This window comes from Bradyrhizobium iriomotense (assembly GCF_018130765.1).
In the GTDB taxonomy this organism is placed as follows: domain Bacteria; phylum Pseudomonadota; class Alphaproteobacteria; order Rhizobiales; family Xanthobacteraceae; genus Bradyrhizobium; species Bradyrhizobium iriomotense_A.
Genome location: NZ_JAFCJZ010000018.1, coordinates 113,202 through 169,923 on the forward strand (window position 1 = coordinate 113,202; position 56,722 = coordinate 169,923).

The window sequence follows — 56,722 nt, forward strand, 5'->3', positions numbered from 1 at the left end:
GGTCAGCCTGATCGATGCGCTGGCCGCGATCTATCCGGCCGTAGAGCGCATCACCGGCACCGATTTCTTCCGCGCCATGGCGCGCTTCCACATCCGCAATAGCCCACCGACCTCGCCGCTGCTGTTCGACTACGGCCGCGACTTCCCGGACTTCGTCGCCGGGTATGAGCATGCGCAAGACATGCCCTGGCTGGCCGATGTCGCCCGCATCGAGCGCGCCTGGCTCGATGCCTATCATGCCGCCGACGCGTCGCCGCTGTCGTCTGCGCTTCTGTCCGCCATTGCGCCGGAGCGGCTTGGCGATCTCGTCTTTGCGCCGCATCCGGCCACACGGATCGTCCGCTCGCAATATGCGGCCGTGACGATCTTTGCCGCCAACCGGGACAGCGCGCCTGTGGCGCGCATCGACGCGTCCACGCCGGAAGACGCTCTGATCACCCGGCCCCAATTCGACGTCGCGGTGCGCCACCTTCCGCCCGGTGGCGCCGTCTTTGCCGCCAGCCTGATGTCCGGCGAGCCGCTCGGCGCGGCCGCAATGGCGGCGTTCGACGCGTCAGCCAAGTTCGACATCGCCGCAAACATCGCCGGGCTGATCGAGGCCGGCGCGTTCACCTCAATTGCCTTTGGAGATCCAGCATGATTACGGAGCAGCGCATGCCCGCAAATACCAGCCTGCCCCCGCTCGGGCTGCTCGTCGACAAGGCCAATCAACTGGTGCAGACGCTTGCCACCCCGTCACTGGTGCAGCTCGTGCTGCGCCTTGCGCTGGCCGTGCCGTTCTGGCGCTCGGGCATGCTCAAATGGGCCGGCTTCCTGCGGCTCAACGACACCGCCGTGACGCTGTTCAGCGACGAATTCATGCTGCATCTGCCGGGCGGGCCTTATCATTTTCCGGCACCGGCGGTGATGGCCTTTCTGTCGGGCTGCGGAGAGATCATGTTTCCGATCCTCCTGGTGCTGGGTCTCGGCACACGGTTCGCAGGGCTCGGACTGCTGTTCATGACCGTGATCGTCGAGCTCACGGTGCCCGACGGCTGGCCGATCCATCTCACCTGGGCGGCCATGGCGCTCGGCATCATGGCTTACGGGCCAGGGAACCTCTCGCTCGACCACCTCATCTGCCGCGCGCGATCGCACGGGCGATGAGCGCACCTACATCCCGCTCAGGCCGCTATCGACCGCGAGCGTTTGCGCGGTGATGTAGACGCTCTCGTCCGACAGGAAGAACAGCACGGCATAGGCGATTTCCCAGGCCGTCGCCTGGCGGCCGAAGGGAATGTGGCCTTTGCCACGGTTGGGGCGGCCGGCGCCGGCTTCGCGGCCGTTGGGGGTGTCGACGAGGCCGGGATAGACGAGGTTGGCGCGGATGCCGCGGCGCGATCCGAGATGGGCGATGTTGCGCATGAGGCCGCCGAGCGCGGCTTTCGATGAATCATAGACCGCCATCTGCGAGCCCGCCTTCAGTGCGGCGATTGAGGAGATGAAGACGATGGCGCCGCCATTGTCGAATTTTGGCATCGCGGCGCGGCAGCACAGCATGGGGCCGCGGACGTTGACGTCGTAGATCCTGTTCCACTCCTCGGCGCTGACGGCATCGAGGCCAACCTGGCCGAAGGTGCCGATGTTCAGCACCATGCCGTCGAGGCCGCCCATGGCGCGATGCGCCTCGTCGATCATCCGGACCACGTCGGCCTCGCGCGTGACGTCGGCCGCAATCGCAAACCCCTCCCCGCCCTCATCGGTGATGCGCTTGACGGTCTGTTCGGCAGAGCTGCGATTGAGATCGGCCACCGAAACCTTCGCACCTTCGCGTGCGCATAAAATGCTCATGGCGCGGCCGTTGCCGATCGGGTCGGTTGAGGCATCGAACACGCGCTGGCCGCCGCCGACGATCAGGATGCGGCGACCTTTCAGGCGCCCCCTGCCCGGCGCCTCGCCCGAGGACTCCGCACTGGGCGGACGAACGTAGCGCTCCGGCTTGGTCTCGGTGTCCGTCATCTCAGCCGCCCTGCTTCTTGCCGCCGTCATAGACCTTCATGCCGGCGGCGGGATCGAGATCGGTTTCGGTCGCTTCAGTCAGGCGCGCCATCATCATGTAGAAGCCGAGCGCGACGATGGATTCGACGATCTCCTGGTCGCTGAAGTGTTTTCGCGCGGCAGCGAAGGTCGCCTCCGCCACGCGGACGTTCTCGACCACCTCGCGGCCGAACTTCAGCAGGGCGCGCTCGGCATCGCTTAAGCCGGCAGCATCGTAGTCGGCGCGCTCGACGGCATCGATCTGCGCTTGCGTGCAGCCGACGCCGAGCGCGATCGGCACGTGCTGGCGCCATTCATAGGCGCCGCCTTCGAGCTGCGCAGCCTGCAGGATCAGCAGTTCGCGGTTGACGGCCGAGAGCTTCTGCTTGTGCAGGATCGAATTGCCGAGCCGCATCGCCGGGATCATGTTGGCCTCGGCATGGGCCATCATGCGGAAGATGTTGAGCTTGACCGGCATGCGGTCGAACGAGGCGCGGATGTCGCCGCTCGTCGTCTCCGGATCAATCAGGGGCAGCCTTGCCACGCGTTTCTCCCTTGGCTTTTCGTTTCTTGTTGTCGGTGTCACTGCCCGCCGCGATCAGCGACAGGAAGAAGGACAGATAGCGGTCGATCGCCTCGATCACCTTCGGCCGCGGCGAGGGCACCGCGCCCATCACGTAATGCTCGAGGCGGATATAGATGAGGCCGGCGGCGAACAGCCGCGCGGTCTCGCGCGGATCGGTGGTCGAGATCAGGTCGGCGAGCGCGAAGCCGCGGAAATAATCCGTCATCATGCTCTGCTCGCGCGCGTAGAAATGGTCGGCGAACTTGGCGCGGATGCCGGGGACGCGGTTGCGCTCGGCGGTGATGACCTTCTGGAACTGGTGCTCGCGCGGATCGGACCATTGCTCGACGAGGTCCAGCGCGAACTGCCGGCAGAACGCGGAGGGCTGGCGTGCCAGCTGCTTGTAGCGCAGCTCCTCCAGCCGGCTCGCCGAGCTGGCGGGGCCGTGTTCGGCGACGATCGCTTCCAGGATCGCGGCCTTGCCGGAGAAATGATTGTAGAGGCTGCTCTCGCGGATGCCGACGCGGCGCGCGAGCTCGCGCATCGAGGCACCGCCATAGCCGCTCTGTGCGAACAGGTTCAGCGCCTCGCTGAGGATGCGCTCGCGCGTCGTGGGCGCAGCCGCTTCCGCTGCGCTGGAGGTGTGGACAGCCATGGCGGCTTGACTAACGAACGATCGTTCGCTAGTCAACCGTACGAACGATCGTTCGTTTCGCCAGTCTGGCAACAACGGGCGCGGCCCGCAAGCTTCGCGCGGGCGCCGTTCTCGCGTTTCAACTCCGCTCCATCGAGAGGCGGAGAGCAATTTTGGGGAGACGACTCATGGCGCGCTTTGCCCGCCTTCGCCTGGCTGCGGCCTGCATCCTGTTGCCGCTGCTCGCAAGCAGCACCGCCTCTGCCCAATCCGCCAAATACGATCCCGGCGCCGACGACAAGACCATCAAGATCGGCACCACCGCGCCGCTGAGCGGACCGGTCTCTGCCTTTGCGCAGATCGCGAAAGCGGCGGAGGCCTATTTCCGCAAGGTGAATGACGAGGGCGGCGTGAACGGACGGCGCATCCAGATGATCATCGCCGACGATGCCTACAGCCCGCCGAAGACGGTGGAGCAGACGCGGCGGCTTGTCGAAAGCGAGGAAGTGCTGCTGATCTTCGGCGGCGTCGGCACACCGACCAACAGCGCCGTGCACAAATATCTCAACGATCGTAAGGTGCCACAGCTCTTCCTGGGGTCAGGCGCGGCGAAGTGGGATGATCCCAAGAACTTTCCGTGGACCGTCGGATGGCAGCCGACCTATCGCGACGAGGCGATCGCCTACGCCAGATACATCAAGGCCAGCCACGCCAACGCGAAGATCGGCGTGCTCTACCAGAACGACGATCTCGGCAAGGACTATCTGAAGGCGCTGGAGGAAGGGCTCGGCAGCGGCGAAGCGATCGTCGCGCGCGCAGCCTATGAGACCTCCGCGCCGACGGTCGACACCCAGATCCTGCAACTGAAGACCGCCGGTGCTGACGTCGTGCTAGTGGCGGCGACGCCGAAGTTCGCGGCGCAGGCGATCCGCAAGATCGGCGAGATCGGCTGGAAGCCGGTGACGATCATCTCCAACGTCTCGGCCTCGATCAGCGGCGTGCTGGAGCCCGCCGGCAAGGACAATTCCACCGGCGTCATCTCCAGCCAGTATCTGAAGGACGCGACCGATCCGGCGCTGAAGGACGATGCCGGCACCAAGGAATGGCTCGCCTTCATGGACAAATATCTGCCCGACGCCAACAAGAGCGATTGGCTCAACGTCTATGGCTACACCATCGCGCAGACGCTGGTGACGGCGCTGAAAGCATCAGGCAACGACCTCACCCGCGCCAACGTGATGAAGCAGGCGACCAGCCTGAAGGACGTGCACCTGCCGATGCTGATCAACGGCACCGCGGTGAACAACTCGCCCGAGCGCTACACGCCGATGACGAGCCTCCAGCTGATCCGCTTCGACGGCACGCGCTGGGTGCCGTTCGGCGAGCTCCTGAAGAACTGAGCATGCGGCAGGTGAAGATCGGCAGCATGCGGGTCGATCTCGTCAGCGAGATCCCCGCGCTCGCTTTTGAGAAGACCTGGCTGTTCGCCAACGTCACCGACGCAGTGATCGCGGAGAACCGGAGCTGGCTCGATCACCGCTACATCGAGCCGGAGACCGGCCGCTTCATCCTCAGCCACCACTCCTATCTCGTGCGCACGCCGCGCTGGACCGCCATCGTCGATACCTGCTGCGGCAACCACAAGAAGCGGCCGCGCGTGCCCGTATGGAATAATCTCGACCAGCCCTACCTCGACAACATGCGTACGCTGGGTGTTACCCCTGAACAGGTCGACTTCGTGATGTGCACACATCTGCATGTCGATCACGTCGGCTGGAACACGCGGCTCCTCGACGGCCGCTGGGTGCCGACCTTCCCCAACGCGCGCTATCTGATGGGGCGCGAGGAGTACCGGCATTTCGAGGCCGCGCACAATGCCGCGCCGAGGAGCCCGGTGAACCATGGCTCGTTCGAGGATTCCGTGCTGCCGGTGGTCGCCGCGGGACTTGCCGAGCTGGTCGAAACCGATCACCGCCTGTTCAGCGATCGCGACGCGAGCTTGCGCTTTGCGCCAGCGCCCGGGCACACCGCGGGCAACATGCAGATCCATCTCAATGGCGGCCACGATCACGCGGTGATGTCGGGCGACGTGATCCATCATCCGATCCAGTGCGCCGCGCCCTGGCTGTCCAACGCCGCCGATGTCGATCCGGCCGCGGCGATCGCAACGCGGATGGCGCTGCTGGAGGAACTCGCGGAGACGCCGAGCTATCTGCTCACCGGCCATTTTCCCGCACCGACCGCAGGCCGCGTGATCCGGCACGGCGATGCCTATCGATTTCGTTTCGAAGATTAGGAAATGCGAACATGATGCTGCGCACCATCACGCTTTCGTTTCTCGCATTGCTATCGGCCGCGCTGCCGGCGCGAGCGGAAGACCCCGCCGCCTATCCCACGCACAAGATCAAGATGCTGTTGCCCTACGCAGCCGGCGGCGGCGGCGACGTGGTCGGCCGGCTGCTCGCCGACAGGATGGGCAAGTCGCTCGGGCAAAGCATCTATATCGAGAACCACACCGGCGCTGCCGGTACGCTCGGCACGCAGATGGTCGCGACCTCGCCGAATGACGGCTACACCATCACCGTCGGCGGCATGACCACGCATGTGCTGGCGCCCGCGATCTACCCGAAGCTGCCCTACGATTCGATCAAGGATTTTACGACGATCGGGCGCGTCGGCGTCTCCTCCATCATCCTGGTGGCGACCAAGGACTTTGCCGCCAATGACATCAAGGGCCTGATTGCGCTGGCGAAGAAGGGCGAACCGATCCAGTACGGCAGTTGGGGCATCGGCTCGACCGGGCAGTTCTGCGCGGAGATCCTGATGCAGCAGACCGGCATCAAGATGGAGCACGTGCCGTTCAACGGCATCGCCAAACTCGCCGGTGACCTGCTCGGCGGCCACATCTCGCTCGCGACGCTCGACGTTGCGACCGCGACGCCGCTGGTGAAGGACGGCTCGATCAAGGCGCTGGCCGCCTGCGGCGAACGCTCGCCGAGCCTGCCTGATGTCGCCAGCTACGGGGAGCAGGGCGTGCCGTTCGATCGCAGCCTCTCCTGGGCGATGTATGCGCCGGCGGGTCTTGCTCCGCCGATCGCCGCGAGGCTGTCGGCTGCGCTGAACGACGCGCTCGGCGATGCCGAGGTCAAGGAGAAGCTGTTGAAGCTGGGCATCACGCCGCAATTCGTCCCCGGCGAGGAGCAGCGCGACATCAACGCCCGCGACATCGCGGCCTGGAAGCAGGTTGCCAAGGACGCCGGCATCGAGGTCAAGTGAGCGGGTCGAGAAGAGGAGCACGGGCATGAGCCGCATCTTCGGCGCGGTGCGCCAGAATGGATATGTGGTGCGGGACATCCACGCCGCGATGAAGCACTGGATCGAAACCATGGGCGTCGGTCCCTGGTACTACATGGACCGGGTCAAGACCGACTGGTTCCGCCATCGCGGCCAGGACTCTGCCGTCGAGATGAGCATTGCGCTGGCCAATTCCGGCGATCTGCAGATCGAGCTGATCCAGCAGCGCAACGACGCACCCTCGCTGTACAAGGAGTTTCTGGACGCCGGCCACGAAGGCCTCCAGCACATGTCGTACTGGAGCCACGACTATCAGGTGCTCTACGACAAGGCGATCGGGCTCGGCTACAAGATCGGCCACGAAGGCCAGATCGGCGGCGACAAGGGGCGCTTTGCCTATTTCGACACGCAGGCGCATCCGGGAACGATCATCGAGATCTCCGACATCAGCGGCACCAAGGGGCCGTTCTTCGAGAAGGTCCGGCAGGCTGCGTTGAACTGGGACGGCACGCGGCCGATCCGCGAGGTCGGCGGCGGGAGATCGTAGAGCCGATCGCCGGCGGGACTTGCGTCGTTGCTGGCGCGAGCGGGAAACCATGCTAACGTGAGCCTCGTGTCCGAACCTTCAGCGAGGCAAGCATGTCCGACACTGACAAGGTTTTCGCCGGCTCGATTCCGAAAATCTACGACGAGTATCTCGTCCCGCTGATCTTCTCCGTCTATGCGCGGGACATGGCACGGCGCGTCGCCGCGCGCTCTCCTTCCGTGCTGCTCGAGATCGCCGCGGGCACCGGCGCAGTGACCCGCGCCGTGGCAGCGGCGCTACCACCCGGCATCCGTTACGTCGCGACCGACCTCAACGAGCCGATGCTCGCGGTCGCCGCGCAGCGTCAGGCCGATGATGACCGCATCACCTGGCGCCAGGCGGACGGAATGGCCCTGCCCTTCGGCGACGCCGAGTTCGACGTCGCCTGCTGCCAGTTCGGCGCGATGTTCTTTCCGGATCGCGTCAAGGCCTACGGAGAGGTGAAGCGCGTCCTGAAGCCAAACGGCACGTTCGTGTTCAACGTCTGGGATCGCATCGAGGACAATGTGCTCACGCATGAAGCAACGGTCGCGCTCGAAAAGCTGTTTCCCGACGATCCGCCCCGTTTCATGGTCCGAACGCCGCACGGCTATCACGACAAGGCCGTCATCAGGACCGATCTCGAACGTGCGGGCTTTCGTGACATCTCAATCGAAACGCGATCCGAGATCAGCCGCGCACCGTCGGCCGAATACGTCGCAATCGCGCTCTGCCAGGGCACGCCGCTGCGCAGCGAGATCGAGGCAAGGGATGCAAGCAAGCTGCAGGCTGCAACTGATATCGTTGCCGAGGCACTCCGGGCGCGCCATGGCTCCGGAGCGGTCGAGGGCAAGATCCAGGCGATCGTGATCGAGGCGCGTCGGTAATCGGCCTCAGCCCGCGGCGCGCAGCGTGCCCTACCACCAGCTCCGCTGCATCGGCTGCGTCGATTGATAGTACGGGTACTGGCCGCCGCGCTGGCGGCGCGGATTGACCGGCTGCGGGTTCAGATCGCGCTGGAAGAAGAAGCCGAAGCCGTTGCCGCCATTGTCCCAGCCGTCGTCGCTGGCAATGTCCATCGGCGCGGTCGGCTTGCGCGTGATGAAACCGCCCTGGGGATGGTTGCTCAGCACAGCGACGAACTCGGTGCGGTAGTTGGTCTCGCTGCTTAGCGGCTCGTCCGAGATGATGATCGAGGAGCGCGGCAGCGCGGTCGGCCCAATGCGATCCCACACCTCCTGCGGGATGGTGATGCGGTCGAGCGCGTCCTTGGCGTCGTCGCCGCTGTCAATCGTGACCACGCTCCAGCGCAGGCCCGTATCGGTCTTCGCCATCGCCGTGAAGATGTGCGTGCCGAGCGGCTGGTCGGGATTGCGGATCGTGACGGGGACCTCGATGCTGGTGTCGAACACCTCGCCGCCGCCGTCCGGCGCCGGCTTGTGCGTGTTCCGCCGCACGTAGAGCTTCTGCGTCGCACGGCTGATGTAGACCGAGACCGGCTCGAGCGCGAGCCTGGCGTCGGTCGCGGCCTTCACCGCGTCGCCTTTCCTGGTCGCGGCGACCTTCGCGGCCTCCTTCGTGGCGGCAACGGCGTCGCGCTTTGGCTGCGCGGCGGCCTTGGCGGCATCGAGCTGCGTCGTCGCATCGGCGGCCTTGGCGGCCGCCTTCTGCTTCAACTCCTCGGCCTTCGCGCGGGCCTGATCGGTCTTTGCATTCGCAAGCGTCTTGTCGGCGAAGGCGAGCTCGGCATCGGCGCGGGCCTTCTGCTGCTCCAACTTGCGCAGCGATGCCGGGAGCGAGACCGCCTCTTTCGCGGCCGCGGCCGTAGCCCTCTTGGTCTCGTCGGCGGCCCTTGTGGCCTCCTCGGCCTCGGCGGAGAGCTTGTCGATGCGGCCCGGCGCCGCCGCGATGGCCTCCCGCTTCGGCACGAACAGCGAAGGGTGAGAGAAATCGACGGGGGCCGCGTCGTTCGGCGAGATGATCACCCGCATTCCGATGTTGGTCTTGTCGAACAGCCCCTCCGCGAAGCCGAACGGCATCCGAACGCAGCCGTGCGAGGCGGCATAGCCGGGCAGCGGACCACCATGCAGCGCGATGCCGTTCCAGGTGATGCGCTGCATGTTCGGCATCCAGGCATCGTCATACATGGTCGAGCGGTGGTCCTTGTCCTTCTCGACGATGGCAAAGACGCCGGCCGGGGTCTCGCGCCCGGTGGTGCCGGTCGAGACGGGCGCGCGCAGGATCCAGCCGTCGGCGTCGTAGAAGGTGACCTGCTGGCTCTTGATCGACACGATCGCCATGATCGGCTCGCCCGCTTCGCGCGGCGCCACCGCCTCGGCCGGCTGGCGGGCCTGCTTGGCTGCGGACGCCGGGCCCAGCGTCGCGAATGCGACCATCGCCGCCAGCGTCACAATCCCGGGAGGCCCCCAACGCCGCATCGCCACGGTGGATTGCGCCGTTGTCATCAGGTTTTTCATGCCATCCTCGGTCGAAATGCCAGTCCGCGCGTGCCGGTCAAATATCAGTTTGCGATCTCTAAATTAAGAAATCACAGCCGCCATACGTTCCGTCTGTGGCGAGATTCGGCCCGCTCCGGCGCCAAATCTCTCATATACGACGGCCCGCACGGGCGGAAGGGCGGCTTGCGGCCGGGGCTGGTCCGGAGCTGGCGGTCCACCGCTGCGGCAGAATGTCCGGGGCCCGGCAGTGGTTGCAGCCGGCCTGGCCTGACATCAGGGCGGCGCGACCACGCCGGACAGAGGCGCGCTAGACACCCAGCGCCTTCCGGTTGAAGGTCCGCAGGAGACGGAGCGACAGCGTGCGCACATTCGCGACATTGAGCAGCCAGGCCGCTGCCGCGTAAGCAAGCCCGCCGGCGAGGCTCACCATGATCAGCGCCACGAAGCCGGTGCCGTCGACCTGCGACCGGGCGAGCAGTATGGCAGCCGCCATCGCTGCGGCGGAGACGGCCACGCCGGCGAGGCGGCTCGCGTCGAACGGCACGGGATGGGCGCGGTGCATCAGGACTACCGCCACGACGAAACCGATCGCCTCGGTCGCGAGCGTCGCCAGCGCGGCGCCATAGATCCCGTAACCCGCCACCAGCGCGAACATCAGCGCCACGCTCACCACCAGCGTGAGGAACGATTGCGCCGCCAGCATGAAGGGACGCTCGGCGAGCTGAAAACTGATCTGGACGTAAAACTGGTTGGCGATGCCGAACAAGCGGGCGAGCACCAGGGTCGGCAGCAGTGCCGACACGCCGGCACGGAAGTCGACGCCCACGAGCGTGCCCGCGACCTGGTCGGTTGCAAGCGCCAGCCAGATCGCGACGGGTGCGACGACGACGAGCAACAGCTCGAGGCTCTCGGTCAACCGCTCGCGCGTCGTCTCGCTGTTGTTCTCCGACAGCGACCGGAACACCAGAGGCACGGTCGCAGCGGCGACGCTGGACGCGATCATCACCATGAATTGGCGCGGCAGGTCGGCGGCAACACCGAAGATGCCGGCGGCGTCCTTGCCGAGGAGATAAGCGACGATGAGACGGTCACAGCTCGAATACAGCGCGACCGAGAGGCCGGCCAGCGTCAGCGGCAGGCCGTAGCGCGCGAACTGCATGAACTGGCTGCGCTGGAAGCGCGCGATCCTGCTGCGGTCCCCGACGAGATTGAGGATGATGCCGGTGAGCGAGCCGAGGCCGAAAGCCGCCAGCAGGCCGAGGCCGCCCCAGCCGAGCCAGATGCCGACGAGGCCGAAGCCGACGCTCGCGACGCTGCGCACGATCGAGATCGCAGCGAACCGATAGGGCCGCAGCTTGGCGCGCTCGAACTCCTGGCCGACGTCGACCGCATTGGCCATGATCGCGACGAACATGCTGGCGAGCAGAAGCTCGACGCTGACATCGCTCCGGAACAGAAACACCAGCGGCGTGGTGGCACAAAGCACTGCGACCGTCAGCCCAAAGGCGACCATCGCCGTGCCGCGAAAATCCACCTCCGCCGACATCGCCTGATAGCGCGACACCGACAGCTTGATCCAGGCGAAGAAGATCGCGCCGAGAATGCCGGCAAGGCTGATGCCGACGACATAGACGCCGTATTCCGCGGGCGAGAGTAGCCGCGTGTAGGCGGTGACCGCGAAGAAGCCCACCGCCGCCGGCAGGATGTAGGCCACAAGGTAAATGGAGAAATGGCGATTCAGCATGCGAGCACGGGACCGGCGGCACCTTGAAGATTAACGGGGCGTTAAAACAGTTGGCCTTTGCTGCGGCCATCGCACTGCGCCGCCAGCGCCGATCAAGATAGTCGCATAAGCCTGCAAATCGGATCGCGAATGAAACGTCTCAGCGGTTATCGCGCGTTAGCGTTAAATTTGCCCTGTCCTTGTAGGAACCGGCGGGATCACAGAAAAGAAGCAATGATATCAAAAGGTCGCCTGACCCTTCCGATGCGTGGACGTGACTGACATGGACGTTGCCGAACGAACGCGGGCGCACCCGACCTCCCGGCCGCATGGCGGTACCGACGCTCCGCTGGTTCCGGCGGATTTCGGCACGCAAGGGCGTGACCGGATGGTGCTCAATCTTTTCTTCGAAGAGCGGGACGACCGCTGGTTTCCCGGAGACCGCCACATCCGGCCGCTGCTGCGGCGCCTGGTCAAGGGCGAATCCTTCATCAGCGGACAGCGGCGCGTCCTCCTCAACCTGTGCGCGGGCCTCGACCGGCTCGGCATCCGCTACCGCGTCAACGACTATCGCTACATCCGGAAGCACCCCGAGGAACTCGCCTGCATCATCGGGCGGCCGTTCGTGCTCGACTGGTTCAAATGGAAGAACCCGCTCCTGCTCGGCGTCGCCATGTACGATCACCCGATCGATGCACCGGAGCGCCTGAAGGACCTGCAGGTGAAGCGCGTCCTGGTGCCGTGCAAATGGTACGCCGACATGTTCCGTCCGCACTGGCCCCATGTCGACGCCTGGCCGGTCGGCATCGACACCGACCTGTGGACGCCGACGCCGGCCGACCGCAAGAGCGTGGACGTGCTGCTCTATGACAAGGTTCGCTGGGATTACGAGCGATATGAGCCCGAACTGATCGAGCCGATCCGCAGGCATCTCGAGGCCAGCGGTCGCACGGTCGAGGTGATCCGCTACGGCCACTACAAGGAAGACGACTACAAGGCGGCGCTGGCGCGTTGCCGCAGCATGATCTTCCTGTGCGAGCATGAGAGCCAAGGCATCGCGTGCCAGCAGGCGCTGTCGAGCGGCGTTCCCGTCTTGGCGTGGGATCGCGGCGGGCCGTGGCAGGATCCGAAGTATTTTCCGCACAAGGTGCAGTACGAAGGCGGCGTATCCTCTGTGCCCTATTTCGACGAACGCTGCGGCATGACCTTCACCGATGCGGCCGGTTTTGTCTCCGGCTGGAGCGAGTTCTGGTCGCATGTAAGCGCCGGCGACTTCGCGCCACGCGACTACGTAACCGAGAATCTCACGCTCGAGAAGGGCGCGCTTCACTATTACGAGATCGCCGAAGCCGTGATGCAGAACCACGCGTGACCAGGCTCGACAGACGCCGATTTCTCCTCGGCAGCGCCGCGACGCTCGCGGCGGGCGTCTCCGCGTCAGCATTACCGGCCTCGAAGCTCGCCCAGCGCCATCAGGGCTTTGGTGCGGCGGCCACGCTCTGGGACCTGCAGGCCGATCCCAGGCTCGGCGAAGCCATCAGCACCTATTGTACACAGGTGGTGCCGGTGCTCGAGCTGAAATGGCCGATGCTGCGGCCGGACGCCCACACCTTTGCCTTCGAGCGCGCCGATGCGATCCTGGACTTCGCGCAGGCGAACGATCTGACGATGCGCGGACACACGCTCGCCTGGTATCACGACATTCCGGACTGGACCAAGCAGATCAAGAACGCCAAAGGCGTCGAGCGCGCGTATCTCGACCACATCGGCACCGTCGTGTCCTACTACAAGGACAAGCTGACGTCGTGGGACGTCGTCAACGAGCCGATCCCGGACAATCCAAAAGGGATCACCGACCGGCGCGATACGTTCTGGACGCAGCATCTCGGCAAAAGCTGGATTCCGCTGGCGTTCCGCACGGCCGCCGCGGCCGATCCTTTCGTGAAGCTCGCGATCAACGAATACGATATCGAATCGGCGAAGGACTCCTTCATCGCCAAGCGCGCGGCCTACCGCAACCTCATCATGGATCTGCTCAACCAGGGCGTTCCGCTGCATGCCGTCGGACTGCAATCGCATCTGCATGCCGAGCTCGAGATCGACACGCATGGCCTCGCCGAATTCGTCACCGAGCTGCGCTCCTGGGGCCTCGAGGTGCTCGTCACCGAGCTCGACGTCGACGACCAGAAGCTGACGGGTAGTCCGGCGGAACGCGACGCCATCGTCGCCAAGCGGGTCGACGATCTGCTGACGGCCGTCTCGGCCAGCGGCCCGGTGCGCTCGATCCTGACCTGGGGCCTCTCGGATCGCTACAGCTGGATCAACGGCACCTTCGCCCGCAAGGACAAGCAGCCGAACCGCCCCTTGCCGCTCGACGGCGAGTTCAAGCCGAAGCCGTTTATGGACGTCATCAGCAAGTTCACGAAGAACGTTTGAAGCCTAGCTTGTTTTCGGCGTCTCGAACGCGGGCGTGTCTCCGATCTGATCGGGAGCCAGGCTCGGACTGCGCCTGTCAGCCGAGTTCAGCCTGAAGACGTCGCGGATGTCCTCGATCGAAGTCGAGGAATAGGACTGGATGCAGAGCGCGACCTGCTCGGGGGAAGCTGCGCGCATCATCGCTTCGATCGCCGGGCGGTCGAGGCGCGTGTCGTCCCAGTGCGACACCGCGATGCTGTCTTCCGTCACCCGATGTGCCGCAAGATGCTCCGGCGAACTGGCGACGAAGTTGCCGTAAAGCAGATACTCCGAAAACTTTTTCTTCCGGCACAGCGCCAGAGCCCAGCTCAAGCCCGTCGCCGACTTGATGGCGTCGGTCATCGCGCGCGCGGCATCCTTGTCCCAGACCAGCGCGTTGCCGACATAATCGTCGGCCGGGAACGAGCGCTGCTTGACACCGAGAAGCTGATCGACGGTGCGCAGCCACAGCACATGCAAAGGATGATCGGCGTCGATCCCCTGGCGCGTGACGAAGAGCGGCGTCTTCTCGCCGCCGGCATACTGGCCGACGTCGAATTCGCGGAAAAACAGATTGTCCGAATCCAGGATGCAGACGCGCTGCTCGGGCGCGTTGAGGACGCCGGCGATCTTCAGGATCTGCTGGATGTGCCAGCCGTGCACGGGCGACGACAGCAGCGACAGCCAGACGCGTCGTTTGCTGATGAACTGCAGCGCCGGCGGCAGCGCGAATAGCCATTTCGGCAGGTAGCGCGAGGCCGGAACGATGACGCGCTTGTCGGATGCGAATCGCTCGAACAGCGGCACATCCTCATCGTTAACGAGAACATAATGCCGCGTGTATCCCGTCAGCCAGGTGTCGATGCTCTCGCTGAGCAGCGAAAAGCGTTCGATATCCTTGGCATAGCTCGCAGTCAGCAGGGCAACGGAATGCATGGGCGCGCTCGGATGGCGGTCAGGCCGCACTCATAGCCGCACTGCGAGATGCTGGAAACTCACAAACGGAATCAAGGTAAAATGAAACGAAGAATTAGCCATCCGACGGCAGCCCCTGCTCGAGCCCGCGAAAGCGCAGCGGCGCCAGAGCGGCGGCGCGCTGCCACCAGTCGGCGACGCGGTCGTCGAGCGCGGTCACGCCGCGGCCCTGGCCGGGGAAAATCCTGATCTGCTGCACCGCCTCGGCCTCGAAGCCCCTCGCCCGCCGCGTGATCTTGATCACCGCACCTTCGCGGTCCCGCTGGGTCAGCGGCACCAGAAGCCGGCCGCGCGGACGCAGCGACTGGAGCCAGTGCGGATGCGGGTGCGAAAAGCCGGCATGCACGATGATCACGTCGGCGACTTCACCGATCAGATCACGTCCATCACCATGGACCACCTCGACATTGGCATAGGCGTGAAGGAAACTTGCCGCGCGGGATGCCAGACGCTCGTCGCATTCGATCGCATGCACGCTGCCCTTCGGGCCGACCATCTTCGACAGGATCGCGGAGAAATAGCCTAGCCCGCAGCCGACCTGGACAACGCGGTCCTTCTCCCTGATGTCGAGCACGTCGATGAAATGCGCCCAGAGGCTCGGCAGGCCGGTGTCGAGCTTGCGGCGCGCGTCGATCGCGACCAGCACATTGTCATAGAGATGAATGGGATCGGCGTCCGGCGTCAGCCGATAGCTGCGCGCCGCCTCGCTCTTGATGCGCCAAGGGCCTCTGGCCAGAAAATCCTCACGCGGAACGGAGGCGAGCGCGCCGAGCAGACGCTTCGAGGAAATCCGCTCGCGCCTGGCAATCAGCTCCACATAGCGCGCACGCGCGGCGGCAAGATCGCTCATCTCGCCGCATCGGCCTGTTCACGGACCGGCGCATCCGCATCGAGCTCGTTGACCAGCTGCATCGCCTGCTTCAGGTCCGGCGTGTAAAAACCCTCGCTGAACCTGTTGACGATCGGCACGAGCAGGAGACGTGCGTGCTCACGCTTGCCGGCCTGGTGCGAGAGGCGCGCCAGGCTGACGGCGGTGCGAAGCTCCCAGGACAGCGCGCCCTGCTTGCGCGCGGTCTCCAGCGACAGAGCGAACAGGTCCTCGGCCTCCTGCACCGAGGCCGGGTCGCCATCCGACAGCGTGATCTCGCCTTGCAGCCGATAGACCTCGGCGAGATAGGAATGATCGCCGGTCCGCCGCGCGGTCGCGAGCGCGCCGTCGAGCGCGCGCAGGGCAGCTTCGCGCATCCCGACCTTGGCATAGGCTTCAGCCAGCAGGCAACGGAACCAGCAGCCGGCGAGCCAGGAATCCATCGCCTCGTATTCGTCGAGGCCGAAGCGCATCTGGCTGAGACCTTCGTCGGCGTCGCCGAGCTGCGTCAGTGCCCATCCGCGCAGGATCGCGGCCTGCTGCTTCCAGTGCAGGAAACCGTGTTCGGTGGCGATGATCATGGCGCGGTTGGCGTGGTCGCGCGTGCCCTCGACGTCGCGCAAATGCTGGCAGAGATACGCGCCGAACACCAGCGCGAAGGCGAGCGTGAAGGGATGGCGGATCTTCTCGGCATTGGCGATCGCCTGCTCGCTGTGCTGGCGCGCCGCGTCGGGCCGGCCGAGGAACCAGAGCAGGTAGCCGAGATAGGACAGCGAGACGACGCCGGGATCGGTGCCGTGCCGCTCCATCAGATCGGAATGCAGATCGGGGCTGTAGAGGTTGATGCAGCGATGCAGATGATGCTGCGCGGCCGCAAAGCGGCCGCGATAGAGCATGGTCATCGCGATCGAACGGTGCGCCTCGATCAGGTAGCCGGTCTGCTGCGCCGGCAGCGACCGTTCGTTCAGCCGCTGGCGCTTGGCGAATTTCAACAGCTCGACGCTGAGATCGTGCGCGCGGGTGAGGTCGGCGCGAATGAAATGGCACACCCAGAGGCCGCGGGTGGCGGCGAAGGCCTTCTCGTCGTCGTCGAGCTGCTGGCCGAGCTCGAGCGCGCGGATGTAGTTCTCCTCGACCTCCTGCACCGCATAGCCCTTGGCGGCGATCAGCGCGTTGCCGAGCGCGATGCGCAGCTCGAGCTCCATCTCGTCGGCGCCCTGCATGCGCGCATTGGCCTGCACGACGCTCAAGCCGCGGCGCAGATGGCCGATCGCCTCCAGATTGGCGCCGCTCCTGGCCGCCTGCTTGCCGGCCTTGAGCCAGAAGCTGGCGGCGCCCTCGCTCTGGCCTGACTCGGTGAGGTGATGGGCCAGCAGCTCCGGCTCGCGATCGGTCTTCTCCGGATACATCTCGCCAAGCACCTGCGCGATGCGCGCATGCAGCTTGCGGCGCTCGCTGTGCAAGAGGCTCGCATGCGCGGCGTTCTGGATCATCACGTGCTTGAACGAGTAGAGCGCATCCGGCGGATGGCCGCGCCGCATGACCAGCCCGGCCTCCTCCAGATGGTTGAGCGCGGCCTCGATCTGCTCCGCCGGCGTGTTGGCGACGGCCTGGAGCGTCTCGTAGGAGAACTCGCGACCGATGGTCGCGCCGATCTGCGCGATCCGCTTGAACGGGCCCATCCGGTCGAGCCGCGCCATCAGCGAGTCCGTCAGCGTCGCCGGGATCGCCAGTTGCCGCCACGGGCCCGACAGCACGTAGCGCCCGTGCCGCTCGGTCAGGAGGTTGGATTCCAGAACGGTCTTGGTGAGCTCTTCCAGGAACAGCGGCACGCCGTCGGTCTTGACGATGATCTCCTCGACGACCTCCTTGGGCAGCTCCCGTCCGGCGACACGCTCAACCAGCGTCGTGCGCAGCTGCCGGCTCAGGCGGTTGAGCACCAGGGTGGTGATATGCGAATGCGCGTTCCAGCTCGGCTGGAATTCGGAGCGCGCGGTGATGATGACCAGGATCGGCCGGTTCTGCACCTGGTCGACGAGCAGGTCGATCACCTCACGGGAGGTCGGGTCGATCCAATGCAGATCCTCGAACGCGATCACCAGCGGCATCTCGCGCGCGAGGCCGAGGAAGTGATTGACCAGCGCCGCGACGGTCGCATCCTTCTGCTGCTGCGGCGACAGATCGAGCCGCGGGTAGCGGTCTCCCGTCGGTATCGACAGCAGCGCGGCAAACAGCGGCGTGACCTGCTCGATGTCGCCATGCGCGGCGGCGATCGCGGTCTCCAGGCTCGCCAGCGTCAGCGCGGAGGTATCCTCGCGGTCGAGGCCGAGGGAGAATTTGAGCTGCTCGGCGAACGGATAGAATGCGGTCGAGGTGTAGTAGGGCGAGCACTGGAACGAGACCTGCCCGTGCCGGTCGCCCGATATCCGCTCGAAGATTTCCTGGATGATGCGCGACTTGCCGATGCCGGGCTCGCCGAACTTGACCACCACCTGGCCGTCGCCGTCCTTGGCCTGCTGCCAGCGGCCCATCAACAGTGCAATCTCCTCCTCGCGGTTGACGAGCGGCGTCAGCCGCGCGCCCATCGCCGCGGCGAAGCGGGTCTCCACCCGCGTGGCGCGCACCACGTGCCAGGCCTGCGCCTTCTCCGAGATGCCCTTCAGCGCATGGACACCGAGATTGCGGTAGTCGAACTTGCCCTTCAGCAGCGACTGCGTCGAGGCGGAGATCACGACGCCGTTGGGCGGCGCCAGGGCCTGCAGACGCGCGGCGAGATTGACGGTTTCACCGACCGCGGAGTCGCGCTCTTCGGTGCCCTGCCCGACGAGGTCGCCGACCACGACGAGGCCGGTCGCAATGCCGATGCGGACAGCGGGCGAATGGCTGAGCGCGCCGCGCGGCTCGATCGCGCGCGCGGTCGACAGCACCCGCACGATCTCGAGCCCCGCACGCACCGCACGCTCGGCGTCGTCCTCATGCGCGGTCGGATAGCCGAAATAGACGAGGATGCCGTCACCGACGAAACGAGCGGCAAAGCCCTCGTAATGCTTGACCACGCGGACGCAGGTTTCGCGGAAGCTCGCGATCATGTCGCGCACGTCTTCCGGATCGAACTGCACCGAAAGCGAGGTGGAATCGACCATGTCGCAGAACATGGTGGTGAGCTGGCGCCGTTCGGCCCCGACCTCCGCCCGGGCCTGCGGGCGTGCCGGCGCGGCCGGCGGCTCCGCCGTTTCAGCCCGGAACAGCGCCGCCATCGCCCGCTGGAGCCGCTTGCGATCGCCAAGCGGCAATCCGAGCTCGACCAGATCGGATTCGGTGAGATCCCCCAGGACGTCGAGATCGAGGCGGTGCTGTGCAAAAAGATCGGAGTAGTGGCCGAGCCCGACGCCCTCGAGCCAGCGCTTCAGCCCGCCTTCCGTTGCCGTGCCCGGCTCATTCTCCAGCATGGTGATTCTGCCCGACCTTCACTCCGTCGAAGGGCTTTGGGACCCCTCAACCACAGATTTCGGGCCCCGAACTTCACCTCAGACTGGACGCGTTCCCTAACTCTTGGGAAGAATAGCCCAATCAGATCAAAAGGGAATGGCATTGTCGGACATTGCATCCGGAGCGGGATCGGTCGGCGCGAGCCTGGAAACGAAGACATTTTCCCATATCGGCGGCCTTCTCGACTTCTACGCCTGCAGGAGTCCTGCGGCGCCCGCGATCCTCGCCCCTGGCCGGCCGGCCCTCACCTACGGCGCGCTAGGCGAGCGGACGCAGGATCTCGTGCGCACGCTGCGCGGGCTCGGCATCGCGCCTGCGGACAGGATTGCCGTTGCGCTGCCGCGCGGCGCCGACAGCGCGCTGGCGCTGATCGCGGTCGCCTCAAGCTGCGCCTGCATCCCCGTCAATCCCGACCTGACCGCGGACGAGCTGCAACGCTATTTCAGCGAATTGAAGCTGACGGCACTCGTCACCCGCGCCGACATGAACTCACCGAGCCGTGATGTCGCCAAGGCGCTCGGTGTCGCGGTGATCGATTTCGTGCCGGGGCCGAAAGACGATCTCGGCGGTTGCACCTTCATCGGCCCGACCGTCGGGCCGGCGAGCGCGAGCGGCGCCTCGCGTGGCGACGACGATGCCTTCATCCTGCTGACGTCGGGCACGGCAGCGCGGCCGAAGATGGTGCCGCTGACGCATCGCAACGTGTGCCTCTCTGCCTATAATGCCGGCCGCGTGCTGTCGCTCACGTCCCATGATCGCCTGCTCAACGTCCTGCCGCTGTTTCACGCCCATGGCTTGATCTCCGGCCTTCTGACCGCGCTCGCCGCCGGCTCCAGCGTGGTCTGCACCGACGGCTTCGACGCCTTGTCCTTCTTCAGCTGGATGCGGGAGCTGCAACCGACCTGGTACACGGCGGTGCCGACCATCCATCGCGCGCTGCTGACGGCGGCGGAATCCGACCCTAGCCGCGTCCGGGCCTCGTCGCTGCGCGTGATCCGCTCGGCCTCGGCCTCGCTCGCGCCCGCGATCCTTTCCGGACTGGAGGCGACGTTCGGCGTTCCCGTGCTCGAGACCTACGGCATGACGGAGGCGGCCTCGCAAATCGCGGCCAATCCGTTCGAGCTGCGCAAGATCGGATCGGTCGGCCGCGCCGCGGGGCCCGAGATCGCGATCATGGACGAGACGGGTCGTACGCTCGCGAGCGGCGAGCACGGCGAGATCGTGCTGCGCGGAGCGAACATGACGCGCGGCTACTATAATGACGAGGCGGCGACGCAGGCCGCCTTCCGCGATGGCTGGTTCCGGACCGGCGATCTCGGCTATCTCGATGCCGACGGCTATCTCTTCATCGTCGGCCGCATCAAGGACGTGATCAACCGCGGCGGACAGAAGGTCTCGCCGCTCGAGGTGGAGGACGTGTTGCTCGGCCATCCGGCGGTGCTGGAGGCCGGCGTGTTCGCCGTTCCGCACCCGAAGCTCGGCGAGAACGTCGCTGCCGTCGTGGTGTTGCGGCCGAATTCCGAGGCGAATTCGGACCAGCTGCGCCAGTTCGCGCGAAAGCGTCTTGCGGCGTACAAGGTGCCGAGCCTGATCCGCAGCGTGGCCGCGCTGCCGAAGGGCGCCAGCGGCAAGGTCAAGCGTAACGCGCTCGCCGGGTTGATCGCGGAGCCGGCGGATGCCGGCGAGACGCGCCTGCCGCGCAATGCGCTGGAGACGCAGCTCGCGGAGATTTGGGCCAGCTTGCTGGAGCTGCCGCAGGTCGGCATCGACCAGGACGTCTTCGCGCTCGGCGCGGACTCGCTCGCGGTGACGCAGATGCGCTCGCGCCTGCGCGAACGCTTCAACGTCGACTTCTCCTTCGAGGACATTTTTGATTGCGCCACGGTCTCGGCGCTTGCGGCCCGGCTGGAGACCGCAGCAAGCCATCGCGACGCGGCGTTGCCGGCGTGGCGCCAGGCGGCGGCAGCGGACGCGCCGCTGTCGTTCCAGCAGCAGCGGATGTATCTGCTCTCGCGGCTCGACCCCACCCGCTACAATTACAATGTCGTCGAAGTCGCACTGCTCAAGGGCCCGGTCGACGTCGCCGCACTCTCCGCGAGCCTCGCCGCGATCTGCGCGCGTCACGAAGCGCTGCGCTCGGTCTTCATCGAACGGCAGGGCGAGCCGGCGCAGCGCGTGCTGCAATCCCCGCCGCGGTTCGAGCTGATCAAGCTCAAGCCCTGCGCCGCGGACAAGCGGGTGGCAAACATCCGGAGCGAGGCGCTCGAGCTTGCGCAATACAAGTTCGATCTGGCGCACGAGCCGCCGCTGAAGGTGACGCTGCTATCGTTCGACAAATCCAGCCACGCGCTGGTCGTCAACGTGCATCACCTCGTCACCGACGGCTGGTCGCAGCGGTTGTTCTGGGAGGAGCTCGCCGCCCACTATGCCGCGGCACACAAGAAGGACGTGGCGGCGCTGCCCTCACCCACCTTCCAGTATCGCGACTTCGCACTCTGGCAGCAGGGCTGGGCGCAGACGCCGGCGGCGAAGGAGCAGCTCGATTACTGGCGGGCGCAGCTCGACGGCGTCACCACGCTGCCGCTGCGGACCGACCGACCGCGGCCGGAGGTCTGGAGCGGTCATGGCGCCCGTCACTATTTCGAGTTCGCAAGGACGCTCTCGGGCGACATCCGTGCGCTGAGCCAGGCCCAGGGCGTCACGCCCTTCATGACCCTGCTCGCGGCCTTCCAGTGCCTCTTGTTCCGCCACACCTCGCACGAGGACGTCGCGACGGGATCGCTGATCGCCAATCGCAACCAGATCGAGAGCGAGCGGCTGATCGGGCTGTTCGCCAACACCCTGATCCTGCGCAACGATTTTGGCGGCGATCCGAGCTTCGGCGAGATGTTGCGCCGCGTGCGGCAGGTCACGCTCGATGCCTACCGCAACCAGGATCTTGCGATCGAGGAGGTGCTGCGCGCGCTGCAGGTCGCGCGAAGGACGGACGGCAATCCGCTGTTTCGGATCATGTTCATCCTGCAGAACGCCTCGATCGAGGCGGCGCGCTTCCCCGGCCTGTCGACGCGGCGGCTGGAGGTGGACCCGAAGGTGGCGCGCTTCGACATCACGCTCGAGCTCGTCGAGGCCGACGGCCGATTTACCGGCTTCTTCGAATACGCCACCGATCTGTTCGACGCGGCAACGATCGAAGGCATAGCCGCGCAGTTCAAGACCCTGCTCAAGGCCGTCATCACAGATCCGGAACAGCGCATCTCGCGCCTGCCGCTGCTGACCGAGGCCGAACGCCGGCAGCTGCTGGCGAAAGGGCATGGCGTGCCGGCCAACTTCACCACGCGCGGCAATCTCTGCGAACGTTTCGAGCGGCAAGCGAAGAAGACGCCGAACGCGATCGCGGTGTCGGACGGAAACGCATCCCTGAACTATCGCGAGCTGGCGCGCCGCAGCCAGGCGATCGCACGCTGGCTCCTGCGCGAGGGCGTCGGGCCCGAGACGGTGGTCGCCTTGCTCGCCGAGCGCAGCCCCGACCTGCTCGCCGCGATGATCGCGGTACAGCGCGCGGGCGCGGCCTTCCTGAACCTCGATCCGGACCAGCCGACCGCACGACTGGCGACCATCCTCGGATCGAGCTGCGCCCGCGTGCTGCTGACCGGGCGTGCCCAATCGACCATGGTCGAGGCGCTGCTCGAGCCGCTGGTCGAGCGCATCCAGGTGGCCGAGCTCGACGACATCATCGCGCCAGGGGCGACCAAGCCGGCCCGCGCCGCGCGGCGCGCAGCCTCAAGCCTTGCCTATCTCATCTATACGTCCGGCTCCTCCGGCGCGCCGAAGGGCGTCATGATCGAGCAGCGCGGCCTGTCGAACCATCTGGCGTCGCTGATTGCCGAGCTGAAGCTGTCGCCCAAGGACGTGATCGCGCAGACCGCGCCGCAGAGTTTTGTCATTTCGGTCTGGCAGTTCCTCGCAGGCCCCATGGTCGGCGCACGCGTCCACATCTGTGGTCAAGCGATCGTGCAGGACCCGATCCTGCTCGCGCGGGAGATCGAGCGCGAGCATATCACCGTGCTCGAGATCGTCCCGTCGCTGCTCCGCGTGATCCTCGATCGCATGGACGAAGCCCCCATCCAGCGTGCCTTCGCGAAGTTGCGGCTCCTGATCTCGACCGGCGAGCCGCTGCCGGTCGATCTCTGCCGCGACTGGTTCGCCCGCTGCCCGAAAGTGCCGCTGATCAACGCCTATGGGGCGTCGGAATGTTCCGACGACGTGTCGCTGCATCGTCTGACCAAGGCGCCGGCGATCGCGACAGGCAACGTTCCGATCGGCGCGCCGCTGCCGAACACCCAGCTCTACGTGCTCGACGCCGACCTCCAGCCGCAGCCGGTCGGCGTGACCGGCGAGCTCTGCATCGGCGGCGCCGGAATCGGCCGCTTCTATGTCAACGATCCCGCGCAGAGCCGGCAGCGTTTCCTGCCCGATCCGTTTTCACGCCAGGCCGGCGGCCGCCTCTACCGCACCGGCGACCTCGCCCGCCGCCGCACCGACGGCACGATCGAATGCCTCGGCCGCGCCGACCATCAGGTCAAGGTCCGCGGCTACCGCATCGAGCTCAAGGAGATCGAGAACGCGCTTGCCGACCATCCGAGCGTGCGCGCCGGCATCGTCGAGCCGCGCCGCGAAGCCGGCGGCGATGTCAGGCTGATCGCCCATATCGTCGCCAAGCCCGGCAGCCGGGTCAGCGCCAGCGAACTGCGCGACTTCCTGAAGGGCCGGCTACCCGGCCATGCCATTCCGTCCGCCTTTTTGTTCCTGGACCGGGTGCCGCTCAATGCCCATGGCAAGATCGATCGCGCCGCGCTGCTGGCGCCCGCACAACAGGAAGCCGCTATGCCGGACGCGGCCGTGCCGGCGCGGCGTTTCACCGAAAAGGTGCTCTCCGACATCTGGATCGACCTGCTGAAGGTCGAGAGCCTCGGAGTGACAGACAATTTCTTCGATCTCGGCGGCCATTCGCTGCTGGCCGGCCAGGCGATGGCACGCGTCGCCCGTGCGCTCGGCGTGTCGCTGCCGATCAAGACCATCTTCGAGGCGCCGACGGTCGAAGAGCTTGCCCGTCGGGTCGACGAGGCCGTGGCAGCGAAACCGCACAAGCCTGCTGCAAGCGTGTCGCGGCTGATCGAGAGCGGACCGCCGACACTCTCGGTCGCGCAGGACCAGATGATTCGCATCGAGCGGAACCTGCCGGGCCTGCCGCTGTTCAACCTGCCCTTTGCCTTCCGTCTCCAGGGCCCGCTCGATCCGGCCATCCTCGCGCAAGCCTTCGGCGACATCGTGCGCCGCCACGAATCGCTGCGGACCGGTTTCGGCTGGAACGGCGAAGAGCCCGTCAGCCGCATCGCCACCCCCAGCGAGCTCGGCCCCGTGCTCACCGTCGAGGTCATTGGCGACGGGCAGCCGCACAACAACAAGCGGCGCAAGGCGCTCGAACTCAGGAAGATCGATCTGCTGGTCGAGCAGGAAGCCTATACCCCGTTCGACACCGCGCGGCCGCCGCTGCTGCGGGCGCGGCTGTTACGGCTCCATGCCGACGATCACGTGCTGCTGCTGACGCTGCATCATGCCATTGCCGACGGCTGGTCGATCGGCGTGCTGTTCGAGGAATTGTCCGGCCGCTATGCGGCGCTGGCCGGGCGCCCCGCGGCGCCGCTGCCCAAACCGCCGCCGGCCTTTTCGGACGTCGCGCGCTGGCAGCGCTGGTGGTGCGGCACGGATGCCGCCCGTCGCCAGGCCGCCGACTGGACGGAGAATTTGCGCGGCGCGGCTGCGGTCTTCGAGGGCGAGGCAAGCCCCGGCGCGTCCACCGGACACCATCCGCTCGGGCTCGAGCCCGATCTGATCGCGCGACTCACGACGTTCGCCAGTCAGCACAACGGCACGCTGTTCATGTGCCTGCTGACCGGCCTGAAGGCCCTGCTGCTGGCGCGGACCGGCCGCACCGACATCTCGGTCGCCACCGCCATGGCCAATCGCGCCCAGCCGGACACCGACCGCATCGTCGGCCCGTTCGAGAACACGGTGATCGTCCGCACGACAATCACCGCGGATCTGTCGTTCGCGCAGGCCCTGGGCCGGGTGCGCCAGAGCGTGCTCGATGCGCATGCACGGCAGGAGCTGCCGTTCAACATGCTGGCCGACCATCTGGAGCGGGAGGGAATCGACCCGGCCGCACTGCTCCAGGTCTATTTCACGCTGCAGAATCCGCTGCGCCAGCCACTCGACCTGCCGGAGATTGCGGTGCAATCAATTGGAAACGTCGCGCGCGAGGGCCAGCCGGTGCTGCCGATCGATCAGACCTGGCTGTCGCTGATGCTGAAGGAGCGCCCGACCGGAATCACGGGTTCATGCAATTACAAGCACGAGCTGCTCGACGGCGGCACGGTCCGCGCATGGATGACGGATCTCGTCGCGCTGCTGGAGGCGGCCGTCGCCCAACCCGGCACACCACTCGGCCGATTGCTCGCGCGCAAGGCGGCATGACCGGCCGTACACGAGGGCGAATACAGGTTCACTCGTCAAAGCTGTGCATGATCAAGTTGCATCTTGATTATTTGGCGCCACCGCGCAAGATTATTCCCGCCTTTTTGATTTGGACGATTATTTTCAACCGGGGGAGTTTGTTATGGGTTTCATCAAATTTACCAAGGGCACCTCGTTGAGCGACAAGGACCGCAAGGCCCTGCAAAAGCTGTTGGCCGGCGAGAAGAAGAAGCTCCAGTCCGCACTGAAGGACGTCGACGCCAGCCTTTCGATGCTGGGCGGATCGAAGAAGGCCAAGAAGAAAAAGTAAGACTAGTCGGCAGGGACGCCGCACCAATCTTCAGGCTTCATTTTTCGGCCTCCGGTTTTCAAATTATGCCGCTCGCTCGTCGAGTTGGGGTCTCGCACAAGCTTGCGCCTGTAAACCGGCCTGCAAATCGACAAGAATTTGCCTGGGTGGACCGCTAAGACCGGTCCACTGGTTGATTCTTGCTCAGTTGATTCTTCCGTCAGAGCCGGGGATTTGGCCCCTGCCTGACGCCAAAGGCCCAATTGATGGCAGACGACAGAATTGAACTGTTTGTCGGACTGATCGCGACCATTGACGCGCCGGGCGCAGCCGATGCGTGCCGACGGCTGCTCTCGGTCGACGAACGGATCCGCGCCGACCGCTTCAAGTTCGAGCGGCATCGGCGGCAATATATATTCGCGCACGCCATGCTGCGCCTGGCGCTGTCCCAGGCCGCGCCGAATGTTGCTCCCACCGACTGGTCCTTTGGGGCCGGCCGCCATGGGCGACCGTTTGTCGCATCGCCCAAAACCTCGACCGCGCTGCATTTCAGCCTGTCGCACGCCGACGGCTGCGTTGCCTGCGTCGTATCCGGGCACGAGGCGGTCGGCGTCGACGTCGAAACCGTGTCACGGCGTGTCGCCCCGCTTTCCACCGCGAATCGCTTCTTTGCGCCGGAGGAGGTCGAAACGCTGCGCAAGCTACCGGAGCCGGCGGCGATCGAGCGCTTTTTCGACTATTGGACGCTCAAGGAGGCCTATCTGAAGGCCAGAGGCTTCGGGCTCAACCTGCCGCTCGACGCCTTCGCGATGCAGGTGTCGCGCGAGGCCATCGAGATCAGCTTCAAGCCTGATATCGCCGACGATCCTTCGGGATGGCGCTTCTCGCTGTGCTCGCCCTCGCCCTCGCATCGCCTCGCGATCGCCGACGGTTCCCGTGCGGACGGCGGCCTTCCCATCAGCCGCAATGCCTGGCCGCTCCAGGAAGCGGCTGAATGACGACCTCGCGGCTGCGCGTCTTTCCCGCGATCTCGCGCAACCGCGATCCCAAGCAATATGTCGGCGAGTTGATGCGGGTGGCGGAGTTCGCCGACCGCAACGGCTTCGAAGGCATTCTGCTGTTCGAAGGCAACGACGTGTTCGTCGAGCCATGGGCCATGGCCCAGCACGTCATGGCGAAGACGACGCGGAGCTCGCCGCTGATCGCCGTCAACCCGGTCTACATGCACCCGTTCACGGCGGCGAAATTCGTCTCGTCTTTTGCGCAGCTCTACGGTCGCAAGGTCTATCTCAACATGATCACGGGGACCGCGGTCAGCGACTTGCAGGGCCTCGGCGACGAACAGACCCATGCCGACCGCTATGTCAGGCTCGGCGAGTTCGTCGCGCTGATGCGCCAGCTGCTCTCGAGCCCGCGGCCGGTGACTATCGAGGGCCGGTTCTACCGCGCGAGCAACCTGCAGCTTCGCCCGCGCCTGCCGGCGGAGCTGATGCCGGAATTTTTGATCGCCGGCCAATCGGAAGCAGCGCAGCGCGTGGCGAAAGAGACGGGCTGCATCAAGATGCAGATGCTGCCGCCCGATCTCGATCATGGCCTCGCGGCACCCGGCATGAACTTCGGCATCTTCGCACGCGAGAACCGCGACGACGCGCACCGGGCGGCCAAGGCGCGCTTCCGCGACAACCCCGACGATCGCGAGCTGCTCGCGCTCACCGTGGAGAACAGCGACTCCGTGTGGAAGCGGCGGCTGTATGAGGGGCAAAGCGGCGAGCTTCAGGACAATGGCTACTGGCTGCTGCCGTTCCTGACCTTTCAGGCCGACTGCCCCTATCTCGTCGGCAGTTATGAGGAGATTGGCGCCAAGCTGAGGGCGTTTGCGGCGAAGGGCCTGACCACGGTCATGCTCGACATGGTCGCGGACGAGACCGAGATGCAGCACGTCTGCAAGGCGCTGGCGGCGAGCGGGATGTTTTGAGCTTTTCTCCCGCTCCCCGCCTTCGCCAAGGCTTCGGCGAGACAAGCGCGGGCCAAACTCACCGCGCCTCTTCGAATCCGGCCAGCACCGAAGTCAAATTCGCGCCGAGGATATCCGAGAGATAACCGCCCTCCTGCACGAACACGGTCGGCAGGCCCATCTTGGCGATGGCCTGGCCAATGCGGCGGAAGCCGGGCGTGGTAACGGCAAGGCCCTTCAGCGGATCGTGTTCGGAGGCATCTAAGCCGAGCGCGATGACGAGGGCTCCGGGCGCAAAGGATTCGATCGCCTTGTGCGCGACGTCCATCGCCTGGATGTAACCGTCGTCGCCGGTGCCGATGGGAAGCGGAATGTTGAGGTTGGTGCCGAGGCCGGGCCCTTCACCACGCTCATGCGCATAGCCCCACACGAAGGGATAGTACGCGACGGGATCGGCATGGATCGAGATCGTGTAAACGTCAGGCCGCGCGTAGAAGATGCCTTGGGTGCCGTTGCCGTGATGGACGTCGACGTCGAGGATCACGACGCGCTCGTGCTTGAGCCGCAGATGCGCCGCCGCGATCGCGCTGTTGTTGAGGAAGCAGAAGCCGCCGGCCATGTCGCGATAGGCGTGATGGCCGGGCGGACGGCAGAGCGCGTAGACAGCATCCTCACCATCCATCACCATTTGCGCGGCGGTGACCGCAACGTCCGTTGCGGCACAGGCCGCGGCCCAGGTGCCCGGACCGATCGGCGCCGCGGTGTCGGCGGTGTGCCAGCCGAGCTTGCCGACGATGTGGGTGGGATAGGTCGCGGCGTGGCGCACGGGATGGATGTTGCCGATCATCTCCGGACCGGAATCGCCGAGCGCGGTCCAGGCGTCCCAGGCTTCGCTCAGGAACGTCAGGTATTCCGGGCTGTGGATGCGTGCGCGCGGCCCCTGCCCGAACTTGGTCGGCTCGACCAGTTGATGCTTGCCGTCCTTCAGGCCCTTGAGCAGGCGGTCGGCGCGCTCGGGCTGCTCGGTGGTGCGCTTGACGACACCGCGAACCAGGAAGAATTGCGGATCGTGGCTGCGGTGCAGTTCAGTATGGACGGCTTTCACTCAAACACTCCGTGGTCGCGTGCTGGATTCTTGTTCTGACGCGTTTTCTTTACGCGAACCGGTATCCACTTCGCTCGAAAACGCTTTGACGGTGCCACAGATGTCTTGATGCCTGCGGCGGCCAGATGCAAGCAAGAAGAATGCCGCCCTCACGCCACTGTTCTGCACGGGAAGCGGACCGCCTTTAAACGGCTCGGGCTCAGCAGCGGCCGCGCTGGAGGCAGTGCTCGCGGCCCTGCTGGTCGGTGCGGAAGGCTTCGATAAAGCCGCCCTGGCGCTGGGTGACGAAGACGGTCTTGCCGTCGCTGCCGCCGAAGGCAAGGTTGGTCGGCTCCTTGGCCCTCAGCGGGATCTCGCGCTCGACCGCGCCGGTCGGCTTCATCAGCGCGATCGTCCCCTTGAGAATGCGCGCAACGTAGAGGCGGCCGGCAACGTCCGTGCGCAGGCCGTCGATGGTGTCGGGCTGAAACGCCTTGACCAGTTTTGCCGCGGTGAGCTCGTTGCCGTTGATCGCATAGGACCAGATCTGACCGCTGCTGGATTCGCCGACATAAAGCGTCTTGCCGTCAGGACTGAGATCGATGCCGTTGGTGGTGCCCATCGCGCGCGGCGCCGACATCACCTGCCCCTGCGCCGATCCGTCGGCGGCTTTCGCGATGCGCCAGATGTGGCCTTCGCGTCCCTTCCAGTTCGGATCGCTCGCATAGATGGTGCCGTCGCGCGCGATGGTGATGTCGTTGGGCTGGTTCATCTCGTCGGAGTGAAACCAGACGACGGGCTCGGTCGCGCCCTTCGCCATCGCGAAGATGTTGTGCTTCTTGTAGTCGGCGATGAACATGGTGCCGCTGCGATCGAAACGGATCGCGTTGCCGACGCTGCCTTCGGGCAGTGTCGCGAACAGCTCCGAGGCGGCGCCGCCCGCGGGCAATTTGCCGATGGTGCCGGGCTTGCCGAGATTGACGACGAACAGATTGCCGTCGAGATCGGCGGCGGGTCCTTCGATGCCGAAGGTGTATTCGCTGGCGGGCGTCACCTGCACGCTGTCGAACAGTTTTGTTTCGGCAGCGGCCAGCGGCGTCGCGACAAGCAGGATACTACTGCACAGGCACCAGAAATTCCTGCCGGATGTAATAGCCATCGTCGTCGGTGCACTCGCCATTCAGATAGTGATCGGCCGGCCGGAAGAATCGGCTGAAGCCGGGTCTGTCTACAGCGCTCCTTTGTGTCACGACGACGACCTTTCCGGCCGGTATTTCGCCGCATTCCTTGTTGGTTTTGCTGAAAAACTTCCGTTGCGGCGGGCCGGGCTTGATCCGCATCCGCGTGCCCGGAACCATTTTGCCGACGAGCAGGTCCGCGGTGTCGAGCAGGCGCGTGTAACCGGGTTCGCTCTTCGGCAGGCTCTCGCCGCCCGGCGGCATCAGCTTCTCGGCCCCGAGGCCGCGCAGGCGCGTGCGCAGCTTGCCGGCATCGGGATCTCCAGGATAAATCCAGCCGTCCTGCGACAGCATGAAGCGCAGCGCTGTCCTGTCCTTCTCCGCATCCGATTGCCCCGCGTTCAGGCCGAAATCCGAATGGCAACCGACGCAATGCTTCTCGACGAGGCCCTTGCGCAACGTGGTGAGGCGAACGCTGTTCTGTGCATCCCTGGCGACGAAAGCCGCGAGCTGATCGATCATCGCCTGGCTGCGCGTGTCGCACGGTAGCGGCTGAGGCGGATCGCCCGCAGCACGATCGATGCGGATCACGGTCTGGTTCTTGTCCTCGACCAGCCAGATCGCACCGTCCTCCGCAACCGTCATGCCGACGGGAGCGCCTTGCGGCCGCGCGCCGTTGACGCGGTGCCAGCCGGCGATCAGTTCGTCGAACGGCGCAGCGGCGACCTCACCGGCGTCGGTCTGGAAGCTGTGCGTCGGATCGGCTGCGCAACTGACGTGATAGCGCACCGGCGGAGGGCTGGGCTTCGGAAAGCCGTGATCGTCGACGTCGTAGATGAGAACGCGGCTGCCGGTCGGACGATAGCCGTGCAGGCCGACCAGCAGCTTGCCCTCCAGCTCCGGGAATTTCGCGCCGTGGTAATAGAGCATCGCGAGCGGCGCGCCATGCGGCGGCATCAGCGAGAGCGGCGGCTTGTAGAGCGCATTGGCCGTGCAGAGCGCTTTGTAGATCCCCGACTGCAGCACGAGCCTGAATTCGGGGCTCGGCGTCGACAGGTCGTAGCAATAGGGCCAGCCATAGTGCTTGCCCTGCTCGATCGCGTTGATCTCCTCGTTCGGCTTGAAGATATCCGGCAGGTCGCGGGCGTTCTCGCCTTGCAGGAAGGCGTAGCCCGCATCCGGAAAATTCGGGTGCAGCGCCAGCGCCAGCGAGTTGCGCAAGCCGCGCGCATAGACCGTGTGCGGCGGATCTGAATCGCCAGGCTTCAATGCCGGGAAGACGCCGCCTGCGGGCGGCGTGAACAGCCAGATCGCGGCCATCGCGGAGCCGCCTTCGGCCGCGGCACAGGGCTTTGTGATCGGCGCCGGCGTGATGCAGTCGTCGCTGTGCGAGCCGATATTGACGAACAGGCGCCCGGACTTGTCGAACACAAACTGCTTGAGCGGGTGCGCGCTCTCGTCGAGCTTCGTGCCGTCAGGCAGCGTGATTCGGCGCCCCGGCATGTGGCGGATGATGGTCTCGACGGTGCTCCGTGGATTGTCCGCGAGCGGATCGAACCGGAAGATCGCCTCCGCGGTCGAGGCATAGAGCTTTTTGTCCGGCCCGATCACGAGGCCGAAGGGGTATTCGAGCCCCGTCAGCAGCTCTTTGAACCGCTGGCCTTGGGCCGCGCGCGGATCGAGCAGCAGCAGCTTCCCGTCAGTATGCCCCCAGCCGCCCATGTCAGCGACCACGAACAGCTCACGGCCGGGCACCTGGACGATCGAACGCGGGAATTTGAGGCGATCCTCTTCGCTGGCAACGAGGCCGGCGCAAAATCCCGCCTTCATGTCGATCCGGATCCGGGGAAAAGCGAGATCGCCGCTGCCGCAGCTATCCGTCCCGATCGCGTAACCGCTTTTCCTGACCGGCTCGGACGAAGCCGGGCCGAAGCCGAACAGCGCGGCAGCCAAGACCGCTGCAAGCAGGCGCAGATTTCGCCGATCGCTCCCGAATGTGAACTGGTTCACGGTGCCCCCCGACTTCCCGGGGACCTTGTTCCATGGCGCCTTGGCGCCGTCCAGTGATCACTCGCCTGTGATTAAACCTGTAACGAGCTTGGTGCCGACCAATCTCCGTAAATTCCCTTACCGGGCTCGACCCGAATGTTTCGCGAATGCTTGGGGTGGTATCGATTTGCCGTCCCAATCGCTTTCTACAGGAGGCGCTTATGGTCCAGGTCTATTTTCACTGCTCCAACACCGAGGGCACGCTGATCGACCGCTACGGCGCCGCCGTCGCCAGTCTGACCGAGGCGCGCGACCGCGCGACCCAGATCATGCACACGATGATCCAGACGCCCGGTGCCGAAGACTGGCGCGACTGGGTGATCCACGTCAGCGATGACGACGGCGAGGAGATCTTCGATCTTCCCTTCACCGCCATGCTCGGCAAGCCGCACTGAGGTCGATGCCATGTTGCTCACGTCACTGAGCCTGTTCCGCCAGCCCCTGACCTTCGTCGCCAGCAAATGGCAGACGCTGGTGAGGGTCGCCGGCAACCCCTACCGCCCGGAGCTGCACTACATGCGCGGGCCTGGCCCGAAATGGCGCGCCAAGTATCAGGCCAGCCGGCTCGACCGCTCGCTCTGAGCGCCGCGCCTTCCAGGCTGATTTCCGTCTCCTCCGCATCATGGCCGGGCTTGTCCCGGCCATGATGCGTTTGGGGGACGGCAGCCCCTTCACTGTCCCGTAAACCTCGCCTTGCGTTTCTCGACGAAGGCATTGCGGCCTTCGACGGCATCCGCGCTCTTGCGGCCTGAAGCTCGATCTCACGGCGGAACTGCGCTTCATAAGTCGCGTGCTCGCTCTCCTCGACCAGCGCGCGGGTTGCGACCAAAGCGCGCGTCGGGCCCTCCGCCAGGCGGCGCGCCAGCACCAGCGCCTCGTCCATCAGCTTCGCGTCGTCGACGACCTGCCGCACCAGACCGATCTCCTGGGCGTGCTCGGCCGTCAGCGGCTCGTTGAGCAGCATCAGCTCGAGCGCCCGCTGTCGGCCGACCAGGCGCGGCAGCAGCCAGGTCGAGCCGAGATCGGGCACCAGCGCGATGCGGCTGAACACCTGGATGAAGCTCGCCGAGCGCGCCGCAACGATGATGTCGCCAGCCATCGCGAGGCTGAAGCCGCCGCCGGCCGCCACCCCGTTGACGGCGACGACGACAGGCACGCTGCATTCTCGCAGCGCCTTGAAGGCCGGCCAGTAGAAGCGCATCACGCCCGCCGCGAGGTCCTCGCCGAGCGCCCCGGCCGCCTTCAGGTTCTGGCCCGAGCAGAAGCCGCGCCCGGCGCCGGTCAGGATCAGGGCACGCACGCCCTCGTCCTGTGTCATCCCGGTGATGGCGGTGGCGAGCGCGCCGAGCAGGTCTGGCGTCATCGCGTTCAGGCTCGCGGGCTCGTCGAGGGTCAGAATCCCGACCGCGCCATCCCGCGCTTGTTTCACACCTGCCATGTCGCGTCTCCCCTTGGATGTTCTCGTTGGCGGCAATGTGCCATTGTCCGCGCGCTCCGCCAATTGCTGAGCGGGTCAACGCAACGAAGCCAAGATAGATAACAAGACAACAAAGCGACACCATGTCTCATCAGTTCAGCCTCGCCCAAACCGTCCGCAAACCCGCCGTCAAGTCCAAGGGCGGTATCGTCGCCGCGCAGTCGCGGCGGGCGGCCGAGGTGGGAGCGGAGGTGTTGGCGGCGGGCGGCGACTGCGTGGATGCGATCGTGGCAACCACGATGGCACTGAACGTGCTGGAGCCCTGGAACAGCGGCATCGGCGGCGGCGGCGCGATGGTGCTCTACCGCGCCAAGGAAAATCGCTACGAGGTGATCGACTACGGCATGTGTGCGCCGCAGAGCGTGCGCGCCGCCGATTATCCCATCACCGGAGACCGCGTCGCTTCGGACCTGTTTCCCTGGCCGCGGGTGAAGGACGATCGCAACGTTCACGGTCCCGCCGCGATCGCTGTGCCAGGTGTCGTCGCCGGCATGGAGGAGGCGCACCGTCGCCACGCCAGGATGTCGTGGAAAGACCTGGTTGCGCCCGCCGTCACCCTCGCCGGCGAGGGCCTGCTGGCCGACTGGTGGACCACACTGACGATCGCGGGTTCGGCCACAGATCTCAGGCGCTATCCCGCGAGCGCGGCAATGTTTTTGAAGGACGGCCTGCCCCCGAGCCCGCCCTGGAGCATCGAGGCTGAGACACGGCTGCCGCAGGACAATTTGAAGGCGACGCTGTTGCACCTCGCCGAGGCCGGACCGCGCGATTTCTACCAGGGCGACCTCGCCAAAAGCATCGCCTCCGACATCAAGGCCGATGGCGGCTCGCTGTCGGTGGAGGATCTCGCAGCATTCCGCAGCCATCTGCGCGAGCCTCTGGCGATCCCCTATCGCGGCGGCAAGGTGTTTGCGACGCCGGAACTCACGGCCGGGCCGACCATGGCGCATGCGCTGCGCCTGCTGCAGGAAAACCTAAAGCCGTCAGGCACGCCCGACGCTGCCGCCTACGCCGAATATGCGGTGGCTCTGCAAGCGGCCTATCGCGAGCGGCTCAAGGATATGGGCGATGCCGATGGCAAGCGCTCGCTCGGCGCCGAATATCTCGCGCCCGCCTGCACCACGCATTTCTCCGTGGTCGACCGCGACGGCAACATCGCGGCGGTGACGCAGACGCTGCTCTCGTCCTTCGGCTCGAAATACGTGACGCCGCACACCGGCATTCCCATGAACAACGGCATCATGTGGTTCGATCCGACACCGGGCACCACCAACTCGCTGGCTCCGGGTAAGCGCTGCCTCACCAACTACACACCCGTCATCGCCGAGACCAAGGACGGCAAGCGCCTCGCGGTCGGTGCCTCCGGCGGCCGCCGCATCCTGCCTTCGGTCATGCAGCTCGTGTCCTTTGCGATGGATTTCGGCATGGACCTCGATGCCGCCATCCACCAGCCGCGCATCGATTGCAGCGAAGGCGCGATCGTGCTCGGCGATACCCGCCTGCCGGCGGACGCGCGCAAGGCGCTCGCCGCGCGCTTCGATTACAAGGAGGCACCGGTGCAGACCCTGCCGATGAAGTTCGCCTGCCCGAGCGTGGTGATGCGCGACGGCGATATCAACTCCGGTGCAGTCGAGATCTTCCAGCCTTGGGCCGATGCGGTGGCGGAGACCTAGAGTCTATTGACGAGAGAGCGTGCCGGCGGTGAACCGCGGACACGTCGCAAGCGCGAATGTGCCAGCACGCGTTGAGCCGATGTGCGATTGCACATCTAAGCGAGCGTCACGACTCCTCCACATTTGCAAGGAACTTAGCTGCACATCGTTCGTTCATCGAACGGACAAGTGCGCTCGCCCCACTGGAGGACACATGAAGAAACTTGCGCTCGCCGCGTCGCTGATCGTTGCAGCCGGCCTCACACTCACGAGCCCCGTGATGGCCAAGGGCGGCCATGGCGGCGGACACGGTCATGGTCATGGCTATAGCCATTCGATGGGCCATCATCACCATGGCACGCCGCCCGGATGGTACCATGGGCGCAAGGTCGGCTGGCGCGGTCACGGCTGCCCGCCCGGACTGTGGAAGCAGGGCCGCTGCTGACGCAACCTGCAATTCCTGCAAGGCACCGCCCGTAACGAGGCGGCGCCTTTTTAAATGCCCAGCCGGTCCCGCACGCGACCCGCGATCACCGCGGTGGTCACGCCGACCGGCCAGAACGCATGCATCGGGATCGGCTTGATGCCGGTCACGGGCATGTCGATCTCGGCCTTGACGCCACCGATCAGCCGTCGAGCAAGCTGCGCGCCCATCGCGGTCGAGAGCGCAACGCCGCGGCCGTTGCAGCCGAGCGAGATCAGGATGCTCTCCGCGGGCTCGTGCACGTGTGGATAGTGATCCTTGGTAATGGCGAGCCGGCTATTCCAGCCATGGGTCCAGGCGACGCCCTTGAGCTGGGGCCACAGCCTCTCCGCATAACGCATGAGATAGGCGACGTCGTTCGGCGAGTCGATCCAGCGCATCGGGCCGCGGCCGCCCATCAGAAGGCGGTTCTGCTGGTCGATGCGATAATAGACGGTGATGTGGCCACTCTCGTAGAGGACGGGGCGCGTCGGCATGATCGAGCGGGCGACCGCGTCGGAGAGCGGCGCGGTGGCGGCGATCGAGGAAAACACCGGCACGATGGTGCGGCGGAGCGCCGGCCAGAGATCGTCGGTAAAGCCGTTGGTCGCAAGTAGCACTTTGTCGGCATGCAAAACCGTGCGCGGCGTCTCGATGCGCCAGCGCGTGCCCTCGCGGCGCAGTGATAACGCCGGCGTTTCGCCATGGACTTTCGCGCCCGCCGAGATCGCGGCGCGCGCGAGACCGCGGGCGTAGCTCAGGGGATGCAGATCGCCGCCGCGCGTGTCAAGCATGGCACCGATGTAGCGGTCGGTGCCCGTCATCTCGCGCAGCTGTTCGCGGTTCAGGTACGACACCGGCATGCCGCGTCGGATGCATTGCTGCGCGGTCTTCTCGATCGCGACCGCGCTGGCCTCATTGTAGGCCGCGCGCAGCGTGCCGTTCTGCCGCGCCTCGCACGGAATCTGGTAGCGGCGGATCAGGTCGTGCGTGAAATTCGGCGTGCCGTAGGAGAACGCGATCATCCGGCGGCCGAGGTCGGCGCCGAAGTCGGCTTCGATCTGATCGGGATCGTGCTTCAGGCCGGGATTGGTGTGGCCGCCATTGTTGCCGGATGCCCCCCATCCCGGCTCCTGCGCCTCCAGCACCAGCGCCTCGACGCCCTGCTCCGCCAGATGCAGCGCCGTGGAAAGCCCGGTGTAACCACCGCCGACGATCGCGACGGAAACGGTCTTGTCCGTATCGAGCGGCGGGGTCGCGACCGGCGCAACGGCGGTGTCGGCATAGAGCGAGGGCGGCAGAGGCAGGCGCGTCATGGCGAAGTCCGGTCAGAGCGGATGCAGCACGCGGCGCAGGAAGTCCTGCGTCCGCGCGTGCTGCGGTTGATTGAGCACCGATTTCGCGGGTCCCTGCTCGACAATGACACCGCCGTCGATGAACAGCACGCGGTCGGCGACGTCGCGGGCAAAGCCCATCTCGTGGGTGACCACCACCATGGTCATGCCGTCGTCGGCGAGCTTGCGCATCACGCCGAGGACGTCGCCGACCAGTTCGGGATCGAGCGCCGAGGTCGGCTCGTCGAACAGGATCGCCTTGGGCTGCATCGCCAGCGCCCGCGCGATCGCGACGCGCTGCTGCTGGCCGCCGGAGAGCTGCGGCGGATGCGCGTCGGCCTTCTCGGCAAGCCCGACCTGGGCAAGCAGCGCGCGGCCACGCTCGAGCACCTGGGCACGCGGCTCCTTCTTCACGAAGAGCGGACCTTCGACCACGTTCTCCAGCGCGGTGCGATGCGGGAACAGGTTGAAGCGCTGGAACACCATCGACACCTGGGTGCGGATGTTCACGATCGACGGCGCGTCACGGTCGACCTTCAATCCCTCGACGCTGATCTCGCCGCGGTCATAGCTTTCGAGACCGTTGATGCAGCGCAGGATGGTGGACTTGCCGGATCCTGATGGCCCGATGATGCAGACCACCTCGCCCTTCTCGACGGAGGCCGTGATGCCCTTGAGCACCTCGACCTTGCCAAAGCTCTTGTGGACGTCGCTCAGCTCGATCATCGCTTGCCGGCCCGCTTCTCGAAGTGACGGACCAGCAGGATCAGCGGAATGCTCATGGTGAGATACATCAGCGCAACCAGCGTGAACACGTTGGTGTTCTTGAAGGTCGAGGACGCGATCAGCTTGCCCTGCAGCGCAAGCTCGGCGACCGTGATGGTCGAGGCCTGCGAAGAGTCCTTCAGCATCATGATCATGACGTTGCCATAGGGCGGCAGCACGATGCGCACCGCCTGCGGCAGCACCACGCGGCGCATGGTCAGCCACCAGCCCATGCCGATCGACTGCGCCGCCTCGATCTGCCCCTTGTCGATCGCCTCGATGCCGGCGCGGAAGTTTTCCGCCTGATAGGCCGAGTACGCAATGCCGAGCCCGAGGATGGCGGCCTGCAAGGCCGACAGCGTGACGCCGAGATCCGGCATCACGAAGTAGAGGTAGAACAAGAGCACGATGATCGGGATGCCGCGGATCACGTTGATCAGACTGGCGCTGAGCATCGACAGCGCCTTGATGCCGGAGACCCGCATCATCGCCCAGACGAGCCCGAGCACCGTCGAGAGCAGCAGCGAGCCGATGGTGACGACGATCGTCAACGCGACGCCGTTCATCAGGATCGGGAAGAACTCGGCGGCGTCGTGCCAGAAGCCTTTCATCGGGCAGCCTTCGATCAGTCTCTATCGATCAGCCTTGCGCCTTCTGGCCCCATTTCTCGAGGATCTTGTCGATGGTGCCGTTGGCCTTCAGCTTCGCCAGCGAGGCATTGATCTTGCCGAGCAGTGCGGTCTCGCCCTTGCGCACGCCGATGCCGACCGAGCCGACGGTGACGGGCTTGTAGCTGTCGACGAGACGCACGTCGGGGAAACCGCCCTGCTTCAGGTTATAGGCGAGGATGGGATAGTCGGCGAAGCCAGCCTTGAGACGGCCGGTGTTCACGTCGCGCAGGATGTCGGGGATGGTGTCGTAGGCCTTCACGTCCGCGAACAGGCCGGACTTCTTCAGCGCATCGACGAAGGCGGTGCCGACCTGGGCGCCGACGGTCTCGCCCTTCAGGTCCTCCTGTGCAGCGTAGGCCTTGGCATCGCCCTTAGGCACCACGAGGCCTTCACCATAGGTGTAGATCGGGTCGGAGAAGTCGACGACTTCTTTCCGCGGCGCGGTGATGAACATCGCAGCAGCAATGATGTCGATCTTGCTCGAGGTCAGCGACGGGATCAGCGCGGAGAACGCCATCGGCTCGATCTGCACGTTGAGACCGGCGTCCTTGCCGACCTCGGTGATGATATCGACCATGATGCCCTGAATGGTGTTGGTCTTGGTGTCGAGGAAGGTGAAGGGAATGCCTGTCGGCGTCGAGCCGACCTTCAGCACCTGCTGCGCCGAGCCAGGCGCGGCGGCAAACAGCGCGAGCGCCGCGACTGCGGCCTGAACAAAACGCTTCATCGCATCCCCCTTTGGGCCCGACCGAAGCGGCACCCGCAGATGTCTTGATCGCAGACGTTGCGGGCCAAGCCGTTTCGGCCTATTTTCACCAATATGAAAATTTGGTCACACTTTCGCTAGCGATGCAAGCGGTTTTCATGCACATGAAGGAAGCGGTTTGACGTGAGCGGTGGCAAAAGAATGCGCAAACCGGCTGCCGCAAAGCCGGCCAGGAAGGTGAAAGCCAAGGCCGTCACCAAGCCTGTCACCAGGCCGGCCGAGCCCGCGATGGATGTCGCCGTCGGCCGCCGCATCCGCGACCTCAGGCGCATCAGGCAGTTCTCGCTGGAGACGGTCGCCGCGCGCACGGACCTGTCGATCGGCTTCCTCAGCCAGATCGAGCGCGGCCTGTCGTCACCATCGCTGCGGGTGCTGGCGACGCTCGCCGACGTGCTCGGTGTCGGCATCGCCGCACTGTTCGGCGCGAGCCCGAGCGCCGACGGCGCCTCCGATCAGGTGGTGACACGCGGCCTGCAGCGGCCCGAGCTGAAACTCTGGCGCACGGGCGTGTCGAAGCAATTGTTGAGTCCGGCCAGCGCCGACAACCGGCTCAACCTGTTCCTGGTGCATCTGGAGCCCGGCGGTTCCACCGGCGACGAGCTTTACACCCATGACGGCGAAGAGGCCGGCCTCGTGCTCGAAGGCGAGATGATGCTGACGGTGGACAGCGAGACCTGGTCGCTGAAGACGGGCGACAGCTTTCGGTTCGCGAGCCGAAGACCGCACCGGTTTTCGAATCCGGCAAATGCTGCGAAAGCGGTAGTGCTGTGGGTGAATTGCGTGACGGCGGCGAGCTGACGGCTCTCCCTCTCCCCGTTCTTACGGGGAGAGGGTTGGGGTGAGGGGCCTCTCTCCGCACAACCAGTCAGAGTGAGACTCGCGGAGACTCCCCCTCACCCGGAATTTGCTACGCAAATTCCGGCCTCTCCCCGCACGCGGGGAGAGGCGAAGAAATCACCCAAACCGGTACTTGTACCGCTCCACCGACAGCGCACTCACATCGATGTCCGGCTTCTTGCCGGACACCATATCGGCGAGCACGCGCCCCGAACCGCAGGACATGGTCCAGCCGAGCGTGCCGTGGCCGGTGTTGAGGTGGAGGTTGGCGTACTGCGTCGGGCCGATCACGGGCGGGCCGTCCGGCGTCATCGGACGCAGGCCGCTCCAGAAGGTCGCCTTGGAGAGATCGCCGCCGCGCGGGAACAGGTCGGTCAGCGAATGATCGAGCGTGGCGCGGCGGGCGTCGTACAACTTGCTCGAATAGCCCGAGATTTCGGCGGTGCCGCCGACGCGGATGCGATTGCCGAGGCGAGTGATCGCGACCTTGTAGCTCTCGTCCATCACGGTCGATTCCGGCGCGCCGGAGGCGTCCTTGATCGGCACCGTGATCGAATAGCCCTTCACCGGATAGACCGGCAGCGAGATGCCGAGCGGTGCGGCCATCTGCGACGAATAGCTTCCGAGCGCGAGCACATAAGCGTCCGCCTGCAACAGGCCGGCACTGGTCGCAACGCCGCTGACGCGCGCACCGTCGGTGACGATGCGGTCGATGCCGGTGTTGAACATGAAGCGCACGCCGAGCGCCTGGGCATGCTTGGCCAGCGCCTGCGTGAACATGTGGCAGTCGCCGGTCTCGTCCTGCGGCAGCCGAAGCCCGCCGGCGAACTTCTCCTTCACGCCGCCGAGCGCCGGCTCGACCGCGATGCAGCCCTCGCGGCTCAGCACCTCGAAGGGCACGCCATATTGCTTGAGCACGGCGATGTCTTCGCCCGTGCCGTCGAGCTGGGACTGGTGGCGGAACAGCTGCAGTGTGCCTTGCGACCGCTCATCATACTGGATGCCGATGTCGCGACGCAGATCGCGCAGACAGTCGCGGCTGTATTCCGCGATCGGGATCATCCGGCTCTTGTTGACCGCATAGCGCGCGCTGGTGCAGTTGCGCAGCATCTTGAGCAGCCAGACCCACATGACGGGATCGAGCTTCGGCCGGATCACCAGCGGGCCGTGCTTCATCAGCAGCCACTTGACCGCCTTCACCGGCACGCCTGGGCCGGCCCAGGGCGAGGAATAACCGGGCGACACCTCGCCGGCATTGGCGAAAGAGGTCTCCAGCGCCGGCTCCGGCTGACGGTCAACGACCGTCACGTCGTGGCCAGCACGTGCGAGGTAGTAGGCAGAGGTGACACCGATGACACCGCTGCCGAGGATCAGAACTTTCACGCTTCGTCAAACTCCCGCGGCATCACGCTCGCCGCTGCAAGGAAACAACTCGCAACGGCGAGAGCAATTATCAGGCCACCTTCTTGATGGCGTCGCCGAGGATCGAGACCATCTGGTCGATATGGCTCTTCTCGACGATGAGCGGGGGCGACATCGCGAAGCTGTCGCCGCTCATGCGCAGATAGAGGCCGGTGTTGAAGCAGTCGACCATGACGTCATAGCCGCGCGCGCCAACGGCGCCGTCGCGCGGCGCCAGCTCGACCGCGCCCATCAGGCCGCAATTGCGGATGTCGACGACGTTCGGCAGACCCTTCAGCGAATGCAGCGCATCGCGCCAGTATTCGGCGATCGATGCACCGCGCGTGAGCAGGCCTTCGTCCTTGTAGATGTCGAGCGTCGCGATGCCCGCGGCGCAGGCCGTCGGATGCGCGGAATAGGTGTAGCCGTGGAACAGCTCCATCTGGTTCTCCGGGCCGACCATCATGCCGTCATGCACCTTGCGGCTCGCGAACACCGCGCCGCAGGGAATGGAGCCGTTGGTGATGCCCTTGGCCGTCGTCATCAGGTCCGGCGTGACGCCGAAGAAGTTGGCGGCGAACGGCGTGCCGAGGCGGCCGAAGCCGGTGATGACCTCGTCGAAGATCAGCAGGATACCGTGCTTGTCGCAGATCTCGCGCAGGCGCTGCAGATAGCCCTTCGGCGGCGGCAGCACCGCGGTCGAACCCGGCACCGGCTCGACGATGACGGCGGCGATGGTCTCGGCGCCGTGCAGGGCCACCAGACGCTCGAGATCGTCGGCGAGCTCGACGCCATGCTCGGGCTGGTCCTTGGCGAAGGCGTTACGGGTGAGATCGTGGGTGTGGCGGATGTGGTCGACGCCCGGCAGCAGGGTCGCAAACGCACGACGGTTGGCAACCATGCCGCCGACCGACGTGCCGCCGAAGCCGACGCCGTGATAGCCGCGCTCGCGGCCGATCAGGCGGGTGCGGCTCGACTGGCCGGTGGCGCGATGATAGGCGAGCGCGATCTTCAGCGCGGTGTCGACCGACTCGGAGCCGGAGTTGGTGAAGAAGATGCGATCGAGGCCCTTCGGCGCAATCTCGGCAAGGCGCTCGGCGAAGTCGAATGCCAGCGGATGGCCCATCTGGAACGTCGGCGCGAAGTCCAGCGTCATCAGTTGGCGCTCGACTGCGGCGGCGATCTGCTTGCGGCCGTGGCCGGCATTGACGCACCAGAGGCCGGCGGAGCCGTCGATCACCTTGCGGCCGTCGACGGTGGTGTAGTGCATGCCCTCGGCCGAGGAGAACAGGCGCGGCGCCTTCTTGAACTGCCGGTTGGCCGTGAACGGCATCCAGAACGAGTCGGTCTTGATAGTGTTCGGAATCTGATGAAGGGTCACGGCCGCGCTCCTTTGCTGACCCGCTAGCAGAGCCACGGCTTGGAAACCGCAACAAGTCCTTTTCTGACGGCCTGCAAGCCATTGATTTCGCTGGGGCAGCCGGTCCATATTTGCGCGATCCGCAACACCTGCAACACGGGACCTGGGCTATGAGCGTCGACATCGGTGGACGGCTGCGATTCATCCGGGCGCGCCACAAGCTGTCGCAGCGTGAACTCGCCAAACGCGCCGGCGTCACCAACTCGACGATCTCGCTGATCGAATCCAACCAGATGAACCCGTCGGTCGGCGCACTCAAGCGCATCCTCGACGGCATCCCGATGGGGCTCGCCGAGTTCTTCGCGCTGGAGCCGGAGTCCAGGCGCAAGATCTTCTACCGCGCGGAGGAACTGACGGAGGTCGGCAAGAAGCCGATCTCGTATCGTCAGGTCGGCGACAATCTGTTCGGCCGCAGCCTGCAGATCCTGAAGGAGCGCTATGAGCCCGGCAGCGACACCGGACGCGTCCATCTCGTCCATGACGGCGAGGAAGGCGGCATCGTGATATCGGGGAAGCTCGAAGTCACCGTCGAGGACGAGCGCCGCATCCTCAATCCCGGCGATGCCTATTATTTCGAGAGCCGCCGCCCACATCGCTTCCGCTGCGTCGGCGGCAAGCCGTGCGAAGTGATCTCGGCGTGCACGCCGCCGACGTTCTGACGCGCCATCAGCCCCTCCGCAATCATACGGAGCCACCGGTATCTTACGGTACTTGAGCCAGCTCAATTTCTGCTGGCCAAAGCTCTATATATTGGGAGCCGTAGCCGAGCAGCCTGGCGTAGAGGTGCTGAGGTTATGGCCCCGGACTCCTAGGCACTCCGGGGCCGCTTCGTAACTGGGCCGCAGATGAAGATCACGCTCGCCAATGCCGAAGCCGCACTCGACGAGGTGCAGCGCGATACCGACAAGCTCCGCTCGCAGGAGCTGCGCAAGGCCATTGAAAAATACATCGAGATGCAGAGAGCGCAGATCAAGGCTCTGCGCCGGATGATGAATTGACCGACCGGCGAGGCGGTCGCCCACCCGAATTTTCCTGAACCCGGGCGGCGGAGCGGACGACCAAGCACAAGGCACGATCCGCCTTACCAAGAGCCGCCGATGTTCGTCCCCTTCCGCCTCGTGCTCCTCAGCACGGCCGTTCTGCTTGCCCCAATCACCTGCCACGCCATGGACGACGATCTCCGTGCTGCCAGCAGCGCGCCGACAGCGATCACGCTGTGCGGCACGGCAAATGGCGACGACAGCCGGACCAAGGCCGCCGCTTGCAAGGAGAAGGGCTACGACCAGCTCGTCGCGACGATCGACAAATCATTCGACGCGGCGCTCGCCAAAACGCCCGCCAACATCCGGCCGCTCCTCAAGCGCGACCAGGCCTGGTTCAATGAGATGATCCTGCAGGCCGCCGACACCGTGCAGGAGGTCGACGAAGCCGAGCTGCGCGACAATTTTGTCGCGACGCTACGCAAGCGCGCCACCGTGCTCGGCGAAATCGCAGCCGGTTTTGGTCGCGTCGGGCTCGCCGGCAAATGGGCCAATGCCTTCGGCAGCGTCACCATCTCGCCGCCTGCGAACGGCGCCCGGCAGCTCACCGTCGACATGAGCGCCTATTACGGCAGTGACAAGCACCGGCGATGCAGGCTGAGCGCGACGGTGACATCGGCGGGCGACTGGCTGAGCGGGTCGATCCCGCCAGCGAATCCCAGTGCGGCGAACGCGGGTTCATCGACGAGCGGGCCGGACGCGAAGCCGGCAAAGCCGCCGGCAATCAAGCTCCGCCGCCAGGGCGAAACCCTGCGCGTCGTCACCTTCGGCGGCGACGATACGACCGGGGATCGCGACGATTGCGACTATCTGTGGCAGATCACCGGCACCTATTTCGCAAGCGGCAGGTCCGAGGTGGCCGACAAGGCCGAAGCGTCGTTCATTGCGCCGAGCTTCGACTGCGTGCGTCCGATGACGGCGACGGACGAAGAGATCTGCTCCGACCCTGACCTCGCCGACAACGACCAGCGACTGAACCGCGCCTGGAAGGCACTGCTGCCGCGCCTGGACGATGCGACGCGGCGTGCGCTGATCGAAGACCAGCGCAACTGGGTGCAGACGCAGGCCGTGGAATTCCCCGAATTTCTTCACCCGGCCTGGGAAAAGCGGACCTCGGAGATGCACTTCACGGCCGACGCACGCGACCATGTCGATGCTCTCCAGCGTGAGCGGATCGCGCTGCTCGAGGGTTTTGACGACAGGCGCGCGGGCCTCGCCGGCGTCTGGCTCGCCTACAACGCCATCATCAAGATCACCGTCGACAAGGACGGCCGGCTGAACGCACGGGGCTGGAAATGGGACCAGGGCGACTGGAAGGCCGGCTGCGACTACGACATGAAGGGCAAGATCGGCGGCGGCGGCTTCCGCTCCAACGAACAGCGCAAGAATCCGGACACGCTCGAGCGCGATCACGCCATGCTGATTGTCAACCGTCTCGACGACGCGTTCGCGACGAAACGCAGCGGCAAGGAGAACGACGACGAGGCGAAGTGCAAGCGAAGGCTCGACAACTCCTCGACCGCGCGGCTGTTTCCGGCGCGCTCCTCACCCGATATCGATAATTTTGCCGGCTCGATCCGCTAGCCGGCGGCTCGCGGCGGGAGCTCACGAGGCCCCTTTTTTCGCTGCACTGAGCGCGAGGGGTCAGTGCAGCAAAACTTCTCAAGACTGCGTCAGCAACTCCTCGATCCGGATCGGGAAGCGGCGAACGCGCACGCCGGTCGCGTGCCAGACGGCGTTGGCGACCGCACCGGCACTGCCGGTGATGCCGATCTCGCCGACGCCCTTGATGCCGAGCGCATTCACATGCGGGTCGTGCTCCTCGACCGTGATCACGTCGAGCGGCGGCACGTCGGCATTCACGGGAATGTGGTACTCGCCGAGATTGGCGTTCATGATCCGCCCGCTGCGCCGATCGGTGATTGCCTCCTCGTGCAGCGCGAAGGACAGGCCCCAGATCATGCCGCCGAACAGCTGGCTCTTCACCAGGTGCGGATTGACGATCCGCCCGGCCGCGAAGGCGCCGACCATGCGGGTGACGCGGACCTGGCCGAGCTCGGGATCGACCTTCACCTCGGCGAACACCGCGCCATGGGCGTGCATCGCATATTCTTCCATCGCCGCAGGATTCGGCGCGCCGGTGCCGCGGGCCTCGACCTCGGCAACGCCGGCACGCGCGAGGATCTCGGCATAGCTTTCGCTGCGGCTCTCGTCGTCGCGTCGGATCAACCTGCCGTCCCGCGCGGTCACGCCGGCATTGCCGGCGCCGAACAGCGGCGAGCGCTCGTCGTTCGTGGCGAGATCGGCGAGCTTTGCGATGACCGCCGCGCCGGCGCTGTGAATCGCAGCACCCGCAGTTGCCGTGTGCGCCGAGCCGCCGGCGATGCCGGCATCCGGCAGGTCGGACGTGCCGGCCCTGAATTCGACGCGGTCAACATCGAGGCCGACGGCATCGGCCGCGATCTGCGCCAGCGCCGTCCAGGCGCCCTGCCCCATGTCATGCGCGCCGATCTCCATCACCCCGGAGCCGTCGCGGCGGATCGCTGCGCGCGCTTCGGCCTGGAACATCAGGGCGGGGAAGGTCGCGGTGCCCATGCCCCAGCCGACCAGCTGGCCGGCATCGTCGCGCATCTGCCGCGGCGGAAGCGAACGCTTCGCCCAGCCGAACCGCGCCGCGCCCTGCTCGTAGCAGGCCCGCAGTGCCTTGGACGAGAACGGTTTGCCGCTGATCGGCTCGACCTCCGCATAGTTCTTCAGGCGGAAGGCGAGCGGGTCGATGCCGCAGGCCCAAGCCATCTCGTCGATCGCGCTCTCCAGCGCGATTGAGCCGGTCGCCTCGCCGGGCGCGCGCATGAACAGCGGCGTGCCGGTGTTGACGCGCACGGCATCGTGCGAGGTGCGGATCGCAGGCGCCGCATAGAGCGTGTGCGAAGCATCGGCGGCGGGCTCGTAGAAATCGTCGAACGTGCTCGACACCGTCCTTGCGTGGTGATCGAGCGCGGTCAGGCGTCCCTCCCCGTCGGCACCGATGCGCAAGCGCTGCCGCGTCGGCGCGCGATGACCGACCGGGCCGTACATCTGCTCGCGACGCAGCACCAGCTTCACCGGCCGGCCGACGAGCTTTGCCGCCATGATGCCGAGCGTTGGCGGCCCGGCCATCAATCCCTTGGAGCCGAAGCCGCCGCCGAGGAACGGGCTGCGGATGTGGATCTTGTCGTGCGCGATGCCGAACAATTCGGCGATGCGCGCCAGCGACAGCATCAGGCCCTGGGTCGGCATGTCGATCTGCAGGCGGTCGCCGTCCCAGGAGGCAACGATCGCATGCGGCTCCATCGCATTGTGATATTGCGGCGGCGTCTCGTAAGTTGCGTCAATCTGCTTCTCGGCCGAGGCGAGGCCCGCCTCGACATCGCCGCGGTGGACCTCCGTGGGATTGCCGACGCCGACGACCGGCGGCACGAAGCTTTCGCCGGCATCGAGCCCCACGAGCGCCGGCAACGTCTCGTAACGCGGCGCCAGCAGCGCAGCGCCTTCCGTGGCCGCCTCCAGCGTCTCGGCGATCACGACGGCGATCGGCTGGTTGGCGTAGCGGACCTCATTGCTCTGCAACACCTCCATCCGGAACACGAACGGATTGGTCTTGATCTCGGGATCGACCGCGAGAGGCGGCTTGTGGTCCGGTGTCATGACATCGACGACGCCGGGATGGCGCTTGGCTGCCGCAACGTCGAGCGAGCTCACCCGGCCGCGCGAAATGCCGGAGACGGCCATCACCGCAAACAGCATGCCGGGCGGATGATTGTCGGCGGCGTAGGTCGCCTGTCCCTTGACCTTGAGGACGCCGTCGCGGCGGGTCAGCGGCTGGCCGATATTCGAGCCGTGCCGCAGATGTGCGGGCGCGCTGGTGAGGTTGAGCTCAGGCATGAATGGCTCCAGAGGTCGAAGCAAAGGGAGAGGCCGGCAGCGCGGGAATGCGCGCGGGCGTGCCGGCAGCGGCAAGGGTCAGCGCGCGCACGACGATGCGGCGCGCGAGCTCGATCTTGAAGGCGTTGTCGCCGGACGGCTTTGCGTCGGTGAGCGCGCGCCAGGCAGCTTCCTGGAAGGCATCCGCCGTCGGCGCGACGCCTTTGAGCACGTCTTCCGCAGCACGGGCGCGCCAGGGTTTTGCGGCAACGCCCCCCAGCGCCAGCCGCGCCTCCGCGATCTTGCCGTTCTCGATCCGCAATGCCGCGGCGGCCGAGACGACGGCGAAGGCATAGGACGTCCGTTCGCGGACCTTGAGATAGCGGGCATGCGTGGCAAAGCCGCGCGCTGCGGGCGGCAAGCGCACGGCGACGATGAGATCGCCAGGCTCGAGCGCGGAGTCGCGCTCCGGCGTGTTGCCCGGCAGGCAATGCAGCGCATCGAGCGCGATCTCGCGGCGGCCGTTCCTGCCTTCGATCTCGACGACGGCATCGAGCGCGACGAGCGGCACGCAAAAGTCGGACGGATGGGTGGCGATGCAGCTCTCACTCCAGCCGAGCACGGCATGGCTGCGGTTCTCGCCGTCTCTGGCGTCGCAGCCGGAGCCGGCCTCGCGCTTGTTGCAGCGGCTGGCGGTGTCGTAGAAATAGCCGCACCGTGTCCGTTGCAGCAGATTGCCGCCGACGGTGGCGGCATTGCGCAGTTGCGCTGACGCACCGGAAAGAAGCGCTTCGGCCACCGCGGGATACGCGCGGGCGAACTCCGCGTCATGCGCGAGATCGGCGTTGCTGACGAGCGCGCCGATGCGCAACGATCCGTCGGCGAGAGTCTCGATTGCGTCGAGCCCGTCGAGATGGGCGACATCGACGAGGCGATCGGGACGGCTGACGCCGCCCTTCATCAGATCGAGCAGATTGGTGCCGGCGGCGAGGTAGACCGCGCCCGGCTGGGCGGCGGCGGCAACGGCCTCCGTGACCGTGGCGGGCCTTACATAATCGAACGGTTTCATGCGGAGCGCCTCTGGTTGGTTTCGTCCATCCCGGCCTGCGCCTCCAGCACGGCATCGACGATGCCGGCATAGGCCCCGCAGCGGCAGAGATTGCCGCTCATGCATTCGCGGATGCGTTCGGGATCGTTGCCGGCCTGGGCCTCCTGCATCATGCCGATCGCGCTCATGATCTGGCCGGGCGTGCAGAAGCCGCACTGGAATCCGTCATGGGCGATGAAGGCGGCTTGCACCGGATGAAGCTGGTCGCCGCGCGCGACGCCTTCGATGGTGAGGATGTCGGCGCCGTCATGGCTGATGGCGAGCGCGAGACAGGAGTTGATGCGCTTGCCGTCGACGAGAATGGTGCAGGCGCCGCACTGGCCGCGGTCGCATCCCTTCTTGGTTCCGGTGAGATGGAGGCGCTCACGCAGGAGATCGAGCAGCGTGACGCGCGGATCGTCGAGGACGAAATCGCGCCGCGCACCGTTCACGGTGAGGCTGATGGAGTGGTTCATACAAGGCTCCGATCAGATATGGACATGAGTCATCGGCCAGCGCCCACCGCCCACCGCCGTGGCCGCTGTCGATATGCGCCAGCCAGGCGGAACCCGGCCGACATCTCCACGAAGATACGGAGGCACCCTCCGCTTAACAAGGGCCGCCGGAAAATATTTGGAATTCATCAAAGGGCGTGCGCATACAACGCGATGCAGCCCTGTGAGGGTTCAATCTAACCAATTCGTGATCTACATTGGCTGATATGGACGACCACACCGACCAGATCCGGAAGCCCCGCGCCGATGCCGTGCGCAATCGCGAGCGCGTGCTCGAAGCGGCGAAGGCCGTGTTCAGCGCCGGCGGGCCCGAGGCAAGCCTGGAGGCCGTGGCAAAGCGCGCCGGGGTCGGCATCGGCACCCTCTACCGGCATTTTCCGACGCGCGAGGATCTGTTCGAGGCGGTGTACCGGCGCGAGGTCGAGCAACTCAGCGAGCTCGCCGAACAATTGAAGACTGCGAAGGACCCGGTCGACGCACTGCGCCGCTGGCTGAATTCTGCTGTCGAATTCGTTGCCACGAAAAAGGGCATGTCGGCCGCACTGGCGTTGACGTTCCAGAGTTCGTCGGAACTCGCCGCCTTCTCGATGGACCGGCTGACCAAGGCGATCGGCTCGCTGCTCGACCGCGCGGTCGCAGCCGGCCAGATGCGCGCCGATGTCAGCCCGGAGGATTTGCTCAGGGCCTTGATCGGCATGTGCTACATGCACGACCAGCCCGGCTGGCAATCCTCGGTGCTGCGCATGCTGGACGTGTTCGTCGACGGCCTGCGGATGCAGACGGCCGCCAAGGCCAAGGCCCGCGTTGCCAAGCCCGCAAAACCGGCGGTGAAACGGAAGCGATAGCACGCCCGTATTTCCCATGGGGCGTGCTAGGATCAGCACCGCCGGGATTTCAACGCGGAGCCTGTCATGCGCATTGCCGCCTTGCTCGTCGCTCTCAGTGCGATCTTCAGCTCTGTCTCAGCGTTCGCCGACGACGTCACCGCGGCGCAGGGCGTCATCCGCGCCCAGGAGCAGGCCTTCGTCCGCGACGACGCGAGCGCCGCCTATTCTTACGCCGCGCCCGCGATCAAGGAGATTTTTCCGGCCCCCGACATCTTCATGTCCATGGTGCAGAACGGCTACGCACCGGTCTATCGTCACAAGAGTTTCGAGTTTGGCGAGAGCAAGAGCGAAGGCAGCTGGATCTCCCAGCGCGTCCACATCGTCGATGCCAATGGCGAAGCCTGGGAGGCTCTGTACACGCTCGAGCAGCAGCCGGACGGCAGCTACAAGATCACCGGCTGCACTCTGCTGAAGGCAGGACAGGCCGTTTAAGTCGCAAAGCCCGGACCGGTCTTCACCGAACCCATCCGCGAGCGGATCAGCAGCAGCACGACGATGCCGATATTGAGCGCGTTCCAGGCGACGCCGTTGGCGAAGGCCGCGCCGTAGGAGCCGGTGGCATCGAAGATCACGCCGGACACCCAGCCGCCGAAGGACATGCCGAACACTGAGGCGAAGATCACGATGCCGACGCGGGTCGCGGCTTCGCGTGCGGGCATCGCCTCGCGCACGATGATGGCGTAGCTCGGCACGATGCCGCCCTGGAACAGGCCGAACATCGCGGAGATCAGATACAGCGAGGTGAGGCTGTCGAAGAACAGATAGAAGACCAGCGCAAAGCCTTGCGCCAGTGATCCGACCAGCAGCGTGCGGATGCCGCCGATCTTGTCGGCGAGATAGCCGGAGCCGATGCGGCTGACGATGCCGCAGGCCATCATCAGCGACAGCATCTCGGCGCCGCGCGCCACGCCGTAGCCGAGATCGCCGCAATAGGCGACGATGTGGACCTGCGGCATTGCCATGGCGACGCAGCAGGAGATGCTGGCGATCGAGAGCAGCACCGTCAGCGTATTGGTCGAGAGCTTGAGATCGACCCGCGGCGGAGGTGCCTTGGCGTGGTCATGGACCGTGTCGTTACCCATCTGCGCGCGCAGGACCAGAACCAGGATCGTCATCAGGCCCACACAGACAAGACCGATACCGATATGGGTGGTGCGCCAGCCGATCGACTGCATGCCCCAGTTGACGATCGGGGGCCACATCGTTCCGGCGAAATAATTACCGCTGGCGACGATGGTCACGGCAAGTCCGCGATAACGCTCGAACCAGTGCGAGGCCTCCGCCATCAGCGGCGCGAAGGTCGCCGATGTCCCGAGCCCGATCAGGAAATAGGCCGCGATGAACTGCCAGAGCTGCGTCGAAAGTCCCGCCAGCGTATTGGCGACGCCGAGGAAGGCGATGCTGATCGCCATCGCGGGCACGATGCCGAACCGGTCCGTGATCTTGCCGGCGATCACGCCGCCCAGCCCGAAGCCGAACATCATGAGGGTGAAGGCCAGCGACACCGCGCCGCGCGTGGCGGCGAATTCGGCCTGCACTGCGGGAATCATGACCACGATCGCCCACATGCCGACGCCGCCGATCGAACCGATCACCAGCGCAATAACGAGCCGTATCCAGGCCTGACGGGAATCAGGGCTGAATGAGTCTGGTCTTTGTTCTGGATGATTTGGCGCGTGCACGGGCCGGACCATGGCCCGCGGATCAGCAGAGGGTCAAGCAACGTGGCGATATATTGGGCATGCGCGGTGCACTGCGGTAAGAAGGTGCTTGGCGAACGCGCGTTTTGCCATTAGTTTGCAATCAGCGTGTGCAACCTTGCCGCGCGAGGAGCCTATCGGCGGAATGTTGTTGCGATTGACGCGATCGATGCGGATCAGGGTGGGGCGGATCATCGCCCTCGCCTATCTGTTCTGCGTGCTCGCACCGGCGGCAAGCCTCGCCTTGGGCACTGGTCCCGCGCCGCGCCTTGACGACGCACTCCTCGCCGACCTCGTGCCGGTGCATCACCAGATGGCGGGCCATCAGCATGGTGATGCCTCGCACGAACATGCGGGAACCCACGCGCATCACCAGACCGCCGCGAAGGATGCCCCCGCTCCGCATCAACATGGCGGCAAGGGAACCGTGGGCCCGTGCTGCGCGATGATGTGCGTCAGCGCGCTGCCGGCCGATCTGCCCAGCGTCGCGACACCGGTCCAGCCGAAATCGACCTGCGCGCCCGAGATCGTGGCCAGCCTGCACAGCACGGCGCCGCCCCAGCACTACCGCCCCCCCATCGCCTGATCTGACGCAACGACGTCGGTCCGAGCGCGCATTTGCGCGCGCGAACCTGTGGTTCCAGATCAGGAATAAGACATGCTTGCGCTTTCCGGGGCGAAGTCCGCCGCCGCATCTGCGGTGGGTGGACGACACATTCGATTCAATTGGCTGCTGCCGGCCTTTGCCGCGCTGGCGCTGTCCGGCTGCATGCCGGCAACGACACAAGTCGCCAGTGCCGACCCCGCCGATCCCGCGGCGAAGGTGGCACGCGTCGGCTATCGCTCGACCATCGCGCCCTATACCAGCCTGCGGCCGGCGACGCCGGCGCCATGGCGCGACCGCAATGACGCCGTCACGCCGCAACCGAAGCAAGACCGGTAGGAGCGCGCCATGGCACATCATCTTGCGCGCGGCCTGCTCGTGCTCACCGCGTTCGGCCTTTCATCAATAAGTCTTGCCGGCTGCATGGCGTTCTCGCCGGACGGCGGCATGACGACGGTCTCGGACCTCACCAGCCAGACCATCAAAAAGGACGTCGCCTTCGTCCGATCAGCCGAAGGCGCCGAGGCCGTCGACGCGACCGTCCGCCGGTTGCTGGCGCGCACGCTGACCATCGAGACCGCCGTGCAGATCGCGCTGCTCAACAACAAGGGGCTGCAAGCCGCTTACAACGAACTGGCGCTGGCCGAAACCGAACAGGTCGAGCAGAGCCTGCCGCCTAACCCCGTGTTCTCGATCTCGCGGATCTCGGGCAACGGCGCGAACGAGATCGAGCGCCAGGTGGTCGGCGACATCCTCGCCCTCGCAACACTGCCGTTCCGCTCCGAGATCGCGCGCGACCGCTTCCGCCAGGCGCAGTTGCGCGCGGCGCTGGCGACGTTGCGGCTCGCTGCCGACGTGCGCCGCGCCTATGTCCGCGCAGTCACCTGCAACGAGCTCGTGGTGCTGCTGACGGACGCGAAGGCCACGGCGGAATCGACGGCCCAGCTCGCCGTCAAGCTCGGCGAGACCGGCTCGATCAACAAGCTCGACCAGGCCCGCGAACAGGTGTTCTACGCCGAGACGACCGCCGACCTCGCGACCGCGCGGCAGGCCGCGACCAGCACGCGCGAAAGACTCGCGCGCCTGATGGGGCTGTGGGACGACGGCCTCGACTTCCGTCTGCCCAACCAGTTGCCGCCATTGCCGCGCCGGCCGCAGGCCCTGCCCTCGATCGAGGTCGACGCGGTCGCGCATCGCATCGATCTGCAGATCGCGCGGCTGGAACTGACGGCGCTGGCGAAAGCGTTGAACCTCACTGAGGCGACGCGTTTCGTGACGCTGCTTGATCTCGCCGGCATCTCCCGCCGCACCCAGGATCCGGAAGGGCCGCCGTTCCGCGAACGCGGCTTCGACGTGCAGTTCCAGATCCCGATCTTCGACGGCGGCGAGGTCCGCGTGCGGCAGGCGGCGGAGACCTACAATCTCGCCTTCAACCGCCTGACCGAGCGTGCCGTGAACGTTCGCTCGGAGGCACGAGACGCCTATCGCGTCTACCGGTCCACCTACGACATCGCCAGCCACTTCCAGCGCGAGATCGTTCCCTTGCGCAAGATCATCACTGAGGAGATGCAGCTGCGTTTCTCCAGCATGCAGGTCGGCATCTTTGCACTGCTGACGGAGGCGCGGCAGCGCCTGGCGTCGCTGCGCGGTGCCATCGATGCCAGGCAAAGATTCTTCCTCGCCCAGGCCGACCTGCAGACCGCCGTCAATGGCGGCGGCTCGCCCGCCTCTGGCGGCGACAATGCAACCACTATCGCCGCGGCAGTGTCTGCCGATGGCGACCACTGAGATGGAGGCCAGCATGTTTTCCCGCCGAGGATTTCTGGGCAGCGCCGCCCTTGCCGGCGCGTCGGCCATCAGCGGCCGCGTCCAGGCCGCATCGATTCCGGAAGCGCCGACCATGGACAAGGTGGTGATGCAGCCGCCGCTGCACCCCATCAGCGGCCCCGACTATCGCCCCGTGGTCACGCTGAACGGCTGGTCGCTGCCGTTCCGCATGAACGGCGACTGGAAGGAATTCCACCTCGTCGCCGAACCCGTGGTGCGCGAATTCGCCGAAGGCATGAAGGTGAATTTGTGGGGCTACAACGGCCAGTCTCCCGGCCCGACCATCGAGGCGGTCGAGGGCGACAAGGTCCGCATCTTCGTCACCAACCGCCTGCCCGAATACACCACCGTGCACTGGCACGGCATGATCGTGCCGAGCGGCATGGACGGCGTCGGAGGATTGAACCAGCCGCACATCGATCCGGGCAAGACCTTCGTCTACGAGTTCGAGATGAAGAAGAGCGGGACCTTCATGTACCACCCGCATTCCGACGAGATGGTGCAGATGGCGATGGGCATGATGGGCATGTTCGTCGTGCATCCGCGCGACCCGAATTTCCGCCCCGTCGACCGCGACTATGTCTTCGTGATGAGCACCTATCGCGTCGATCCCGGCAGCTATCTGCCGCAGGTCAACGAGATGACCGACTTCAACATGTGGACCTGGAATTCGCGGGTGTTTCCGGGGATCGATCCGCTGCCGGTGCGGCTCGGCGACAAGGTGCGCGTGCGCATCGGCAATCTCAGCATGACCAACCATCCGATCCATCTGCACGGCCACAGCTTTGCGGTGACCTGCACCGACGGCGGTTGGATTCCCGAGAGCGCGCAGATTCCCGAAACCACCACCGACGTCCCCGTCGGCGCTATCAGGGTGTTCGACGTGCTCGCCGATAATCCCGGCGACTGGGCGTTCCACTGCCACAAGTCGCATCACACCATGAACGCAATGGGACACGAGGTCCGCAACCTCATCGGCGTGTCGCGCAAGGATCTCGCCAAGGCCGTCGGCAAGCTCGCGCCTGACGGCATGGCCATGGGCTCGACCGGGATGGCGATGGGCAACATGGAGATGCCCGCGCCCGACAACACGCTGCCGATGATGACCGGCACCGGCCAGTTCGGGCCGATCGAGATGGGCGGCATGTTCACGGTGATGAAGATCCGCGAGAACCTCGCGCGCGACGATTACCGCGATCCCGGTCCGTACAAATTCCCGCAAGGCACCGTCGCCTACGAAGTCACGGCGCCGGCCACAGAGCCGGCCCGGCAGAAACCCGGCAGCCCGCCGATGAAGAACATGAAGATGTGAGCGTTTCGATGAACCACCAACTGGAGACTACAATGAAGAAGACCGTCACTTTCGTCCTCGCGCTGGCAGCGCTCTCGATCTCGTCCGCCGGCGCGCACGAAGATCACGGCCATGCGTCCTTTTCGGCGGGCGAGCCCGGCGATCCCAAGAAGCCGGCGCGCACCATCGAGATCTCGCTGAGCGAGATGTCGTACGAGCCGTCGAAGATCGCAGTCAAGCAGGGCGAGCAGATCCGCTTCGTGCTGCGCAATGTCGGCAAGGAGGACCACGAATTCCTGCTCGCGACCACCAAGGAGAATCTCGCGCATGCCGAGGTGATGAAGAAGCATCCGCACATGGAGCACGACGAGCCCAACGGCGTGCGGCTGGCGCCGAACAAGACGGCCGAGATCGTCTGGAAATTCACCAAGGCCGGCACCTTTGAATTCTCCTGCCTGATCCCCGACCATCGCGAGTACGGCATGGTCGGCCAAGTCACCGTCAAGTAAACAGTGGAGATTTCTATGAACCGCATCATCCGCATCGCTGCAGCGCTGGCGCTGAGCGCAGGCCTGACCTTCGGCGCGGTCGCGGCGCAGAGCGCTTCGATCAGCGGCGAGGTCAAGAAGATCGACGAGGGCGCTGGCAAGATCACGCTCAAGCACGGCCCGGCCAAGAGCCTCGGCATGGAGGAGCCCATGACCATGGTCTACCGCGTCAAGGACCCCGCCATGCTCAAGCAGGTGAAGGTCGGCGACAAGGTGACCTTCGAGGCCGAGGAGGCGACGTCGGGCTACACGGTGACGAAGATGGACAAGGCGAAGTAGGGGCGCTCTGCCAACTGCCCCGTCATTCCGGGATGGTCCGCAGGACCAGACCCTGGTGCGCAATTGCGCACCTGAGAATCTCGAGATTCCGGGTTCGCCCTTCGGGCGCCCCGGAATGACACCCC

General features: G+C 65.8%; 49 protein-coding genes and 1 pseudogene (1 of these 50 running past the window's edge). 28 read left to right on the forward strand and 22 right to left on the reverse strand.

The genetic code is table 11. The features are described from left to right. Together JQ635_RS27450 and JQ635_RS27455 are read left to right on the forward strand one after the other, a co-directional pair. Positions 1-640: the 3' portion of an HvfC/BufC N-terminal domain-containing protein gene (locus tag JQ635_RS27450; protein WP_211412898.1), read on the forward strand. Its footprint begins 143 nt before the window's first position; 640 of the gene's 783 nt are visible here — the last part of the coding sequence; the start codon falls outside the window, past its left edge; it ends in the stop codon at positions 638-640. Beyond that, positions 637-1,146, forward strand: a complete 510-nt coding sequence (locus JQ635_RS27455; RefSeq protein WP_211412899.1) for a DoxX family protein — start codon at positions 637-639, stop codon at positions 1,144-1,146. The genes JQ635_RS27450 and JQ635_RS27455 overlap by 4 nt, the downstream gene beginning before the upstream one ends. Before the next feature lie 6 nt (positions 1,147-1,152). On the opposite strand, the gene JQ635_RS27460 is transcribed toward JQ635_RS27455, so the two are convergent. From JQ635_RS27460 to JQ635_RS27470, 3 genes are read right to left on the reverse strand one after another with little or no spacing between them, the layout of a single operon-like run. Continuing rightward, a complete protein-coding gene (locus tag JQ635_RS27460) occupies positions 1,153-1,998 on the reverse strand; it encodes an SDR family NAD(P)-dependent oxidoreductase (RefSeq protein WP_211412900.1) in 846 nt (281 codons plus the stop codon). 1 nt (position 1,999) lies between these two features. Beyond that, positions 2,000-2,560 carry a carboxymuconolactone decarboxylase family protein gene (locus JQ635_RS27465; RefSeq protein ID WP_211412901.1) on the reverse strand — a complete coding sequence of 187 codons (561 nt, stop codon included), beginning with the start codon at positions 2,558-2,560 and terminating at the stop codon, positions 2,000-2,002. Further along, complete coding sequence (locus tag JQ635_RS27470) at positions 2,538-3,236, reverse strand: TetR/AcrR family transcriptional regulator (protein WP_211412902.1); 699 nt, start codon at positions 3,234-3,236, stop codon at positions 2,538-2,540. Before JQ635_RS27470 ends, JQ635_RS27465 begins: the two co-directional genes overlap by 23 nt. A gap of 167 nt (positions 3,237-3,403) precedes the next feature. Between JQ635_RS27470 and JQ635_RS27475 the strand changes: the two genes are divergently transcribed. From JQ635_RS27475 to JQ635_RS27495, 5 genes are all read left to right on the forward strand, one after another. After that, positions 3,404-4,615 (forward strand): ABC transporter substrate-binding protein, encoded by a 1,212-nt coding sequence (locus tag JQ635_RS27475; RefSeq protein WP_211412903.1) that lies wholly within the window; start codon positions 3,404-3,406, stop codon positions 4,613-4,615. 2 nt (positions 4,616-4,617) lie between these two features. Next, complete coding sequence (locus JQ635_RS27480) at positions 4,618-5,511, forward strand: MBL fold metallo-hydrolase (RefSeq protein ID WP_211412904.1); 894 nt, start codon at positions 4,618-4,620, stop codon at positions 5,509-5,511. Positions 5,512-5,522: 11 nt separating this feature from the next. Then, complete coding sequence (locus JQ635_RS27485) at positions 5,523-6,491, forward strand: Bug family tripartite tricarboxylate transporter substrate binding protein (protein WP_211412905.1); 969 nt, start codon at positions 5,523-5,525, stop codon at positions 6,489-6,491. 25 nt (positions 6,492-6,516) lie between these two features. Then, a complete protein-coding gene (locus JQ635_RS27490; RefSeq protein WP_211412906.1) occupies positions 6,517-7,056 on the forward strand; it encodes a VOC family protein in 540 nt (179 codons plus the stop codon). A gap of 92 nt (positions 7,057-7,148) precedes the next feature. Further along, on the forward strand, positions 7,149-7,961 hold the full coding sequence (locus tag JQ635_RS27495; protein WP_211412907.1) for a class I SAM-dependent methyltransferase: 813 nt from the start codon (positions 7,149-7,151) through the stop codon (positions 7,959-7,961). 30 nt (positions 7,962-7,991) lie between these two features. On the opposite strand, the gene JQ635_RS27500 is transcribed toward JQ635_RS27495, so the two are convergent. Both JQ635_RS27500 and JQ635_RS27505 read right to left on the reverse strand, forming a co-directional pair. After that, positions 7,992-9,551, reverse strand: a complete 1,560-nt coding sequence (locus tag JQ635_RS27500) for a L,D-transpeptidase (protein WP_211412908.1) — start codon at positions 9,549-9,551, stop codon at positions 7,992-7,994. A 289-nt stretch (positions 9,552-9,840) separates the two neighbouring features. Beyond that, the gene (locus tag JQ635_RS27505) at positions 9,841-11,277 is read right to left on the reverse strand and encodes a lipopolysaccharide biosynthesis protein (protein WP_211412909.1); all 1,437 of its coding nucleotides are present in this window, start codon (positions 11,275-11,277) and stop codon (positions 9,841-9,843) included. Between the two features lie 262 nt (positions 11,278-11,539). Here JQ635_RS27505 and JQ635_RS27510 point away from each other — a divergent pair, with 262 nt between their 5' ends. Then, positions 11,540-12,628 (forward strand): glycosyltransferase, encoded by a 1,089-nt coding sequence (locus JQ635_RS27510; RefSeq protein WP_211412952.1) that lies wholly within the window; start codon positions 11,540-11,542, stop codon positions 12,626-12,628. Next, positions 12,625-13,692 (forward strand): endo-1,4-beta-xylanase, encoded by a 1,068-nt coding sequence (locus tag JQ635_RS27515; protein ID WP_211412910.1) that lies wholly within the window; start codon positions 12,625-12,627, stop codon positions 13,690-13,692. Before JQ635_RS27510 ends, JQ635_RS27515 begins: the two co-directional genes overlap by 4 nt. 3 nt (positions 13,693-13,695) lie before the next feature. On the opposite strand, the gene JQ635_RS27520 is transcribed toward JQ635_RS27515, so the two are convergent. From JQ635_RS27520 to JQ635_RS27530, 3 genes are all read right to left on the reverse strand, one after another. Then, a complete protein-coding gene (locus JQ635_RS27520; protein WP_211412911.1) occupies positions 13,696-14,646 on the reverse strand; it encodes a DUF6492 family protein in 951 nt (316 codons plus the stop codon). A gap of 94 nt (positions 14,647-14,740) precedes the next feature. Next, positions 14,741-15,535, reverse strand: coding sequence for a protein-L-isoaspartate O-methyltransferase family protein (locus JQ635_RS27525; protein WP_211412912.1), 795 nt, complete (start codon positions 15,533-15,535; stop codon positions 14,741-14,743). After that, complete coding sequence (locus tag JQ635_RS27530; RefSeq protein ID WP_211412913.1) at positions 15,532-19,002, reverse strand: ATP-binding protein; 3,471 nt, start codon at positions 19,000-19,002, stop codon at positions 15,532-15,534. Before JQ635_RS27530 ends, JQ635_RS27525 begins: the two co-directional genes overlap by 4 nt. Before the next feature lie 136 nt (positions 19,003-19,138). On the opposite strand from JQ635_RS27530, the gene JQ635_RS27535 reads away from it, so the two are divergent. The 4 genes from JQ635_RS27535 to JQ635_RS27550 all read left to right on the forward strand — a co-directional run bounded on the left by JQ635_RS27535 (position 19,139) and on the right by JQ635_RS27550 (position 27,840). Next, a complete protein-coding gene (locus JQ635_RS27535) occupies positions 19,139-25,576 on the forward strand; it encodes a non-ribosomal peptide synthetase (protein ID WP_211412914.1) in 6,438 nt (2,145 codons plus the stop codon). Positions 25,577-25,718: 142 nt separating this feature from the next. Continuing rightward, the gene (locus JQ635_RS27540) at positions 25,719-25,886 is read left to right on the forward strand and encodes a hypothetical protein (RefSeq protein WP_211412915.1); all 168 of its coding nucleotides are present in this window, start codon (positions 25,719-25,721) and stop codon (positions 25,884-25,886) included. Between the two features lie 245 nt (positions 25,887-26,131). Continuing rightward, a complete protein-coding gene (locus JQ635_RS27545) occupies positions 26,132-26,863 on the forward strand; it encodes a 4'-phosphopantetheinyl transferase family protein (RefSeq protein WP_211412916.1) in 732 nt (243 codons plus the stop codon). Next, positions 26,860-27,840 carry an LLM class flavin-dependent oxidoreductase gene (locus JQ635_RS27550; RefSeq protein WP_211412917.1) on the forward strand — a complete coding sequence of 327 codons (981 nt, stop codon included), beginning with the start codon at positions 26,860-26,862 and terminating at the stop codon, positions 27,838-27,840. Before JQ635_RS27545 ends, JQ635_RS27550 begins: the two co-directional genes overlap by 4 nt. 58 nt (positions 27,841-27,898) lie before the next feature. Here the strand turns inward: JQ635_RS27550 and JQ635_RS27555 are convergent, their stop codons facing one another. From JQ635_RS27555 to JQ635_RS27565, 3 genes are all read right to left on the reverse strand, one after another. Beyond that, positions 27,899-28,924: a histone deacetylase family protein gene (locus JQ635_RS27555; RefSeq protein ID WP_211412918.1), complete on the reverse strand. Its 1,026-nt coding sequence runs from the start codon at positions 28,922-28,924 to the stop codon at positions 27,899-27,901. 199 nt (positions 28,925-29,123) lie between these two features. Then, the gene (locus JQ635_RS27560) at positions 29,124-30,062 is read right to left on the reverse strand and encodes an SMP-30/gluconolactonase/LRE family protein (RefSeq protein ID WP_211412919.1); all 939 of its coding nucleotides are present in this window, start codon (positions 30,060-30,062) and stop codon (positions 29,124-29,126) included. Then, the gene (locus JQ635_RS27565) at positions 30,019-32,091 is read right to left on the reverse strand and encodes a PQQ-dependent sugar dehydrogenase (protein WP_211412920.1); all 2,073 of its coding nucleotides are present in this window, start codon (positions 32,089-32,091) and stop codon (positions 30,019-30,021) included. The genes JQ635_RS27560 and JQ635_RS27565 overlap by 44 nt, the downstream gene beginning before the upstream one ends. A gap of 200 nt (positions 32,092-32,291) precedes the next feature. On the opposite strand from JQ635_RS27565, the gene JQ635_RS27570 reads away from it, so the two are divergent. Then, positions 32,292-32,525 (forward strand): DUF6894 family protein, encoded by a 234-nt coding sequence (locus JQ635_RS27570; RefSeq protein WP_211412921.1) that lies wholly within the window; start codon positions 32,292-32,294, stop codon positions 32,523-32,525. Positions 32,526-32,801: 276 nt separating this feature from the next. On the opposite strand, the pseudogene JQ635_RS27580 reads toward JQ635_RS27570, so the two are convergent. Continuing rightward, positions 32,802-33,568 (reverse strand): annotated as a pseudogene (locus JQ635_RS27580) (enoyl-CoA hydratase-related protein). Between the two features lie 122 nt (positions 33,569-33,690). Here JQ635_RS27580 and JQ635_RS27585 point away from each other — a divergent pair. Continuing rightward, a complete protein-coding gene (locus JQ635_RS27585; RefSeq protein WP_211412923.1) occupies positions 33,691-35,280 on the forward strand; it encodes a gamma-glutamyltransferase family protein in 1,590 nt (529 codons plus the stop codon). Positions 35,281-35,473: 193 nt separating this feature from the next. After that, entirely contained in the window at positions 35,474-35,704 is a 231-nt protein-coding gene (locus JQ635_RS27590) for a hypothetical protein (RefSeq protein WP_211412924.1), read from the forward strand. Positions 35,705-35,754: 50 nt separating this feature from the next. On the opposite strand, the gene JQ635_RS27595 is transcribed toward JQ635_RS27590, so the two are convergent. The 4 genes from JQ635_RS27595 to JQ635_RS27610 are packed head-to-tail and all read right to left on the reverse strand — an operon-like array spanning position 35,755 to position 39,219. Then, positions 35,755-37,038 (reverse strand): NAD(P)/FAD-dependent oxidoreductase, encoded by a 1,284-nt coding sequence (locus JQ635_RS27595; RefSeq protein ID WP_211412925.1) that lies wholly within the window; start codon positions 37,036-37,038, stop codon positions 35,755-35,757. A gap of 12 nt (positions 37,039-37,050) precedes the next feature. Beyond that, positions 37,051-37,782, reverse strand: a complete 732-nt coding sequence (locus tag JQ635_RS27600) for an amino acid ABC transporter ATP-binding protein (protein WP_018646199.1) — start codon at positions 37,780-37,782, stop codon at positions 37,051-37,053. Then, a complete protein-coding gene (locus JQ635_RS27605; RefSeq protein WP_211412926.1) occupies positions 37,779-38,432 on the reverse strand; it encodes an amino acid ABC transporter permease in 654 nt (217 codons plus the stop codon). The genes JQ635_RS27600 and JQ635_RS27605 overlap by 4 nt, the downstream gene beginning before the upstream one ends. 28 nt (positions 38,433-38,460) lie before the next feature. Next, a complete protein-coding gene (locus tag JQ635_RS27610; protein WP_211412927.1) occupies positions 38,461-39,219 on the reverse strand; it encodes an ABC transporter substrate-binding protein in 759 nt (252 codons plus the stop codon). 180 nt (positions 39,220-39,399) lie between these two features. Between JQ635_RS27610 and JQ635_RS27615 the strand changes: the two genes are divergently transcribed. After that, positions 39,400-40,056, forward strand: coding sequence for a helix-turn-helix domain-containing protein (locus JQ635_RS27615; protein ID WP_211412928.1), 657 nt, complete (start codon positions 39,400-39,402; stop codon positions 40,054-40,056). Positions 40,057-40,212: 156 nt separating this feature from the next. On the opposite strand, the gene JQ635_RS27620 is transcribed toward JQ635_RS27615, so the two are convergent. Together JQ635_RS27620 and JQ635_RS27625 are read right to left on the reverse strand one after the other, a co-directional pair. Then, a complete protein-coding gene (locus tag JQ635_RS27620) occupies positions 40,213-41,478 on the reverse strand; it encodes a D-amino acid dehydrogenase (RefSeq protein WP_211412929.1) in 1,266 nt (421 codons plus the stop codon). A gap of 70 nt (positions 41,479-41,548) precedes the next feature. Further along, complete coding sequence (locus tag JQ635_RS27625; RefSeq protein WP_211412930.1) at positions 41,549-42,877, reverse strand: aspartate aminotransferase family protein; 1,329 nt, start codon at positions 42,875-42,877, stop codon at positions 41,549-41,551. A 149-nt stretch (positions 42,878-43,026) separates the two neighbouring features. Here JQ635_RS27625 and JQ635_RS27630 point away from each other — a divergent pair, with 149 nt between their 5' ends. The 3 genes from JQ635_RS27630 (at position 43,027) to JQ635_RS27640 (ending at position 45,540) form a co-directional block, all read left to right on the forward strand. Then, the gene (locus JQ635_RS27630) at positions 43,027-43,575 is read left to right on the forward strand and encodes a cupin domain-containing protein (RefSeq protein WP_018646206.1); all 549 of its coding nucleotides are present in this window, start codon (positions 43,027-43,029) and stop codon (positions 43,573-43,575) included. 186 nt (positions 43,576-43,761) lie between these two features. Beyond that, positions 43,762-43,914: a hypothetical protein gene (locus tag JQ635_RS27635; RefSeq protein WP_211412931.1), complete on the forward strand. Its 153-nt coding sequence runs from the start codon at positions 43,762-43,764 to the stop codon at positions 43,912-43,914. 99 nt (positions 43,915-44,013) lie between these two features. After that, positions 44,014-45,540 carry a lysozyme inhibitor LprI family protein gene (locus tag JQ635_RS27640; RefSeq protein WP_211412932.1) on the forward strand — a complete coding sequence of 509 codons (1,527 nt, stop codon included), beginning with the start codon at positions 44,014-44,016 and terminating at the stop codon, positions 45,538-45,540. A 78-nt stretch (positions 45,541-45,618) separates the two neighbouring features. On the opposite strand, the gene JQ635_RS27645 is transcribed toward JQ635_RS27640, so the two are convergent. The 3 genes from JQ635_RS27645 to JQ635_RS27655 are packed head-to-tail and all read right to left on the reverse strand — an operon-like array spanning position 45,619 to position 49,422. Continuing rightward, entirely contained in the window at positions 45,619-47,880 is a 2,262-nt protein-coding gene (locus JQ635_RS27645; RefSeq protein ID WP_211412933.1) for a xanthine dehydrogenase family protein molybdopterin-binding subunit, read from the reverse strand. Beyond that, positions 47,873-48,928 carry an FAD binding domain-containing protein gene (locus JQ635_RS27650; RefSeq protein ID WP_211412934.1) on the reverse strand — a complete coding sequence of 352 codons (1,056 nt, stop codon included), beginning with the start codon at positions 48,926-48,928 and terminating at the stop codon, positions 47,873-47,875. The genes JQ635_RS27645 and JQ635_RS27650 overlap by 8 nt, the downstream gene beginning before the upstream one ends. Continuing rightward, positions 48,925-49,422: a (2Fe-2S)-binding protein gene (locus JQ635_RS27655; protein WP_027562563.1), complete on the reverse strand. Its 498-nt coding sequence runs from the start codon at positions 49,420-49,422 to the stop codon at positions 48,925-48,927. Before JQ635_RS27655 ends, JQ635_RS27650 begins: the two co-directional genes overlap by 4 nt. 245 nt (positions 49,423-49,667) lie before the next feature. Between JQ635_RS27655 and JQ635_RS27660 the strand changes: the two genes are divergently transcribed. Further along, complete coding sequence (locus tag JQ635_RS27660; RefSeq protein ID WP_211412953.1) at positions 49,668-50,306, forward strand: TetR/AcrR family transcriptional regulator; 639 nt, start codon at positions 49,668-49,670, stop codon at positions 50,304-50,306. 66 nt (positions 50,307-50,372) lie between these two features. Continuing rightward, a complete protein-coding gene (locus tag JQ635_RS27665) occupies positions 50,373-50,780 on the forward strand; it encodes a DUF4864 domain-containing protein (protein ID WP_211412935.1) in 408 nt (135 codons plus the stop codon). On the opposite strand, the gene JQ635_RS27670 is transcribed toward JQ635_RS27665, so the two are convergent. Continuing rightward, on the reverse strand, positions 50,777-52,042 hold the full coding sequence (locus JQ635_RS27670) for an MFS transporter (protein WP_211412936.1): 1,266 nt from the start codon (positions 52,040-52,042) through the stop codon (positions 50,777-50,779). The genes JQ635_RS27665 and JQ635_RS27670 overlap by 4 nt on opposite strands. Positions 52,043-52,193: 151 nt before the next feature. Between JQ635_RS27670 and JQ635_RS27675 the strand changes: the two genes are divergently transcribed. The 6 genes from JQ635_RS27675 to JQ635_RS27700 all read left to right on the forward strand — a co-directional run bounded on the left by JQ635_RS27675 (position 52,194) and on the right by JQ635_RS27700 (position 56,597). Continuing rightward, positions 52,194-52,634: a hypothetical protein gene (locus JQ635_RS27675; RefSeq protein ID WP_211412937.1), complete on the forward strand. Its 441-nt coding sequence runs from the start codon at positions 52,194-52,196 to the stop codon at positions 52,632-52,634. A gap of 72 nt (positions 52,635-52,706) precedes the next feature. Beyond that, a complete protein-coding gene (locus JQ635_RS27680) occupies positions 52,707-52,991 on the forward strand; it encodes a hypothetical protein (protein WP_211412938.1) in 285 nt (94 codons plus the stop codon). A 9-nt stretch (positions 52,992-53,000) separates the two neighbouring features. Beyond that, positions 53,001-54,440 (forward strand): TolC family protein, encoded by a 1,440-nt coding sequence (locus tag JQ635_RS27685; protein WP_211412939.1) that lies wholly within the window; start codon positions 53,001-53,003, stop codon positions 54,438-54,440. Between the two features lie 13 nt (positions 54,441-54,453). Continuing rightward, positions 54,454-55,791: a multicopper oxidase family protein gene (locus JQ635_RS27690; protein ID WP_211412940.1), complete on the forward strand. Its 1,338-nt coding sequence runs from the start codon at positions 54,454-54,456 to the stop codon at positions 55,789-55,791. Between the two features lie 32 nt (positions 55,792-55,823). After that, positions 55,824-56,279 (forward strand): cupredoxin domain-containing protein, encoded by a 456-nt coding sequence (locus JQ635_RS27695; RefSeq protein ID WP_211412941.1) that lies wholly within the window; start codon positions 55,824-55,826, stop codon positions 56,277-56,279. Between the two features lie 15 nt (positions 56,280-56,294). Further along, positions 56,295-56,597 carry a copper-binding protein gene (locus JQ635_RS27700; protein ID WP_211412942.1) on the forward strand — a complete coding sequence of 101 codons (303 nt, stop codon included), beginning with the start codon at positions 56,295-56,297 and terminating at the stop codon, positions 56,595-56,597. Positions 56,598-56,722 lie beyond the last annotated feature (125 nt).

Excerpts from the sequence above, each read along its gene's own strand:
- JQ635_RS27455 (WP_211412899.1), top strand. The coding sequence starts at position 637 with ATGATTACGGAGCAGCGCATGCCCGCAAATACCAGCCTGCCCCCGCTC.
- JQ635_RS27460 (WP_211412900.1), bottom strand. The coding sequence starts at position 1,998 with ATGACGGACACCGAGACCAAGCCGGAGCGCTACGTTCGTCCGCCCAGT.
- JQ635_RS27470 (WP_211412902.1), bottom strand. The coding sequence starts at position 3,236 with ATGGCTGTCCACACCTCCAGCGCAGCGGAAGCGGCTGCGCCCACGACG.
- JQ635_RS27475 (WP_211412903.1), top strand. The coding sequence starts at position 3,404 with ATGGCGCGCTTTGCCCGCCTTCGCCTGGCTGCGGCCTGCATCCTGTTG.
- JQ635_RS27480 (WP_211412904.1), top strand. The coding sequence starts at position 4,618 with ATGCGGCAGGTGAAGATCGGCAGCATGCGGGTCGATCTCGTCAGCGAG.
- JQ635_RS27485 (WP_211412905.1), top strand. The coding sequence starts at position 5,523 with ATGATGCTGCGCACCATCACGCTTTCGTTTCTCGCATTGCTATCGGCC.
- JQ635_RS27490 (WP_211412906.1), top strand. The coding sequence starts at position 6,517 with ATGAGCCGCATCTTCGGCGCGGTGCGCCAGAATGGATATGTGGTGCGG.
- JQ635_RS27495 (WP_211412907.1), top strand. The coding sequence starts at position 7,149 with ATGTCCGACACTGACAAGGTTTTCGCCGGCTCGATTCCGAAAATCTAC.
- JQ635_RS27500 (WP_211412908.1), bottom strand. The coding sequence starts at position 9,551 with ATGAAAAACCTGATGACAACGGCGCAATCCACCGTGGCGATGCGGCGT.
- JQ635_RS27505 (WP_211412909.1), bottom strand. The coding sequence starts at position 11,277 with ATGCTGAATCGCCATTTCTCCATTTACCTTGTGGCCTACATCCTGCCG.
- JQ635_RS27510 (WP_211412952.1), top strand. The coding sequence starts at position 11,540 with ATGGACGTTGCCGAACGAACGCGGGCGCACCCGACCTCCCGGCCGCAT.
- JQ635_RS27520 (WP_211412911.1), bottom strand. The coding sequence starts at position 14,646 with ATGCATTCCGTTGCCCTGCTGACTGCGAGCTATGCCAAGGATATCGAA.
- JQ635_RS27525 (WP_211412912.1), bottom strand. The coding sequence starts at position 15,535 with ATGAGCGATCTTGCCGCCGCGCGTGCGCGCTATGTGGAGCTGATTGCC.
- JQ635_RS27530 (WP_211412913.1), bottom strand. The coding sequence starts at position 19,002 with ATGCTGGAGAATGAGCCGGGCACGGCAACGGAAGGCGGGCTGAAGCGC.
- JQ635_RS27535 (WP_211412914.1), top strand. The coding sequence starts at position 19,139 with ATGGCATTGTCGGACATTGCATCCGGAGCGGGATCGGTCGGCGCGAGC.
- JQ635_RS27540 (WP_211412915.1), top strand. The coding sequence starts at position 25,719 with ATGGGTTTCATCAAATTTACCAAGGGCACCTCGTTGAGCGACAAGGAC.
- JQ635_RS27545 (WP_211412916.1), top strand. The coding sequence starts at position 26,132 with ATGGCAGACGACAGAATTGAACTGTTTGTCGGACTGATCGCGACCATT.
- JQ635_RS27550 (WP_211412917.1), top strand. The coding sequence starts at position 26,860 with ATGACGACCTCGCGGCTGCGCGTCTTTCCCGCGATCTCGCGCAACCGC.
- JQ635_RS27560 (WP_211412919.1), bottom strand. The coding sequence starts at position 30,062 with ATGGCTATTACATCCGGCAGGAATTTCTGGTGCCTGTGCAGTAGTATC.
- JQ635_RS27570 (WP_211412921.1), top strand. The coding sequence starts at position 32,292 with ATGGTCCAGGTCTATTTTCACTGCTCCAACACCGAGGGCACGCTGATC.
- JQ635_RS27585 (WP_211412923.1), top strand. The coding sequence starts at position 33,691 with ATGTCTCATCAGTTCAGCCTCGCCCAAACCGTCCGCAAACCCGCCGTC.
- JQ635_RS27590 (WP_211412924.1), top strand. The coding sequence starts at position 35,474 with ATGAAGAAACTTGCGCTCGCCGCGTCGCTGATCGTTGCAGCCGGCCTC.
- JQ635_RS27595 (WP_211412925.1), bottom strand. The coding sequence starts at position 37,038 with ATGACGCGCCTGCCTCTGCCGCCCTCGCTCTATGCCGACACCGCCGTT.
- JQ635_RS27600 (WP_018646199.1), bottom strand. The coding sequence starts at position 37,782 with ATGATCGAGCTGAGCGACGTCCACAAGAGCTTTGGCAAGGTCGAGGTG.
- JQ635_RS27605 (WP_211412926.1), bottom strand. The coding sequence starts at position 38,432 with ATGAAAGGCTTCTGGCACGACGCCGCCGAGTTCTTCCCGATCCTGATG.
- JQ635_RS27610 (WP_211412927.1), bottom strand. The coding sequence starts at position 39,219 with ATGAAGCGTTTTGTTCAGGCCGCAGTCGCGGCGCTCGCGCTGTTTGCC.
- JQ635_RS27615 (WP_211412928.1), top strand. The coding sequence starts at position 39,400 with ATGCGCAAACCGGCTGCCGCAAAGCCGGCCAGGAAGGTGAAAGCCAAG.
- JQ635_RS27630 (WP_018646206.1), top strand. The coding sequence starts at position 43,027 with ATGAGCGTCGACATCGGTGGACGGCTGCGATTCATCCGGGCGCGCCAC.
- JQ635_RS27635 (WP_211412931.1), top strand. The coding sequence starts at position 43,762 with ATGAAGATCACGCTCGCCAATGCCGAAGCCGCACTCGACGAGGTGCAG.
- JQ635_RS27640 (WP_211412932.1), top strand. The coding sequence starts at position 44,014 with ATGTTCGTCCCCTTCCGCCTCGTGCTCCTCAGCACGGCCGTTCTGCTT.
- JQ635_RS27645 (WP_211412933.1), bottom strand. The coding sequence starts at position 47,880 with ATGCCTGAGCTCAACCTCACCAGCGCGCCCGCACATCTGCGGCACGGC.
- JQ635_RS27650 (WP_211412934.1), bottom strand. The coding sequence starts at position 48,928 with ATGAAACCGTTCGATTATGTAAGGCCCGCCACGGTCACGGAGGCCGTT.
- JQ635_RS27655 (WP_027562563.1), bottom strand. The coding sequence starts at position 49,422 with ATGAACCACTCCATCAGCCTCACCGTGAACGGTGCGCGGCGCGATTTC.
- JQ635_RS27660 (WP_211412953.1), top strand. The coding sequence starts at position 49,668 with ATGGACGACCACACCGACCAGATCCGGAAGCCCCGCGCCGATGCCGTG.
- JQ635_RS27665 (WP_211412935.1), top strand. The coding sequence starts at position 50,373 with ATGCGCATTGCCGCCTTGCTCGTCGCTCTCAGTGCGATCTTCAGCTCT.
- JQ635_RS27670 (WP_211412936.1), bottom strand. The coding sequence starts at position 52,042 with ATGGTCCGGCCCGTGCACGCGCCAAATCATCCAGAACAAAGACCAGAC.
- JQ635_RS27675 (WP_211412937.1), top strand. The coding sequence starts at position 52,194 with ATGTTGTTGCGATTGACGCGATCGATGCGGATCAGGGTGGGGCGGATC.
- JQ635_RS27680 (WP_211412938.1), top strand. The coding sequence starts at position 52,707 with ATGCTTGCGCTTTCCGGGGCGAAGTCCGCCGCCGCATCTGCGGTGGGT.
- JQ635_RS27685 (WP_211412939.1), top strand. The coding sequence starts at position 53,001 with ATGGCACATCATCTTGCGCGCGGCCTGCTCGTGCTCACCGCGTTCGGC.
- JQ635_RS27690 (WP_211412940.1), top strand. The coding sequence starts at position 54,454 with ATGTTTTCCCGCCGAGGATTTCTGGGCAGCGCCGCCCTTGCCGGCGCG.
- JQ635_RS27695 (WP_211412941.1), top strand. The coding sequence starts at position 55,824 with ATGAAGAAGACCGTCACTTTCGTCCTCGCGCTGGCAGCGCTCTCGATC.
- JQ635_RS27700 (WP_211412942.1), top strand. The coding sequence starts at position 56,295 with ATGAACCGCATCATCCGCATCGCTGCAGCGCTGGCGCTGAGCGCAGGC.